Origin of the sequence: Mycobacterium sp. UNC410CL29Cvi84 (assembly GCF_000686745.1) — a bacterium.
GTDB lineage: Bacteria > Actinomycetota > Actinomycetes > Mycobacteriales > Mycobacteriaceae > Mycobacterium > Mycobacterium mucogenicum_B.
Genome location: NZ_JMLM01000015.1, coordinates 1 through 57,671 on the forward strand (window position 1 = coordinate 1; position 57,671 = coordinate 57,671).

Sequence of the window (57,671 nt, forward strand, 5' to 3'; positions counted from 1 at the left end):
GGCCGGTAGCGCGGCACCGCGTCCAGATCGGTGGCTGAGGCGACGGTGCGGACTTTGGCGCCGCGGGCCACCAAGTCCGCGAGCACCGCCGGTGGCACTACGCCGCCGCCGAGGACATAACCGACCGGGGTGCGCACCGGCGCCGGGGGCTTAGTGACACCGGCTACCGGAGCGGGACTGGGCGTCGACTCAGCCGCGGGCGTGGGCGCGGTGTCGCCGGTCGGTTCGAACACGGGAGGCGCCGGGGCTTCGGCGGGCCGCGAGTCGGCCGCCGGTGCCGGCTCAGGCGTGGGCACGGGCGCTATGGCATCCGCCGGCGCGGGCTCAGGTTCGGCTGTGAAGAAACGCTCGGGCGCAGTCTCGGGTGTGAACACCGGCTCAGGCGGGGCAGGTGCAGGCGGTACGAGCGGCGCGGCCGGGTCCCCACTGAGCAGCGGGTCCGCCATCGGCACCGGCAGCGAATCGGTCAACACGTGGATCACCACCGCGGTGGCCCGGGCATCCTGCCCGGCGGCCGGGCAGTCGGGATTGCCGCACTGGCACGCCAGCCGATCCCCGCGGGCCGCCAACACCCCGAGCGCGTCGGCGCGGCGCTGCCCGAAGGTGCGGGGATCGTTCTCGCACACCTGCCGGGCCATCTCGGTCAGCACCCGATCCAGCAGTTCGGCATCGGTGGCCAATAGTGCACCCCAGATCGACGCGACCCCGGTCTCATCGTCCGGTTTGCCGATCCCGACCCCGCGGCGGCGGGCAGCCGAGCGCACCTTGATCACCGCAGCCGGATCGAACTTCTGCACCCAGCCGTCGATCTTGCGTTCAATCTTCTTGCGCGACAACCCCACCCACTCACACAACGCCCCCGCCAACGCGGCATCAATGACAGCGAGCGTGTTGGGGTCCTCCACCAGCCGGGTGCGCCAGCAGATCGTGCCGACCGTCCCCGCCGACACCTTCCCGTCGGCGAACACCGCCGCCACCCGAGGTAGGCGGAACCGTAACGCCAGGGCCGTGGCCATCTGCCCCGACGCCTCGCGCTTCCCGATCCCCAACGCCGCACCCACCTCTGCCGTGGCGGCATCCCAGCCGTCACAGGCCCACCACTGCCGATCACCCTGATCGTCGACACGCAGCGTGACCAGGTCGGCGATTGCACCGAAGCGCAGGCTCGCGGCCCGCGCTTCCACCCGGGCACTGTGCGCGATGGCATCGACCACGGAGGCATCGTGGACCGACACACCGCCGGCCCCGACCCCCACTGGTTCGTACATATGTTCGATTATGCCAGACGGGTCCGACACGTGCCAGGTATCGCCGCCGGGTCCCGTGCACAATCGGTGCGTGACCGGCCGACCACTCAAGCCCTGGCACTTCGTCCTCGTCTTCGGCGTGGTCAGCCTGTTCGCCGACATGGTGTACGAAGGCGCCCGCAGCATCATCGGCCCCTATCTGGCGACGCTTGGCGCGTCCGCCGCTGTCGTCGGATTGGTCGCCGGCGCAGGCGAATTCATCGGATACGGACTGCGCGTCGTCGCCGGCTATGCCGTGTCGCGCACCCAGCACTACTGGACGTGGACGATCACCGGCTACGCGCTGACCGTGCTGAGCGTGCCGTTGATCGGCGTCACCGGCTCTCTCGTTCCGGCGCTGCTGTTGTACGGCACCGAGCGTCTCGGCAAGGCGGTGCGCTCTCCGGCGAAGGACACGCTGCTGTCGCATGCGTCGACGAGCACGGGTCGCGGCAGCGCGTTCGGCGTGCACCAGGCCCTCGACCAGACCGGCGCCATCGCCGGGCCGCTGCTGCTGGCGGCCGTGTTGAGCGCCCACGCCGGCGACTACCGACTGGCGTTCGGCGTGCTCATCGTCCCTGGCGTGCTGGTACTGGTCCTCCTCGGCTGGCTCCGGTTCCGGGTTCCGGACCCACGTGACTACGAGCAGGTGCATGCCGCGCCCGCGACCCCGACAGACGAACCCCGGCCCGCCGCCCCCAAGCCACGCCTGCCAGTGCAGTTCTGGCAGTACGTCGTCACCATCGGTCTGCTGTCGTGCGGCGTCGCCTCGTTCCCGTTGCTCGCGTTCCACGCCCAACGCACCGGACTGCTCACCGATGCCCAGGTGCCGGTCCTGTTCGCGATCGCGATGGCCGTCGACGGCGCGGCGGGTCTGGTGATGGGCCGCGTGTACGACAAGCGCGGACCGATCGTGCTGCTAGCGGTGCCGCTCGCCGCCGCGTGCTCGGCCATCGCGTTCACCGGGGACCGCACTCTCGTCTGGATCGGCGTCGCGGTCTGGGGCGTCGTCAACGGCGTGCTCGACTCCACGGTGAAATCGGTGGTGACCGAGCTCGTGCCGGCAAACATCAGGGCCATCGCGTTCGGCTGGCTGGCGCTGCTTCGGGGCGTCGCACTGCTGATCGCCGGCGGCCTGCTCGGTGCCGTCTACGACATCTCCCCCGGCTACACGATGGCGCTGATCGTGGTGGCGAACATCGCGGCGCTCGCCGGTTTGGTGCCGGTGTTGCGGCGGATCCAGCCCGCCGCGCGCTGAAACACCTGGGTGAGCGCCTGTTCGGCGCACGTGCCGACGGGCCTGTCAACCCCTACGCGCCCTGCCAGCGGGACGACCTGCAGAACCGGAAATGCCGATCGCTAACATGAATGCGCTGCTCAGCGCGATCGGCCAAGCGACCCGTAGGACAGATGAGTTGAATACACCAGAACTTGCCAATTGGAACACCCAGGAAGCCCTGGCGGAGGCGATGATTCCGATCGTCGGCACCTTGCACCGCACGCGCGGCGTCACCGTCCTGCTGCACAGCCGGTCGCTGGTGAACAAGTCGGTGATCAGCATCCTGCGCACCCACCGTTTCGCTCGGCAGATCGCCGGCGAAGAGCTGTCGGTGGTCGAGACCTTCCCGTTCCTGGAGGCGCTGGCGAACCTGGACCTGGGTCCGGCCAAGATCGACCTCGGCCTGCTGGTGCACGCCTACCGCGCCGACGAGCGTGGCCTCTCGGTCGCCGACTTCGTCGCCGACGCGCTGTCCGACGTCACCGGTGACAACAAGGCCGAGCCGCAAGGCCCGCGTGACGTGGTGCTCTACGGCTTCGGCCGGATCGGTCGCCTCGTGGCCCGACTGCTGGTCGAGAAGGCCGGCGGCGGCAACGGTCTGAATCTGCGCGCCGTCGTGGTCCGCAGCGGTGGCGCCGACGACCTGAAGAAGCGCGCTTCGCTGCTGCGTCGCGACTCGGTGCACGGCCACTTCAACGGCACCATCAAGGTCGACAAGGAGAACAACCTCCTCATCGCCAACGGCAACGTCGTCAAGTTCATCTACGCCAACGACCCCTCTGAGGTCGACTACACCGAGTACGGCATCAACGACGCCATCCTCATCGACAACACCGGCAAGTGGCGCGATCGCGCGGGCCTCGAGCAGCACCTGCGTCCGGGCATCTCCAAGGTTGTGCTGACCGCACCGGGCAAGGGCGATGTGCCGAACATCGTGCACGGCGTCAACCACCTCGGCCAGGACGTCAGCCAGCAGATCTTCTCGTGTGCGTCGTGCACCACCAACGCGATCGTGCCGCCGCTCAAGGCGATGGACGAGAAGTTCGGCATCATCCGGGGCCATGTCGAGACGGTGCACTCGTTCACCAACGACCAGAACCTGCTGGACAACTACCACAAGGCCGACCGTCGTGGCCGTTCCGCGCCGCTGAACCTGACCATCACCGAGACCGGTGCCGCGTCGGCCGTCGCCAAGGCCCTGCCGGAGCTCAAGGCCAAGATCACGGGAAACTCGATCCGCGTTCCCACGCCCGACGTCTCGATCGCCATCCTGAGCCTGCAGCTCAAGAAGGAGACGACGAAGGACGAGGTGCTCACGCACCTGCGCGAGACGTCGCTGTCGGGCCCGCTGAGCCGCAACCTCGACTACACCGCGGCGACCGACGCCGTTTCGAGCGACTTCATCGGTTCGCGTGCGGCGTCGATCATCGACGCGAACGCCGCCATCGTCGATGGCGACCAGGCGATCCTGTACTGCTGGTACGACAACGAGTTCGGATACTCGTGCCAGGTCGTCCGCGTCGTGCAGTTCCTGTCGGGCATCGAATACCCGACGTACCCGCGCAGCTGATCCGCCTTCCGCCGAAACGGCACTCCCGCAGGCAAGTTCACGAAACTTGCTCTGCCGGAGTGCCGTTTCGGCGTTGTGGCCTGTTCGACGGGCGCTAGGCCGGTTCCGGCGGCAGCCCGTAATGCGTCGCAATACCGGTCATTAGCAACGTGATTCGATGCTGGAAGGCCTCGTCACCGAACGGGTCGTCACCCGATTTCGCGATGGCTCGCAACGTCGGGAACTCCGACGGTGAACGCTTCGCGGTGAGCGCGAGGATCCGCGCCAGCCAGGGCTGCCCACTCTCGGAGTACAGGTATTCGCGATGGGCTTCGGTCACGCTGCCGACCGCCATGGTGCTCACCGACGCCCACACCGCAAGGGCGTCGCTCGGCGACAAGCCTTGCGCGGCAAGCGCTTCGACCGCCTCCGCGGTGTACTCCATCTCGACGTCGTGGCCGACCGCGCCACTGACGAACTTCTCCACCAACGCGGGTTCGGCGGCCAGCACCGTCCGGATGTAGGACGCGTAGTCACGGAGCCAGGTGGCCCAGTGCTCGCCGGCGTACCGCGGCGGCGGTGAGTTCGTCAGGGCACTGACGGTGGCCAAGCGCAGCAGGTCGTGCTGGTTTTTCACGTGGTGGTAGAGCCCCGGCAGGCTGATGCCGAGATGCTCGGCGACCCGGCGCATGGTGGCGTTCTCGGTGCCGATCTCCAAAACCGCTGCGGCGATGGCACTCTGGTCGATGCGCGGCGGCCTTCCCCGCCGGGGCGCTGCGTTGTTGACGCTCATCGGACTCTCCTGGCGACCACTTCCACATTCGGGGTTGACGATAACCGAGAGGACTTTTAATAATCAATATGAAAACTCACCGGTACCCACAGAAACGACACGATGAACCGAGATAACCGTCAGATCCTGCTGCGGCGCCGCCCCAACGGCCTGGTCTCCCCCGACGACACCGAGATGGTGACGGTGCCTGCACCGGTCCCCGCCGAGGGCGAAGCACTGCTGCGGACGACCTATGTCGGCGTCGACGCCGCCGCCCGCACCTGGCTGGACGGCGAACCCGGCTATCTCCCGGCGCTGGAGCTCGGTGAGGTGGTGCGCGTGGCCGGCATCGGCGAGGTCGTCGAATCGCGTTGCGACGCCTACAAAGTCGGCGATCTGGTCACCACACTGACCGGCCTGCAGGACTACGCGATCATCCGCGACGACCTGTTCAGCACGCCGGTGGTCGGCTACACCGACCCACTCGCGGTGATGTCGATCTACGGCCCCACCGGAGCGACCGCCTACTTCGGCATGACGGGTGTCGGAAAGCCACAACCCGGCGAGACGGTCGTGGTCTCGGCCGCGGCGGGTGCCACCGGATCGGTGGCCGGGCAGATCGCCAAGATCGCGGGCGCGCGCGTCGTCGGGATCGCGGGCGGTCCGGAGAAGTGCCGCGTGGTGGTCGAGGAGTTCGGCTTCGACGCCTGCGTCGACTACAAGGCCGACGACTTCCCGGCGGCGTTGAAGGCGGCATGTCCGGGCGGCATCAACGTCTACTTCGACAACGTCGGTGGCGACATCCTCAATGCCGCGCTCGGCAACCTCGCCCACCGGGCCCGCGTGGTCATGTGCGGCATCATCACCACGTACCTCAACGGCGACCACCCCGGTCCGTCCAACTATGTGAACCTGCTCTCCACGGCCTCGACGATGCAGGGCTTCATCGCGCTCGAGGAATGGGCGCGGTTCGACGAGGCATTCGCCGCGCTGAGCGGCTGGGAACAGCAGGGCCTGCTGGTGCATCGCGAAACCGTTTACGAGGGACTGGAATCCAGCATCGACGCGCTGAACGGCCTGTTCACCGGGGCGAACATCGGAAAGATGCTGGTGAAGATCAACGAACCGGCGCGGTGACGGCCCCGTGCTGACGCCCTTCGACGACTACCCGATCCACGCCTCGGCCGACCCCGTCGGCGTACCGGCCAGCGGCGACCCCAACCACTACGACCGCTACTGGTTCAACGGCCACCAGCGTGACGGCGATTTCTACTTCGGCGCGGCGATGGGGCACTACCCCGTTCGCGGCATCATCGACGCGGCCTTCAGCGTGGTGAAAGACGGTGTCGAGCATTCGATTTTCGTATCGGGCGCGATGCCCCTGGACCGGTCGGCGACCATTGGACCCTTCCGCATCGAGGTCATCGAACCGCTACGAACCATCCGCTATGTCGTCGAAGCCAACGAGCAGCACATCTCCTGCGACCTGACGTTCCGAGCCACCACCGTGGCCGTCGAGGAACCGCGTCAGCAGCGCCGCACCGCGGAAGGCATCGTGCTGACCGACCACACGAGGCTCACGCAATGGGGGTCGTGGGAGGGGACGATCACCGTCGACGGCGAAGAACTCGCGGTCAAGTCGGGCGACGTGCCGGGGACCCGGGATCGGTCCTGGGGTATCCGGCCGGTCGGCGAACAACTCGCCGTGTTGCGCCAACCCATGCCGTTCCAGGTCTTCTGGCTCTGGGCGCCACTGCATTTCGGAGACCGATTCACCCACTACGCGTTCCACGAGCACGAGGACGGGCGCCGCTGGCTGGAGACCGCCGCGATCCTGGACCCGTTGCCGGAAGGTGCGTCACCGTGCAGCCGGGTCGGGGTACGCGAGTGCTACGACATCGGCTACGAACTCGACTGGGAGCCGGGACGGCGCGAAATCCTGCGGGCCCATCTGTGGTTCACCGATCCCATCGAGGGCAAGACCCACATCGAACTGGAGAAGCTCTACACGTTCCGGATGCGTGGCATCGGATACTGGCACCCGCACTGGGGACACGGCTCGAATCACGGCCAGTACGAAATCGGCCGGGAATCAATCCGTTTGGACGATTTCGATCCGACGGACTTCACGTCGCTGCACCTGCAGAACATCGTGAAGGCGACCATGGGCGAACGCACCGGGATCGGCGTCGTCGAACAGATCGCCATCGGTCCGCACACCCCGTCAGGGCTCACCGGATTCCTGGACGGCTACCAGGGCTGACCCGTCACGGCACAGACCTCCCCCGCTTACGCGACCGTCAGTGGAGTACGGCACAGTAGACGCCAGCTATCCGAACATCCTTTGCGGTCATCTGGGGAAATGAGGGGTCGAGTTGTCTGACGCGAGTGTCGTGGCGCCGGTACTGCCGAACGGTGGCGTGTTGCCATTCCCGCCGGTTCCATCCGCCAGCATCGCCGGCCGGACGCTGCAGGAATCGACGTACCAGCCGCGCACGGTCCCCAAGCGACTGCACGACGACACCCCCAACATCGTCATCGTCCTGATCGACGACGCCGGTCCTGGGCTGCCGTCCACCCTGGGCGGTGAGGTGACCACCGCGACGCTCGACCGGGTGTGCGCGGAGGGTGTCGCGTACAACAGGTTCCACACCACCGCGATGTGTTCGCCGACGCGCGCCTCGCTGCTGACCGGTCGCAACCATCACGAGATCGGTAACGGGCAGATCGCCGAACTCGCCAACGACTGGGACGGGTATGCGGGGAAGATTCCGCGGTCCAGTGCCACGGTCGCCGAAGTCCTCAAACAATACGGTTATGCCACGTCGGCCTTCGGCAAGTGGCACAACACCCCGGCAGAGGAAACCACGGCGGCCGGCCCGTTCGAAAACTGGCCCACGGGTTTGGGTTTCGAGTACTTCTACGGCTTTCTCGCCGGTGAGGCATCTCAGTACGAGCCGAATCTGGTCCGCAACACCACGGTGGTGGCCCCGACGAAGACTCCCGAAGAGGGCTATCACCTGTCCGAAGATCTGGCGGACGACGCGATCTCGTGGCTGCGCCGGCACAAGGCCTTCAACGCCGACAAGCCGTTCTTCATGTACTGGGCGAGCGGCTGCCTGCACGGCCCGCACCACATCATGAAGGAATGGGCGGACAAATACGCCGGCAAGTTCGACGACGGTTGGGATGCCTACCGCCAGCGGGTGTTCGAGCGTGCCAAGGAAAAGGGCTGGATCCCGCAGGACTGCGAACTCACGGAACGCGATGAGACCCTGCCGGCGTGGGAGGACATTCCCGAGGACGAGAAGCCGTTCCAGCGTCGTCTGATGGAGGTCGCCGCCGGCTACGCCGAGCACGTCGACGTGCAGGTCGGCCGGATCGCCGACGAGCTCGATGCCCTCGGTTACGGCGACAACACGCTGTTCCTGTACATCTGGGGTGACAACGGCTCCTCGGGTGAAGGCCAGAACGGCACCATCTCGGAGCTGTTGGCGCAGAACGGCATTCCGACGACCGTCCGTCAGCACATCGACGCACTCGATGAGCTCGGCGGACTCGACGTCCTCGGCTCTCCCCTGGTCGACAACCAGTACCACGCAGGTTGGGCCTGGGCCGGCAGCACGCCGTACAAGGGTATGAAGCTGTTGGCGTCGCATCTGGGCGGGACGCGCAATCCGCTGGCGGTGCGCTGGCCCGCGAAGATCGCCGCCGACGCCGTGCCGCGCGACAACTTCCTGCACTGCAACGACATCGTGCCGACGATCTATGAGGTGGTCGGCATCGAACCGCCGCGCACCGTCTATGGCGAACCGCAGATGCCGCTGGCCGGCGCCAGCTTCGCCCGCACCCTGGTAGACCGGAACGCCCCGGGCGGCAAGAAGACTCAATATTTCGAGATCATGGGCAGCCGGGCGATCTATCACGACGGCTGGATCGCGTCGGCGCGTGGGCCGCGGTTGCCGTGGGTCCCGGGACAACCCCCGGGCATCGCGACGTGGACACCCGATCTCGATGTCTGGGAGCTGTACAACCTGGACGAAGACTGGTCGCAGGCCCAGGATCTCGCCGAACAGCTGCCGGACAAGCTCGCGCAGATGCGGGAGATGTTCGCCATCGAAGCGGCCCGGAACGCCGTGCTGCCGATCGGTGGCGGCCTGTGGGTTCCCGTCTACCACCCGGAATTGCGCATCGCGCCGCCGTTCCGGGAGTGGCAGTTCTCCGGCGACATGATCCGTATGCCCGAGTTCTGCGCCCCAGCACTCGGTAACAAGAACAACGTGGTGACCATCGACGCCGACGTCCCGGAGAACGCGTCCGGCGTGCTGTACGCCCTTGGCAGTGGCGCCGGCGGCCTGACCTGCTACCTCGAGAACGGGCACGTCCGCTACGAGTACAACCTGTTCATCCTGCAGCGCACCAAGATTCAGTCCGAGGCCGCGATCGCGCCCGGCCGGCACACCATCACGGTGACGACCCAGTACGCGGAACTACGTCCCGGCGGCCCGCTGGACATCACCGTCGCCGTTGACGGCTCAGAGGTGGCATCCGGCACGGTTCCGATCAGTGCGCCACTGCTGTTCACCGCGAACGACTGCCTCGATATCGGCACCTGCCTCGGGTCGCCGGTGTCGATGGATTACCGGGAACGCGCACCCTTCCCGTTCGAAGGGCACATCCACCAGGTCCACGTCGCCTACACGTAGTGCGCGGGGCGAGTTGCCGCGGCGGGCTACCGGTTGATGGAATGCACCAGGTCGATGGCGGCACCGAGTGTGGTGAACCGTTCCTCGAGCGTCTCGCCCGCCGGGTAGATCCGGACGGTGTCGACGCCGGCATCGCACCACACCTGCAGGCGATCGCGCACCATGTCCGCCGTGCCGATCAACGTGGTGGCCAAGATCATCTCGTCGGTGATCAGCGCCGCCGCGCCGTCGCGGTCGCCGGACTGCCAGCGTTCACGGACCGCCGCCGCGACCTCGCCCCAACCCTGCCGGCTGTACGCCTGGTTGTAGAAGTTTGTTGAGGCCGAGCCCATTCCACCGAGGCTGAACGCCAACTCGGACTTCCGGGCGTCGATCAGCGTCTTGAGATGGGCCGCGTCACGCGCGAACGACACCTCGGCGCCCTGGCAGATGTCGAGGTCGGCCCGCGTGCGGCCGGAGCGGGCGAGGCCGTCATCGAGATGGGCGAAGTACGCGTCGTCCGCACCTTCGGGCACAAAGCTGGTGCCGAGCCAGCCGTCGGCGACCTCGCCGGTCAGCCGCAGCATCGCGGGCGTGAGACTGCCGATGTACAGCGGGATTTCGTGCTCCGCCCGCATCGACAACCGCATCGGCTTCACATCGCCGCCCGGCAGCGGAATGTGGAATTGCTTGCCTGCGTACGAAACCCGGTCGCCCGCGATGGCCTGGCGGATGATGTCGATGGTCTCGCGCATCCGGCCCAGCGGCTTGGCGAACGGTACGCCGTGCAGTCCCTCGATGACCTGTGGTCCCGACGCGCCGAGGCCCAGCAGGAAGCGGCCGCCCGACAGATTCGACAGCGTGATCGCGGCCTGCGCGATCGCCACCGGCGTGCGGGTACCGAGCTGAATGATGCCCGAACCCAACAACATCCGTTCGGTGCATGCCGCGTAGTAACCGAGTGCCGACGGAGCGTCGGATCCCCATGCCTCGGCGACCCAACAGATATCCAGGCCCATCTTCTCGGCCTCGGAGACGAAAAGTCTTTGATGGTTCCAGTTTCCGAAGCTGGCGGCCTCGACCGTCGTCGCCGCGCGCATCAGCTCTCCGCCCGCTGCTTGATGTGTTCCAGGACCCGCTGCATGCCGGACTCGAATTCGCGGAGCCGGTTGAAGACGATCTTCTGCTCCTTGTCGGGCATCCGGGCGATCGCCAATGACAACCCCGACGGCGCGGGCCCCATCTGAGCCCATTCCACGAGCCGGGTTCCGGTGCCCTCGGGGCGCAGGCTCAGGCGCCAGGTTGCGGTCGGATTGCCGGCGTCGCCGATGGCCCAGGCCATCACCTGCTGGGGTTCGTACTCGATGATCTCGGATTCCGTCGACCAGTCCCCGAGTGCGGGATGACTGTTATGGCCGACGAAACGGGCACCGAGACAAGGTGCGTCGCAGTCCCCGAGCCACTCGACTCGCTGCAACTCGGGGCTGCACTCGGGCATCACCGTGATGTCCGACGCCAGCTCCCACACCCGGGCCACGGGTGCGTCGATCCACGTAGAAACCTCGACGGTCGGGGCGTCGGCGTACACCGCACCGGTCCACTCCATGATGTCAACTTCCCTTAGGAGTACGTGCGTCGGCGGCAAAGAGTGACCGGGCTGCCAACAACAGCTTCAGTTCGGCGTTGACATCATCGAGCGGCTGCAGGCTCGACGTGGCGCGGCACATGGTGATCGCACCTTCGATGGCCCCGAGCGACATGGTGGCCAGCCTGCGGGCGACTGCGGTGTCGAGGCCATCGGCCACCAGGCAATCGGTGACCAACTGATGCCAGGTTCGGAAAATCTGATTGGCGTGCTGGGCCAGCGCCGAGCCCGGCACAGCACTGACGGCAATGGACACCACCGGACACCCGGCAGCGAAATCGCTCTGCTGCAGCAGCTTTCGCCAGAACGCGGTGAACGCATCGACAATGGCGGCCGGCCCACCAGGCGCGGCATTGGAGATGAGCCGCGAGATGGCATCACCGCTGAGCTGCGCGGCCTCGTCGATGATCTGCGCACGCCCGGCGGGGAAATGATGGTAGATCGAGCCCCGCGGTGCGCCGCTGCGGCTCAGCACGTCGTCGAGCGTGACGCCGTCTACGCCGCGTTCACGCAACAGCTCGACGGCAGCGAGCACCATCGACTGGCGGGTGTCGGGCGGCATTGGACGACTCCTGGCGGGCGGATCAATTGAGTCGAATTATGATCGTGTTCATATTGGAGAGTCAACAGTGGACCAAATTTTGCCGAAACTCGCACGATGAGTTGCCTGACGGCCGCCCGAATATGAGCCTCTTCATAGCGACTCGTGGGAACTACGGGGACTACAGGCTGCCGTCCAGATAGGCGGCCCTGCAGGCACGGCGCGCCAGCTTGCCGCTGGTGGTCCGCGGGATACCGCCGGCGGGCAGCAGTCGGACGTCGGCGACAGTCACGCCATGACGCTCCGAAACGAGCGCATGGACCGACTCGATCGCCGGCTGAGGATCATGGCGGGCCGTGCCCGACGCACGTTCGGCAATGATCACGAGCTGGTCGCCGCCATCCCCCGGCACGCTGAAAGCCGTCACGTAGCCGCGCCGCACCAGTGGCGACGCATCGGCGGCTGTCGTCTCGATGTGCTGCGGATAGTGGTTCTGACCGCCGATCGTGATCACGTCGGCCAGACGACCCGTGACATACAATTCGCCGTCGAGGTAGAAGCCCAGATCGCCTGTCCGCAACCAGGATCCGTCGACATCGGAACCGTCGGCGTGACTGTTCAGCGGCAAGGTGCGGCGCAGCCGAGCATGGAAAACCTCTCGGGTCTCCTCGGGCAACCCCCAGTAACCACGGCCGATGTTGTTGCCCTGCAACCAGATCTCGCCGACTCGACCGTCGAGCTGTTCGGTTCCGGTGGCCGGGTCCGCCATCACCACCCAGAGACTGCTCGCCGGCTGCCCGCACGCCACCTGTGCCACCGCACCCGGTGCGTCCTCTGCCACCGGCACCGCCGCGCCGGACGCGAGCTGCTCGCGGTCGAAGTACCGCACTGTCGCCTCCGCGTCGGGCGCGATGTTGGATACGAAAAGTGTCGCCTCGGCGATGCCGTAGGACGGCTTGATCGCCGTCTTCGGGAGTCCGTACGATTCGAAGACCGAGTTGAAGCTCTTGATGGCGTCCATGCTGACCGGCTCCGAGCCCACGATCATCACCACATTCGCCAGGTCGATGTCGTCGCCCGGGCTCGGCGCACCACGATGCGCGGCCCATTCGTAGGCGAAATTCGGTGCAGCAGTGACCACTCGGCCGACCTTCGAGCCCCCGGACAACGCCTGGATCCACCGCAGCGGCCGGCGGATGAACGCGGTCGGCGACATCAACGTCGAGTGCCCGCCGTACACCGTGGGAAAGCCGATCATCGACAGCCCCATGTCGTGATACAGCGGCAGCCAGCTGACGCCGTGTGTGTTGCGATCCAGCATGTCGATGGACAGGATCATCTGAATCAGGTTGGTGCCCACCGCTTTATGGGTGATCTCTACGCCGACGGGCGGGCGGGTCGCGCCCGAGGTGTACTGCAGGTGCGAGACGTCGTCGATCTCGAGGTGGACGGGTTCGAACGAAACGCCCGCGTCGTCCGGCACCTCATCGATGGCGATGACCGTCGGAGCACCCAGGTCCGGATGCGCGGACAGGAATTCGGTGACGGCCGGCCGCGCCGCCGCAGTCGTCAGGATCGCCGCCGGTCGCGCGTCGTGGAGCGCGATGTCCAAACGCTCGGCATGCCCTGGCAATTCGGGCGCGAACAACGGCACCGCGATGCCGCCCGCCTTGATCGCCGCGAAGAACCCGGCGACATAGTCGAGGCCCTGCGGCGCCATGATGGCAACGCGGTCACCGCGCTCGATGACCGCCTGCACCCGGGCCGCGATGGCCGCCAGCCGCACCCCGAGCTCGGACCACGTCACTTCGAAAGTTCGCACATCGGCACCGGAGTAGTCCAGGTAGCGGTACGCCACCATGTCGGGCAGATGCGCGACGTTCCCGTCGATCAGGGCGATCAGCGTCGCGCCGGGTGGCAGCGTCACCGCCCCGGCGTCGTCGACGCAGTCCTCGATCTGGAAAAGGCCGCTACCCGGTGTCATGGTTCCAGCCTAAGCGCACCCTTGAAAAAGGCTGCGCCGCTACACATCTATTTGTAGCTGTTCACCGCCGGGACCACTCGTCGGCCAACAGCTCGTAGGAACGCACCCGGTCCCGGTGGTCATGGGCGATGGTGGTGATGATCAACTCGTCGGCCCCAGTGGCGTCGCGCAGCCGTTCCAACTTGTCGGCGACCTGTGCGGCGGACCCGACGAACTGGGTGTCAACCCGGTCCGCGACGAGTTCACGTTCGGCGGCCGTCCAGTTGTGCGCCCGCGCCTCGGCCGGGGTCGGAAACGGGATGGCGCCTTCGGCGGTGCGGATGCTACGCACCCACAGGCCGTATCCGGTGGCGAGTTCGCGCGCCGTGGCCTCATCGTCGGCGACGACGACGTCAGCCGACACGGCGACGTAGGGCGCGTCGAGTTCGGCCGATGGGCGGAACGCGGCCCGGTAGGCGTCGGTCGCCTCGAGTACCGACGACGGTGCGACGTGGTAGTTGCTCGCGAACCGCAGCCCTCTGGTGCCGGCTACTTCGGCGCTCTCCCCGCCGCTGCTGCCCAGGATCCAGATCTGAAGGTCGGCGCCTTCCCCGGGGACGACCCGCGCCGCCAGGCCGTCCGCGTCGCGGTAGACCCCGGCGATGAACGCCAGGATGTCGTTGATCTGGTCGGTGTAGTCCTGCGACTGCGCGCCCGGCAGCTGCAGCAGCGCCCGTTGGAGGGCGAACCGCGGAGAATTCAACAGCGGCCGCGGGTCGAACTTCGGTGGGATCAGCAGCCCGTGCGCCCCGTTGCGGGTGCTCGGGGTGCCCACCGCGGCACCCACCGGGACCTTGGGTTCCCGCGGCTTCCCGCCCGAGCGTCCCAGGCCGAGATCGAACCGGCCCGGGTGCAGGGCGTCGAGCAGACCGAACTCTTCGACCGTCGCAACCGCGGTTCGGTGACCCATCTGCACCGCGCCCGAGCCCAGGCGGATCGTGGAGGTCTCCGCGGCGGTCAGCGCGAGAAGCACAGCCGGTGAGGTGCCGGCGATACCGGGATTGAGGTGATGTTCGGCGAACCAGAAGCGCGTGTAACCCAGGGCCTCCGCGCGCTTGGCGAGGTCGATACTGTTGCGTAGCGCTTGCGGTGCAGTCGAACCCGACGAGATCGGCACCAGATCGAGCACGGTCAGTGGAGTAGCCATGAGCTACGACGCCACTTCTGCGGAGACATTCGTGCGCACTGCCGACCGCGGCAGCGGCGCCAGTCCCAGGTGGTCGCGCAACGTGGTGCCCGTGTAATCGGTGCGGTACGTCCCGCGCTCCTGGAGCAGTGGCACCACCCGGTCGACGAACGGGTCGAGCCCGCCGGGTGTGATGTGCGGGACGAGGATGAATCCGTCGCTGGCATCGGCCTGAACGAATCGGTCGATCGTCGCCGCAATGGTCTGGGGCGATCCGATGAACGACTGGCGCCCGGTGACTTCGACGATCAGCTCGCGCGTCGTGAGGTTCTGCGCCTCGGCTTTGGCCCGCCACTCGGCGGCGATCGCGAGCGGGTCCCGGAACATGCGCACACTGGCCCGCCCTCGCGCGATGGTGTTCTCCCCCACGACCGGGTCCACCGCCGGCAGCGGCCCGTCCGGGTCATGATCGGAGAGGTCGCGGTTCCAGAGCTGTTCGAGGAACTTGATCGCCGTCTGCCCGGACACCTGGGCGAGCCGGACCTCGTGTGCGAGGTCGGCCGCCTCGTCATCGGTGTCGCCGATCACGAACGTCGCGGCGGGGAGGATCAGCAACTCGTCATGGCGCCGCCCGTAGCGCGCCAACCTGCCCTTGACGTCGGTGTAGAACGCCTGCCCGGCTTCCAGCGTGCTGTGCCGCGAGAAGATGGCGTCCGCAGCGGACGCCGCGAACTCGCGACCTTCGTCCGAGTCGCCCGCCTGAAAGATCACCGGACGCCCCTGCGGGCTGCGCGGCACATTGAACCGGCCGTGGATGTCGAAGTGGCTGTCCGTGTGCTCGAACGCACCGGCATCGGGATCGGACAGGAACACGCCGCTCGTCTTGTCCGCCACGATCTCGTCGCCGTGCCACGAGTCGAACAACTCCAGCGCCGTCTGCAGGAATGTCTTGGCCCGCTCGTAGCGCTCGTCCTCCGCCAGGAACCCGCCACGGCGAAAGTTCTCGCCCGTGAACGCATCCCACGATGTGACGACGTTCCAGGCCGCGCGGCCGTCGGAGAGATGGTCCAGCGAGGCGAACTGCCGAGCCACCTCGTAGGGCTCGTTGAAGGTCGAATTGATGGTGCCGGTCAACCCGATTCGCTCGGTCACCGCGGCCAGCGCGGCCAGCACGGTGAAGGTGTCCGGACGCCCGACGACGTCGAGGTCGTAGATCTGGCCGTTCTGTTCGCGCAGGCGCAAGCCCTCGGCCAGGAACAGGAAATCGAATTTCCCGCGCTCGGCCGTGCGCGCGAAGTGCTCGAAGGAGCTGAACTCGATGTGGCTGCCGGCCGCGGGGTCACTCCACACCGTGGTGTTGTTGACGCCCGGAAAGTGCGCGGCGAGATGAATCTGCTTGACTGGCTTGCTCATTGGCTGCTCCTTGCGTAACGGTTGGCCGGATGCGACAGCCCGAGCAGGCCACGTAACGTGTCCGCTTCGTACTCGTCGCGGAAGATTCCGCGTCGCCGCAGTTCGGGCACCAGTTGCTCGGTGATCTGGAGCAGGTCGTGCGGTAGGGCCGCCGGCCGCAGCCGAAATCCCGTCAACCCGGCGCCGTGCCACTCCGTCAGCAGGTAGGCCAATTGTGCGGCGGTTCCGGCGAAAACTGCTGCATCGCTTCGGTACTCGGCACCGGCGAGATCGTCGAGCCGGCGCCTGCGGGCCTGTGCCGCCGACGCGCTGTCGTCTAGAAACACCACCACGTCGCCGAAGATGTGCAACGGCTCGGACCCGCGGCCCGCGTCGTGCTGCAGCCCACGGATTTCCTGGACGACAGCTACGGCCTGTGCGGCATCGCCAGGGGTGACGAACCCGACGTCCGCACTGCCGGCGATCAACTCGTGGGCGGCGCGGCCGTGGCCCAGCGCCGCGACGATCGGCTGCCCCTGCGGTGGGCGCGGCGTGATGGACGGACCTTTGACCGAGAACCAGCGGCCGCTGAAGTCGATGTAGTGCAGCTTGTCCCGGTCGATGAAGCGCCCGGTGGCGGCATCGCGGATCTCTGCGTCGTCCTCCCAGCTGTCCCACAACCGGCGCAGCACCTCGACGTAATCGGCGGTCTCGGCGAAGTACTCGTCGGCCCGCGACCGGGCCGCAGCCTCACGTCGCCCGAAGTGCGCAGCGACATCCGGGCGGCCGGCGATCTGGACGCGCACGCCGGCCCGGCCGGCGCTCACGTAGTCGAGCGTCGCGATGGACTTCGACACGTGGAACGGCTCGGTGTGAGTGACGACGGCCGTCGGTACCAGTCCGATCCGCCGGGTACGTGGCGCGACCCGCGCCGCGATCAGCACCGCGTCCAACCGGCCGCGGACCCGATCGACGCGATGGTCGGGCACGAAGGGATCGTCGGACTGGATCGCCAACGAATCCTCGATGGTGACGAAGTCCAACGCTCCACGTTCTGCATCGAGGACCAGGTCGGTCCAGTAGCCGGCGCCGAACAGGTCGGCGGGTCGCGCATCGGGTTCGCGCCAGGCGGCCGGGTGCCAGCCGGCGCCGTCCAGCGCCACGGCCAGATGGATTCGGCTCGACGAATCAGGCATCACGCAACCTGCCTTTCTGACGGGATACGACCACTCTGCCGAGCCGCGCGCAGATCGCGGAGATGGCGGCAGCGGTAGCGCCAGGGCGGGGAATAGTCGGCCGAGTGGTCGGCACGTCCGGTAGGCGGACGCTCGGCCGGCGCTATGGCCGAGCCATGGGCAGGCCAGCAGGATCGCCGATGGCCGCCGGCGACACCCGAGCAGCGTGCACCGGGACATCAAAACGGCTCAGTACCAACGCGTTTCACAGCCGGTGGAAGTCGACGGCGTCCGCCCGTGGCACGCCTCGCGGCGAATGAGGGGCATCCCGGACAGGTCGCCTCGGCGCGACTTTTCAGTGCGCGCTTGCCGCCTCCGCACCGCCCCACAGGCGCCGCGATGCTCCTGAAATCATCAGGATTCCAATCCCGCAGCGGGACTGGTGTCGGACCTTTGCCTAGCGGATGCCGCGGACCAGCCGGCCCGGCCGCGCGCCGGTGTCGATGCCGTGCCGGCGGGTCACGGTGCCGCTGACGATCGTCGCGTCGTAGCCACTTGCCCCCTGCACCAAGCGTTTTCCACCGGCGGGCAGGTCGTGCACCATCTTGGGTGCGTGCAGCGTCAGCGCGTCCAGATCGATGACGTTGACGTCGGCCTTCTTGCCGACGGCGATGACGCCGCGGTCGGACATCCCGTACAGCTGAGCGGTGTCATGTGACTGCTTCCGGATGACGTACTCCAGCGGCAGCTTCTCGCCGCGGTGGCGGTCCCGGACCCAGTGGGTCAGCAGGAACGTCGGGTACGACGCGTCGCAGATCATGCTGCAGTGCGCGCCGCCGTCGGACAGCCCGAGCACCCCGGCCGGGTGCGTGAGCATCTCGCGGATGGCGTCATGGTTGCCGTCCGAGTAGTTGAACATCGGGTACATCAGCATGGCGCCGGCATCGGCTTCGAGCATCAGGTCGTACATCGCGGCCAGCGGGTCCACACCGCGGCGCTCCGCGATCGCTGCCACAGTGCGCTCGACGGTCGGCTCGTAGTCCGGCGGTTCGCCGATGTGGTACAGGCGATTTGCCGCATTCTGCGCCAGCATGAACATGCCGTCGAACAACTTCGTGGGGTCGATCGGCAGGTCATCCTCCGCCAGGATGGCGGCCCGCACCGCGGGCTCGGCCAGCTTCTCGGCGAGCTCCTCGCGCGTGCATTCGGCGACCAGCCGGCGGTAGGTCGGCCGGTGGGTGAAGGCGTGGTGGCCGGGGAAGCCCAGCAGCATGCCGAACGGGCGCGCCGCCACCTGCGGGAACAGCCGGCTGCCCGCCTGGTGCGCGGCGGCCGACAGGTCGAGCTGCTCCCGCCACAGGTTGGGGTCGGCGTCGACCTGGATGAGCGCGAAGCTCAGGGCACAGTCGATCTCCTCGCCCAGGCGGCGCATCCACTCGAGTTCCTTGCGCGGCGCGATGATGTCCTCGCCCGCCGCACCCTGCGGGGCCAGCTCGAACACGGCCGCACCGCCGGCCGCGGTGGCCCGGCCCAGCGCGAACAACTCGTCCTCGGCGGCGAAGGTGCCGGGCACGGGTTCGCCGTCCATGGCGCGGTGCGCCAACGTGCGCGACGACGAAAAGCCCAGGGCGCCGGCCTCGATCGCTTCCTGCACCAGTTTCGCCATGGCCTTGATGTCGTCGGCGGTGGCGGGTTCGTTGCGGGCGCCGCGCTCCCCCATGGCGTACGCGCGGACCGCGCCGTGCGCGATCTGGGTGCCCATGTCGACGGCCAGCTCGCGCTGCCCGATGACGTCGAGGTACTCGCCGAAACTCTCCCAGCCCCACGTGATGCCCTCGGTCAGGGCCGTGCCTGGGATGTCCTCGACACCCTCCATGAGCGCGATCAGCCATTCCTCCTGACCGGGGCGCACCGGCGCGAAGCCGACGCCGCAGTTGCCCGCGACCACCGTCGTCACCCCGTGGTTGCTCGACGGCTCCAGGACGCTGTCCCAGCTCACCTGGCCGTCGTAGTGGGTATGAATGTCCACGAACCCGGGCGCGACGATCTTGCCGCCGGCATCGATCGTCTCGGCCGAATCACCGGACAGCACAGGGTCGTTCGGACCGCGGCGGTGCACCTCGACGATCTTGCCGTCCTTGATCGCGACATCGGCGGTGAACCGGTCGGCCCCGGTGCCGTCGACGACCGTGCCACCGGTGATCTTCAGATCGAACACATCTGCTCCCTCGTTGCTGCCCGCGAACATCCGTCAGCGGCAGTACTGTAACAGTGTTACACCGTGATGGGCGGCAGATCCAGAGACTGGACGCAGCCCTGGTGTGATTAGGTGGTCGGCAAGCCCGAAGGAGGTGGTCATGGCTCAGGCAACCCAGCGCGGGTCGGATGGCCCGTCGAAACCTGTTGACGCGCAACTCATTCTGGATACCGCCGCGGCACTGCTGGAACGCGACGGGGTCGAGGGCTTCTCCATGCGCAGCCTGTCCGAGCACCTCGGCGTCGCCGTCACGTCCATCTACTGGCATGTCGGAGGCCGGGACAAGCTGTTCGACCACCTGATCGACCGGCTGATCGAGGTGATGGCGAGCCTGCCCGCCACCGGCGATACGCCGGCCGATCGCATCGCGTCCCTGGCCCGCGCACAGCGCACCGCGCTCATCGAGCGCCAGCACCTGATGGCGATCGCGCACGAACGCGACCGGACGCCGTCACTGTTCCAATCGGTGCAGCAGACCCTCGCGGCCGAACTGGCCGCGCTGGGCATCACCGGCAACCGCGCGGCACTGGCCTTGCGGTCCATCGAGGTGCACGTGATTTCGTCTGCGCTGATGCAGTTTTCGGCGATCCGCAGCGGCGAGCACGAGGAAGAGGACCCGTCGCTGTGGGGTGACGACTGGCCGGATCAGCAGCTCGTCGACGCCCTGCGCTCACCCACCGACTACGACGCGGTGTTCGAGTACGGACTGGCCGCACTCCTCGCCTCTCTGGGGTGATTTGTGCACGAAAATCCGCGGTGAGCGCGGAAAATCGTGCACAAATCACTTGGTGGCGAACCGGCGGGTGCGCAGCTTGGGGATCGCCTGCTCGCTGAGGACCCGGGCGCGTTCGGCCATGGCGCCGGCGATGGCGTCGGGATGCGTGGTCAGGTAGAAGCCGCCGGCTGCCGACTGGTCGAAGATGGCCTCGGCCGCGGTGAGCGGATCCATGGCGGAGAGCTGGTGCATCGCGGCCCGCTCCGATTCAGAAGCCTCGTTGCCGCTGCCGCCGTCGACCCCACCGGCCGCCGTGAAGATGTTGGACTGCACCGGTCCGGGTAGCACCGCCTGCACGCTGACGTGGTCGTCGTGCCCGGCGAGCTCGACCTCGACGCGCAAGCACTCGGTCAGCGCCAGCACGGCGTGCTTGCTGACGATGTACGGCGTCTGCAGTTGCACCGTCGACACGCCGCCGACGGACGACATGTTCCACACCCACGCCGGTTCGCCCGACGCCAGCATGGCGGGCAGGAAGGCCCGCACACCGTGGAAGACGCCGTTGACGTTGATGTCCATGACGCGGTCCCAGTTGGCGACCGGGGTGTCCCACAGGTACCCGAACTGCTCGATGCCGGCGTTGTTCACCAGCAGGCGCACGGGCCCGATCTCGCGGTTGACCCGGTCGGCCAGGGCCTGCACGGCCTCGGCATCGCGTACGTCGCACACCGCGTCGACGGCGGTTGCGCCCGTCGCGGACAACTCGTCACGCAGGCCGGCGATCGCGGCGGCGTCGACGTCGGCCAGCACCGTCGTCATCCCGAGCTTGGCCGCATACCGGGCCAGACCGGCCCCGATCCCCGAGCCGGCACCCGTGATGACCGAAACCCCACCACCGAACAGTTCCTGTGCACCCATGGCCGAAGTAAATCGCAGGGCACGGGCCCGGACAGGGCAAACGCCCGATCAGTGGAATGCCGGTCAGACCGGCTGGACCTCGACTTCGGCGCGCGGCGCCGCGCGCAGCACACACCGCGCATAGCCGATCCAGGTCACCACGCAGGCCACGATGCCGATGGCGATCATCGGCGTGACCGCCTGACCGAGAACCACTGCGACAGAATCACTTCCGGCCAGCCGCCGGTCGACCGCGCCACCCGTCATCAACGGCAGCAGACTGACCACGAAGCACGCGATGGCCGCGGCCAGCGCGGTGCCGAACATGGCGCGTATCGCAGCGACGATCATCGTGCCGGCAGCGAGCACGATCAGCACGGCGAACGGCAGCGGCCGCAGCGCGGCGCCCAGGTTCCCGGTGATGTCCCAGATCCCCCAGCCGCTCATGGAACCGTGGCCATGGTCGTTGTGCGCGGTGTACCACGGCAACACGGCAGCGACGACGATCATCGCGAAGGCGATGACCCCGATCGCCCACCGCGTCAGTACGTTCTCGATCTCGACTCCTCATACCCCCGTGAACGTGGGCTGCATCAGCGTCAGCATGGCCATCGCCAGGCTGATGAGCAGACACAGACTCAACACGATCATCGCACCCACCAGCAGCCAGCGGCCCATCCGGCGGCGAATGCGCGTCAATTTTGCGATGCGGCGGTCCTCGACGTAGCTGATGGCGACCATGGCGAACGCGACGTCGATGTGCTCGTCGCCGACGGTGGCGGCGCCCGCCGCGATCTCCTGCAGGCGTCCGGGCTCGATCTGCACTCCCGCGACGGCGAAGCGCCGACTGAGTCGGCGCGCCTGACCCCGCGTGAGCGGGTGGTCGCACACGTGCACGTGGTGTCGTGGGGCTGCCACTTACGTCGTTCCCTCGATTCGGGCACCTCACCCGAGCCGGAAAATGCAGAAAGGCGCCCGAGAGTGAAGTTACTCCGACGGGCGCCTTCGCACACTGCGACAGTCGATTTAGAGGCCCATGTCCTTGGCGATGATCATCTTCATGACCTCACTGGTACCGCCGTAGATGCGGCCGACGCGGTTGTCGGCATACAGCCGGGCGATCGGGTACTCGTTGATGTAGCCGTAGCCGCCGTGCAATTGCAGGCAGCGGTCGATCACGCGCGCTGCCGCATCGGTGCAGAACAGCTTGGCCTTGGCGGCGTCGGCGGCGGACAGCTCGTCGAGATCGTGGGCTTCCATGGCACGGTCGACGACGGCTTCCATCGCGTCGACGTCGGCCTGGCAGGCGGCGAGCTCGAACTTGGTGTTCTGGAACGAGGCGACCGGCTTGCCGAACACGGTGCGGTCCTTGGTGTACTGCACGGCGAATCGGACGGCGGCCTTGGCCTGCGCGTATGCGCTGACGGCGATGCCGAGCCGCTCGCGCGGCAGGTTCTGGCCGAGGTAGTTGAAGCCCTGGTCGGCCTCGCCGAGGATGTCCTCGACCGGGACCTTGACGTCGGTGAAGTTGAGCTCGGCGGTGTCCGAGCAGCGCAGGCCCAGCTTGTCGAGCTTGCGGCCGACCGAGTAGCCCTCCAGCTTGGTGTCGACCACCAGCAGCGAGATGCCGAAGCGGCGGTCGTCTTCCTTGGGGGCCGATGTACGCGCGCAGACGATCACGCGGTCGGCGTGTACACCGCCGGTGATGAAGGTCTTGGAACCGTTGAGGACGTAGTGCGTGCCGTCCTCGGAAAGCTTTGCGGTGGTGCGCATTCCGGCCAGGTCGGAACCGGTGCCCGGCTCGGTCATCGCGATGGCGAACATGATCTCGCCGCTGAGCATGCCGGGGAACCAGCGCTTCTTCTGCTCTTCGTTGCCGATGTCGCGGATGTAGGGCAGACACAGGCCGACGTGCACGCTGGAGCCACCGAACGACACCGCGGCGCGGGCGAGTTCCTCGGTGAGGATCGCCTGGAACTTGTACGAGGTCAGGCCCTCGCCGCCGTACTCCTCCGGGATTTCCGCGCCGAAGATGCCGAGTTCGCCGAGCTTGTAGTAGAACTCACGCGGCACCAGGCCCTTCTCGAACCACTCGTCGTAGACCGGACTGACCTCGGCCTCGACGAAGGCCCGGATCATGGCCCGGTAATCCTCATGCTCTTCGCTGTAGACCTCGCGTTTCACAGACAACTCCTCAAAAGTGGTGAACAGTGTTAGCTTGTTGCTGTCACCATAAGCTAACAACGTTCGCTAATTCAAGGGAGAAGCAGATGGGCAGGCCCCGCGTACCGCTGCTCAACCGCGAACTCATCCGTGACACGGCATTGGAATTGATCGATCGCGACGGCCTCGCCGAAATGTCGATGCGCAAGCTGGCCGCCGAACTCGGCGTGCAGGCGTCGTCGCTGTACAAGCACTACCCCACCAAGGACGACGTGCTCGACGCCGTCGCGAGCCGGGTCGCCGGGGAGATCGACACGTCAGGGTTCGACCGCGGCGACGACTGGCAGGACGCGCTGGCGGCGTGGGCCCGCTCGCACCGCGCCGCGCTGGCGGCCCACCCGAATCTCGTGCCCTACCTGGCGACCGGGCCGGGCCGTCGCGACGTCAGTCTCCGCATCGCCGACGCCGTACACGGCGGCCTGGTCGGCGCCGGCTGGCCACCGCGCGAAGCGACTCTGATCGGCGCTGCCACCCGGTCGCTGGTGCTCGGGTCGACCGTCGGCTCCTTCTCGCGCGGGTTCACCGACGACGTGCAGGTCTACCGCGACCGCTACCCGCACATGGGCCAGGCACATCTGCTGCGCGGCAAGGCCGACCAGATCGACACGGCCGGTTTCGAGCTGGCCCTCACCGCATTCATCGACGGATTGACGCTGCGCTTCAACGCCCTGCAGTGATTTGTGCACGATTTTCCGCGGCCGGCGCGGAAAATCGTGCACAAATCACCTGTCTTGCGGCGGTTTGGGTCCCCCGCTGAAGGGGTTCAGCCTCGACACCCCGGGGATGTTGGACAGCAGCCGGAACACCTCGTTGCCGGTGTTCACCAGGGCTTCGAGTTGCGGCAGTAGGGCGTCGAGCGTGCGGAACATGGGATCTGCCATGGCCATGAACCGCTCGGTGCGGTCGATCGTCGCGTTGAGCCGCTCGGTGGCCACCGCCAGGTTCTCGATGAGATCGGGCACCTGGGCGGCGAGTTGGACGGAGGCCGGCGGGATGCGCATGGCACCGCTGGCCACCGCCTGCGTCATCTCGACGGCGGACTGGGCGGCATCAACCGCGGACTGCGCCGCGGCCTTCAGGTCGCTGGGCTTCGGAATCATTTGACCGGCCATACAGTTAACTGTGCCGCACCCGGGCCCGCCTGTCCCGTGATCGACACGGCTACACGTCGGTAACGCTGCTCACGATCACGACGGGAGTACCAGGATCTTGACGTGTTCGTCCGGATTCCGCAGGGCGGTGAACGCGTCGGCGATGCCGTCGAGCCCGGTACGTCCGGTGATCAGCGCCTCGGCGTCGATCTCGCCCGCGGCCAGCCGGGCCAGTACCTTTTCGTAGGCCTGCTCGTACGGGCCGTGCCCGAAGTTGATCGCGATCTGCCGCATCTGCGCCACGACCGGGATGATGGTCTCCTCGGCGAACGGGGATGCCACCACCTGAATCCGCGAACCCCACGGCAGCGTGTGGGTCAGGGTGTTGAGCGTGCCGACCCGGCCGCTGCACTCGTAGGCGATCAAGAGCCCACCGCCGGTCTTGCCGCTTGCCAGCAACTCGTTGTAGACCTCGATCGGGTCCTGCTCATTGGGGTCGACGACGATGTCGGCGCCCATCTTCGCGGCGAGCTCGCGCCGCTTCGGCGACGGCTCCGAGGCGATGACGAGGTGCGCGCCGGCGGCCTTCGCGGCGAGGATGGTGCCCAGGCCGATCGAGCCGCAACCGATCACCAGCGCGGTGTCCGCGGGCGCCAGCCCCGACTGCTGCATGTGCATCTCGCCGACGTGCAGTGGTTCGGCGAGGGACGCGTGCTCCAGCGAGAGGCCGTCGGGCACGTGCCGCACCCAGAACGCGTCGACGACGATGTACTCGCCGAACGCCCCGTGGTAGTCGTTCGAGTAGCCGATGATGGTCGGCATCCCGTTCTGCTCGGTGGTGATACCCAGCCCGGTGACGCGGTCGTCGACCTTGAAATCCTCGACGCCCGCGCCGGTTTCGACGACGACGCCCGCCCATTCATGCCCCAGCACCACCGGACGGGTGGCGTCGAACACCGCGAACGGAAAGGCCGCCCCGGCGGCGACGGAAACGAAGCGGCACGGGTCCTTGGACATGCTCAGGTCACTGCCACAGATGCCGCACGCGGCCACCTTGATGCGCAGCTGTCCCGGACCGGTGGCCGGGGGCTCCGGAACGTCCGTCACGGTGAACTGGCCGTCGATGAACTGTGCTGCCTTCATACGTGTGCTCCTGCGGTGTTGAGTTCGGTCGAGGGCGCCGGAGTGGCGGGGAGATCGGTCGGCCGGCCGTAGTAATCGGTGTACGCCTTGGTGATTGCGCCGACGAGGTTGCCGATCAGCACCTCGGAGTTGTCCTGCGCGAACTGCAGACTGGCCTGCCGCGCGACGTTGCGGCGACGGAAGTGCGGGATGACCTCCGAGGCGAACAGCTCGTAGCTGCGCTTGGTGTTCTCCCAGTCGGCGAGATCCACGTGCATGATCAGCAGGGTGCCGAAGCCGCCGGTCTTCTCGATCAGGCGATCGATCTGGGCGATGGCGTCCTCCGGGGTTCCGATGATCGCCTGGCCGAACTCGCCGAGCGACTCGTTGCGCCAGTAGTCGATGATGCCGGCCGGGGTCTGCGCCCAATCCGGGTTGATGTTCTGCTGTCGGTTGACGTACTCGGCGATGTGATTGATGCGACGGCTGACGGCGCGCTCGGCCTCCTCGCGCGTCTCGGCGATGAACATCGGGTTGACCAGACGCCACGTCGACCGGTCGGCGACGTAGCCGTTCTCGGCCGAAACCTGTTCGTACACATTCCAGTTGCGGTCCAGTGATTCATAGCCCGCCTGCGAGCTCGCCGCGAGCGACAACAGCGACAGGCCGTGCTTGCCGGCCAGCACCGAACCGTTGGGCGAGATGGTCGAGGCGGTGACGACCTCGATGCCGGCCGGGTTGTAGGTGGGCAGCTGGGCGCGGGCGTCGCGCAGGGTGAACCAGTCGGTCTCCATGTTGACGACCTCACCGCGCAGCAGGGCGAGCACGGCCTCCAGGGCCTCACCCTGCATGCGGCGCTGGTTGGTGGTGGTGATGCCCATCATGTGCGCGTCGAGCGGAATCTTGCCGGGGCCGGTGCCGACGATCAGGCGGCCCCGGGTCTGCAGGTCCAGCTGGGTGATGCGGTCAGCGGTGATCAGCGGATGGTGGTACGGCAGCGACATCACGCCGGTGCCGAAGCGGATGCGCTCGGTGCGCTCGGCGGCGGCGGCGATGAAAACATCGGGGGCCGGGACGATCTCGGAGCCGGTCGAATGATGCTCCCCCATCCACGCCTCTTCGAAGCCGAGGTGGTCCAGGTGCGTCATCAGGTCGATGTCGCGGCGCAACTGCAGCGCCGGGTCGGCATTGAGCGGATGGTACGGGGCGAGGAACGCCCCGAATTTCATGGACGTCGGGCTCCACTGGGCAGCGCTGCTCACGGTGGTCTCCTGATTCTCGGTGAGGGATGTCTCGGCTTGCCCGGCCGACTGTAATCCGATCACTCGATTGGATCAAGTGATCCACAAATATCGGCAGCCGAATGTGCTGTTTGAGCACGCTCATCAGCCGCGAACGCGACGAAAATGCACGCGATTTGCGGCGTGTTGCCGTACAGACACGGCCGCTCGCGGTTAGGAGTTGAGCAGGCGCTCGGTGCCGCCGACGACGAACGTCACGAGGTCTTCGTAGAACGCTTCGAGGGCCGGGGCCGACAGCTTGGCGCGGTCCCATTCGTCGGCGCGGCTCAGGCCCTGCACGAAGCCCATGATCGACACCGCCCAGCGCGCCTCGAGGCGGCTCTCGTCGGCGTTCGGGAAGGCCCGCCGCACCTGCGCCAGCAGGGCGACGCGCAGCTTGGGTTCGATGTTCTCGTCGGCCGGGCCGGCCTGGGTGATCTGGGCCATGATCTTGATCCAGCGCATGCCGCGGGTGCGCTGGCGCCGCAGCAGATCGAGATAGGGCGCGGTGACCGCCCGGACCAAGGCGTCAGGCGACGGCGCGGCCGAATCTGCCGCCAGCACATCGACATTGGCCTGGATGGCCGATCCCACCGCGGCGCCGAGGTCCAGCACCACCGCGCGCAGCAACTCGTCCTTGGAACCGAAGTGGTAGTGCACCGAGGCGGCGCCGAGGCCGGCCGCGGCGTTGACCGAGCGCACGGAGACGGCATCCACGCCCTGCTCAGCGAAGAGCTTCTCGGCCGTCTTCACCAACTTGGCGCGGGTGGCATTGCCCTGGCGGTTCTGCGATGTGCCCGACACGGTCAGAAGCATGTCACAGCGGTGCGCCGCCGCCACCGAAAGCGTTGCGTGTCTCCAGGATCAGCAACGCCACATGCAGCGAGGTCGCCGACTCGCCGTCGGCAAGATCGACGCCGAGAATCTGCTCGATGCGGCCCAGTTTCGCGTACAGCGACGGGCGACTCAGGTGCAGCCGCGACGCGAGCGCCGACTTGTTGCCGCCGAGTTCGAGGTATCCGCGCAGCACGTCGAGCAGACCGTCACCGGTCTCCATGTCGTGCAGGATCAGCGCACGCAACTCCCCTTCGGCGAACCGCTGCACCCGCGGGTCGGTCCGCAGCATCGACAGCAGCCCGCGCAGCCTGATGTCGGCGACCCGGAAGCAGACCCGCTGCGAGGCGGGCAGCGACAGCGCCGCCTCGGCGACATGGGCGGCATCGGTGATGCGGTGGATCGCGTCGATCAGCCCCGGCGCCGGCGTCCCGACGCCGAGCACCAGGCCCTGGGCGTCGACGGCACGTTGGGCGTCGCGACGCAATGCCCGACCGAGAGGTTCGAGAGCGCTGCCCGCGCGCGCGTTCAGCGACAACACCATGGCGATCTCGCCGGGCCCGCGTAGTGAGAACAATCCGGTGTGCCCCAACGCCTTCACCGACCGGGTGACGACGTCGAGCAGGCGCGCGCTGCGGCGTTGTTCGGACACCGGGTCGGCGTCGGGACCATCCGGCGCGGCCCAGCCCGCGATCCGCAGCGTCACGGGCAGGTACTGCGCCGCCGGCCGCAGGCCCAGCGCGAAGGCGCGCGCTGTCGCCTCATCTTCGAATCGGATACGTTCGCGCGCAACATCTTCCAGCAGGCCGGCCTGCGCCTGATGTTCGATGTCGGTACGGCCGCGCTCGGCCATGCGGTGCAGCACCAGCGCCTGGGACGCCCGCTCCAGCACCATCGTGAACCGGCCCGCCACGTCGTCCGACGGACTCAGCGCGATCAGGCGGCCCCACGCATCCTCGCCGCGGCCCACCTCGCTGATCACCCAGTCATCGGTCCGCACGGCCCCGGTCTCGTGCTGACGGGACCGACGTTGCCAGTCCCGCAACACATCTGGGGTCGGACGTCCGGCCGTCGCCACCGCGATCGCCTGGTGCGTGAGGTCCTCGAGCACGACGGGCGCGCCGAGCAGATTCGCCGCCGCCTCGGCGATCCCGGCGGGCGTCGCCCGGCGCATGCTCAGGTCGGTGAACACCTCGTGCGTCTGCCGCGCGAAATCGACCTCCTGGTACTGGTCGGCGACGATCACCCGGTGCACCTGTTCGGTCACCTCGACGAACTTGATCACCCGGCGCAGCGCAACCAGGGCCAGGCCCAACTCTTCGGCGATCGACCCGACATTGACCGGCAGCGGCACGGCGCCGGCGCCCAGTTCGACGATGACGCCGACGGCGTGCGCGGCAGCCACCGACCGCAGGTACTCCAGCGGCGCGGCCCGCAGCGCGGCACCCGTCGTCAGCACCAGCTCGCCACCCTGCAGGACTTCCGAGAGGTCCGGGACATCACTGACGTGGACCCAGCGGATCGGGCGGTCGAACCCGGTCGCACAGAGAATCTCGGGCTCGCCCTGCTGGATGACCGGCAGGGCGACGATCTCGGCGACGGTCGGCATTTACAAAGTGTAAATCCATAGGTCGAACTTGATACAGATTGTCGGCCGATCCTGGGGTTCCGCCGGGGCAAGCTGAGTGCACACCCGCCCCGACCAGGAAGGCCAACCTCGACGATGACCACCTCGCAGACCATCTCGCACTGGATCAACAACGACGTCTTCACCGGATCCTCGGGACAGTCGGCACCGGTCACCAACCCGGCCACCGGCCAGGTCACCGGCCAGGTCGCGCTCGCGAGCGTCGAGGACGCCCAGACCGTCATCAACGCCGCCGTCGCCGCCTTCCCGGCCTGGCGCGACACCTCGATCACCAAGCGGGTGCAGACGCTGTTCGCGTTCCGCGAGCTGCTCAACGCCCGCCGCGAAGAACTCGCCGCGATCATCACCGCCGAGCACGGCAAGGTGCTCTCCGACGCCATGGGCGAGGTCGCCCGCGGCATCGAGGTCGTCGAATTCGCCTGCGGCATCCCGCATCTGCTCAAGGGCGGCTACGCCGAGAACGCCTCCACCAGCGTTGACGTCTACAACATCCGCCAGGCCCTCGGCCCGGTCGCCATCATCGCGCCGTTCAACTTCCCGGCCATGGTGCCGATGTGGTTCTTCCCCATCGCCATCGCCGCCGGCAACACCGTCGTCGTCAAGCCGTCCGAGAAGGACCCGTCGTCCTCGCTGTGGATGGCCGAACTGTGGAAGGAAGCCGGTCTGCCCGACGGCGTCTTCAACGTCCTGCAGGGTGACAAGACCGCCGTCGACGAGCTGCTGACCAACCCCGCCATCAAGGCCGTCTCGTTCGTCGGCTCCACCCCGATCGCGCAGTACGTCTACCGGACCGCCACTGCCTCCGGCAAGCGTGTGCAGGCCCTCGGCGGCGCCAAGAACCACGCGGTGATCCTGCCCGACGCCGACCTGGATCTGGCCGCCGACAGCATGGTCAACGCCGGCTTCGGTTCGGCCGGTGAGCGCTGCATGGCCATCTCGGCCTGCGTCGCCGTCGGTCCGATCGCCGACGACCTGGTCGCCAAGATCGCCGAGCGCGCCGCCGCCATCAAGACCGGTGACGGCGCCCAGGACTCGGACATGGGCCCGCTCATCACCAAGGTGCACCGCGACAAGGTGGCCGCCTACATCGACGCCGGCGAGGCCGAGGGCGCCAAGGTCGTGCTCGACGGCCGCAATGTCACCGTCGAGGGGGCCGAAGACGGCTTCTGGCTGGGCCCGACCCTGCTCGACAACGTCACCCCCGAGATGAGCGTCTACACCGACGAGATCTTCGGCCCGGTGCTGTCGGTCGTCCGCGTCGAAACCTACGACGAGGCATTGGAACTGATCAACAACAACCCCTACGGCAACGGCACCGCGATCTTCACCAACGACGGTGGCGCGGCCCGCCGGTTCCAGAACGAGGTCGAGGTCGGCATGGTCGGCATCAACGTCCCGATCCCGGTTCCCATGGCGTTCTTCAGCTTCGGCGGCTGGAAGGCCTCGCTGTTCGGCGACACCCACGCCTACGGCCCCGAAGGCGTGCAGTTCTTCACCCGCGCCAAGGCCGTCACCCAGCGCTGGGCCGACCCCAGCCACGGTGGCATCAACCTGGGCTTCCCGGAGAACAACTGATAGCGCAACCAGAACCGGTGCGCGGGGCCCGCATCCCCGAATGGGCCCCGCGCACTACCCCTTTCGCCCACCATTTGCCACTTGAGGACCTGACATGACCCTCGCCGCAGACCACGTTCTGCCCGCCGGACACACGATCGACTCGATGCGCGCCGAAGCCGAGCGCGCCTACGCGCTGGACCGCGCCCACGTCTTCCATTCCTGGTCGGCCCAGGCCGCGCTCAACCCCATGACCATCACGGCGGCCGAGGGCAGCTACTTCTGGGACGGCGACGGCAACCGGCTGCTCGACTTCTCCTCGCAGCTCGTCAACACCAACATCGGCCACCAGCACCCGAAAGTCGTTGCGGCGATTCAGGAACAGGCCGCCAAGCTGTGCACCATCGCGCCGCAGCACGCCAACGCCGCCCGCTCCGAGGCGGCCCGGCTGATCGCCGAGCTGACCCCCGGCGACCTCAACCACATCTTCTTCACCAACGGCGGCGCCGACGCCAACGAGCACGCCGTGCGCATGGCCCGGCTGCACACCGGCAAGCACAAGGTGCTCGCCCGCTACCGCGCGTACCACGGCGGCACCGACCTGGCGATCAACCTGACCGGTGACCCCCGGCGGTTCGCCAACGACCGCGGCGCCGCGGGCGTCGTCCACTTCAACGGACCGTTCCTGTACCGTTCGGTGTTCCACGCCGAGACCGAGGACCAGGAGTCCGCCCGGGCCCTCGACGAACTGCGGCGCGTCATCGAGCTCGAGGGCGCGTCGACCATCGCGGCCATCATCCTGGAGTCCATTCCGGGCACCGCGGGCATCATGGTGCCGCCGCCGGGCTATCTGGCGGGCGTGCGCGCACTGTGCGACGAGTACGGCATCGTGATGATCGCCGACGAGGTCATGTCCGGCTTCGGCCGATCCGGAAAGTGGTTCGCCATCAACCACTTCGATGTCGTTCCGGACCTGCTGACGTTCGCCAAGGGCGTCAACTCCGGCTATGTGCCGCTGGGTGGCGTCGCAATCAGCAACGCCATCTTCCAGACCTTCGCCGAGCGCGCCTACCCCGGTGGCCTGACCTACTCCGGGCACCCTCTGGCGACAGCTGCCGCCGTCGCGACCATCAACGCGATGCGCGACGAAGGCATCGTCGAGAACGCGGCCCACCTCGGTGCCGACATCATCGGGCCGGCCCTGCGGGACATGGCGCAGCGGCACCGCAGCGTCGGTGAAGTCCGCGGCGCGGGCGTGTTCTGGGCCGTCGAACTGGTCAAGGACCGGGAAACGCGCGAACCGCTGGCGCCCTACGGTGGCAGCAGTGCCGCGATGAACACCGTCATCGCGTTCTGCAAGGACAACGGCCTCATGCCGTTCACCAACTTCAACCGTATCCATGTGGTGCCGCCGTGCAATGCCACTGACGACGAGGTCCGCGCCGGGCTGGAAATCCTGGACCGCGCCCTCGACGTGGCGGACCAGTACGCCCGGTAGAGGTACTGTCGGCCGGTGCGGATAGCGCTGTTCGCGACTTGCCTGGCCGATGCCATGTTTCCGGCTGCCGCCATCGCCACGGTGCGGCTGCTGGAACGGCTGGGTCACCGGGTGGAGTTCCCGGCCGGGCAGACCTGCTGCGGACAGATGCACGTCAACACCGGGTACCTGCGTGAAGCCGTGCCGTTGGTGCGCAACCACGTCGACGCCTTCACCGGCTTCGACGCCGTCGTGGCGCCGTCGGGATCGTGCGTCGGGTCGGTGCGTCACCAACACGCGATGGTGGCCCGGCGCGCCGGCGACACCGGGCTCGCGGCGCGCGCCGAATCGGTTGCGGCGCACACCTTCGAGCTCTCCGAGTTCCTGGTCGACGTGCTCGGCGTCGACGACGTCGGCGCCTACTACCCGCACCGCGTCACCTACCACCCGACATGCCACTCGCTGCGGATGCTGGGTGTGGGTGACAAGCCACTGCGGCTGCTGCGCAACGTCCAGGGCCTGACGCTCGTCGAACTGCCGCAGGCCGAATCCTGTTGCGGCTTCGGTGGCACCTTCGCCTTGAAGAACGCCGACGTGTCCACGGCGATGCTCGAAGACAAGATGGCGAACATCGCGACGACGGGCGCCGCGGTGTGCACGGCAGGTGACGCATCGTGCCTCATGCACATCGGGGGTGGGCTGAGCCGGATCGGCAGCGGCGTCCGTACCGTGCATCTGGCCGAAATCCTGGCGGCCACATCGTGACCGGGAATCTTCGTGGCGACCAGAGCTTTCCGGCTGCCGCGCGGACCGCGCTCAGCGACGCCCAACTACGCCGCAACATCGGCCATGCCACCGGCACCATCCGCGCCAAACGTCTTGCCGCCATTGCCGAATGCGACGACTGGGAACAGCTGCGCGCCGCCGGCAGCGCACTGAAACAGGACGTGCTGGCGCGGCTACCGGAACTGCTGGAGGAACTCGAAGCCAACGTCACAGCGCGTGGCGGCACCGTGCACTGGGCGCGCGACGGCGACGAAGCCAATCGCATTGTCGCCGAGCTGATCCGGGGCACCGGCAGCACCGAGGTCGTCAAGGTGAAGTCGATGGCCACGCAGGAAATCGGGCTCAACGAGTACCTGGAGGCCGAGGGCATCACGCCCATCGAGACCGACCTGGCCGAGCTTATCGTCCAACTCGGACACGACAAGCCGAGCCACATCCTCGTCCCGGCGATCCACCGCAACCGCACCGAGATCCGGGACATCTTCGAACGCGAAATGCCCGGCGCCGGCGAACTCACCGACGAACCCCGGGTGCTGGCGATGGCCGCCCGCGCGCATCTGCGGCGAAAGTTCCTGTCCGCCAAGGTCGCCGTCAGCGGCGCCAACTTCGGCGTGGCCGAAACCGGGACCCTGGCGGTCGTCGAATCCGAGGGCAACGGCCGCATGTGCCTGACGCTGCCCGAAACCCTGATCACCGTGATGGGCATCGAGAAGGTGATCCCGCGCTTCACCGATCTCGATGTGTTCATGCAACTGCTGCCGCGGTCGTCGACCGCCGAGCGGATGAACCCGTACACCTCGATGTGGACCGGAGTGCACCCCGGCGACGGCCCGCAGCAGTTCCATCTGGTGCTGCTCGACAACGGCCGGACGCGCGTCCTCGCCGACGAGGTGGGACGTGCTGCGCTGCACTGCATCCGATGCAGCGCCTGCCTGAACGTCTGCCCGGTCTACGAACGCACGGGCGGGCACGCCTACGGCTCGGTGTACCCGGGACCCATCGGCGCGATCCTCAGCCCCCAGCTGACCGGGACCACCGGTCACGACGACCCGAACGCGAGCCTGCCGTATGCGTCGTCGCTGTGTGGAGCCTGCTTCGAGGCCTGTCCCGTCCGCATCGACATCCCGTCGATCCTGGTGCATCTGCGGGCGGCTCAAGTCGATACAGAACGCGGCGGACTTCCCTCCGGACAGGATTTGGCGATGAAAGCCGCGGGCTGGGCCATGGGGTCCGCGTCGCGGTTCGGGCTGGCGGAGAAGGCGCTCGGCGCGGGCCGACTGCTCGCCGGCAAGGACCACCGCATCACCAACCTGCCGTGGCCGGCATCGAAATGGACTGCGAGCCGCGATGTTCCGGCACCACCGGCGGAGACGTTCCGGCAGTGGTGGGCCCGCAACCGGAGCGGCGACCAATGACCGACGCTCGGGAAGCCGTACTGGGGCGCATCCGCGCCGCGCTCGGATCGGCCCCGCCGGCCGCGGTGCGCGTGCCACGCGACTATGACCGGCAGCCCTTGACCGGCCTCGGCGATGTCGACCGATTCGCCGAGACGGTGGCCGACTACCGGGCACAGGTACACCGCGTCGCCGAGACGGAAGTGGCCACGGTGATCGCTGCCCTCGTCGGCACCGGGTCCGCGGTGATCCCCGCGGACCTGCCGCCCGACTGGGTGACGGGCATCCACACCGTCGTCGACGACCCGCCCGTCACCATCGATGTGCTGGACAGCGTCGATGCGGTGGTGACCGACTGCGCCCTCGGGATCGCATCGACCGGAACCATCGTGCTGGATGCCGGTGCGGCACAAGGCCGGCGCGCGCTGACGCTGGTGCCAGACCATCACGTCTGCGTCATCCGGGCCGACCAGATCGTCGACACCGTGCCGCAGGCGTTCGCGGCGCTCGAGCCGTCCCGCCCACTGACCTTCATCTCCGGGCCGAGCGCGACGAGCGACATCGAACTGCAGCGCGTCGAGGGCGTGCACGGTCCACGCACCCTCGACGTGGTGATCGTCGAAGCCGCCCGGTAAGAATGGATCTTCGTGACCGAGATTGCACCTTTCCAGATCGCCGTGCCCGACGCAGTGCTGGACGATCTGCGCCACCGGCTGGCCAACACCCGGTGGCCCGAAGCCGAGTGCGTCGACGACTGGAGCCAGGGCATTCCGCTCAGCTACACCCGCGCGCTGGCCGACTACTGGGCGAACGACTACGACTGGCGGGCCCGCGAGGCGGCGCTGAACCGGTTCGATCAGTACGTCACCGAAATCGACGGCCTGGACATCCATTTCATCCATCAGCGGTCACCGCACCCCGACGCACTGCCGCTGATCATCACGCACGGGTGGCCCGGGTCGATCGCCGAGTTCCAGAAGGTCATCGGCCCGCTGACCGATCCGACCGCGCACGGCGGCCGCGCGGAAGACGCGTTCCACGTGGTGTGTCCGTCACTGCCCGGTTATGGCTTCTCGGGTAAACCCGCCGCCACCGGATGGGGCATCGAGCGGACCGCACAGGCGTGGGATGACCTGATGGTGCGACTCGGCTACACCCGCTACGGCGCGCAGGGCGGCGACTGGGGTGCGGCGGTGACCACCCAGATCGGGCGAAACGTGGGTCATTGCATCGCCATTCACACGAACATGCCCATGGGCCGTCCCGCCGCCGGCACGACGGAGTTCACCGCAGAGGAACAGAACGCGCTGGCGGCGTTGAAGCACTACCAGGACGTGGACTCCGGCTATGCCAAGGAGCAGTCCACCCGTCCGCAGACGATCGGCTACGGCCTGGTCGATTCACCGGTGGCGCAACTGGCGTGGATCGTCGAGAAGTTCTGGTCGTGGACCGACCACGACGGTGACGTGGAGAGCGCGCTGAGCCGTGACGAGATGCTCGACGACGTGATGATCTACTGGGCCACCGCCACCGGAGCATCGTCGGCGCGGCTGTACTGGGAGAGCTTCCGGGTGTTCGGCGGCGGGCAGCGCAAGGTCGAGCTGCCGACCGGCGTCGCGTCGTTCCCCAAGGAGATCCTGCGGGCACCGCGCTCCTGGTGCGAGACCGGGTACAACATCACCCACTGGACGACGATGCCGCGCGGTGGTCACTTCGCGGCATTCGAGCAGCCCGAGTTGTTCGTCGACGACGTGCGTGCGTTCTTTGCGACGGTGCGCTGACTCAGGAACTCCTGAGCCGCCGGTAGCCGCCGTAGACCACCAGTGCGACAACGAAATTCACGAAGTACGCGATGTCGGCACCATGCCACGCGATGGCGACGGGCCCTTGCAGCAGCGTGGTGTTCATGAACGGGATCGCGGCGCCGTAGGCCACCAAGAACGCGACCAGGGCGGCCACGGCGTCGGCCCGCGGCGTCGTCTCCGCGGCGGGATCCACGGTCGGCCGGCCGTGGCTGCGGCGGCGCCAGTCGACGATCACGATGGCCGCGAACGCCGGAATCCAGTAGCTGATCAGAAGCAGCACATTGGTGAATCGCGTTGCGGTGTCGCCGGTGTGGAGCCAGAGGATGAGGCCGAACGCCAGCGCCGTCACCACCAATGAGGACACCGGCCGCCGCACGCGGACACCCAGCGTCTGCAGGGCGAGCGAACCGCTGTAGTCGTTCATCACACCCGAGCCGACCGACGCCAGCGCGATGATGAGCAGTGCGACGGCACCCAGTGCTCCCCCGCCCATCACCGACCGCACGCCCTCGGCGGTCTGGTCGGTGATGAGACTCCCGGCGGCGATGCCGATGGTCTCGACGAACACGTACGCGGCAGCCAGTCCGGCGAAACTGAACCCGAAAACCTTGCGCGGCGCGGAATCCGCCGGGAGGTAGCGGCTGAAGTCGGCGGCATAGCTGGCCCAGGACACGGCCAGGCTCAGGGCGATGGTGACCGCCAGCACGAAGGCTCCGGCCAGGTCGGCACCGTGCGCGGTCGCCGGTGCCACGACCTGATGTCCGGCAACGAGTTTCACCGCGAACACGACGAACGTCGCGAACAACACCACGGTGAGGACGGCCTGTAGCCGGTGGATCAGCTCGTAGCCGATGAACCCGACCGCACCCTGCACGCCCAGCACGATCAGCACCGCCGCCCAGAACGGGATACCGAGCAGCACGGCGAGCGCTTCGCCGCCGAACAGACCGACCAGTGCGTCCCACGCCACCGACGAGAGCCATTGCAGCACAGCGGGTACCGCGATCAAACCGCCGAACGCCATCCGTGCCCCGGGCAGCTGCGCGGCACCGGTGCGCGGGCCCAGCGTGGAGAGGTAGCCGACGACCAGCGACCCGAGCACCGTGCCGACGATCATCGCCAGCATCGCCAGCCAGAACCCCAGACCGAGTGCGCCGATCATCGCGCCGGTGAAGACGCACGTCATGTTGATCTGCGGCGCGAACCACACCGTGAACAGTCGGCCCGGCGTGCCGTACCGCCGATCTGCCGGAACGGGCGCGATGCCATGGGTTTCCACAGACATGTCCCCCGCGCCGCTGGGGGTACGGCCGGTGAACGGTGAGGCGGTGAGCGCAGTGGCCGGTGGCGTCATGCCCCTATTCGACCACGAGTACCGGTTCCCGTCGGTCGGTCTCGGATGCAGGTCGGGCCCCGGTGCGCGCGGCGCCGATACCGGCGAGCACGACGAGTGCGATGCCGGCGACGGCGGGCAGCCCCGGCACCTGATGCAGCACGATCAGCCCGAGCGTCATGGCGAATGCGGGTTCGAGGCTCATCAGCGTGCCGAACGCCGCCGCGGTGAGGCGCTTGAGGGCCAGCATCTCCAGCGTGAACGGGATGGCCGGCAACAGGATGGCCAGACCCAGGCCGGCCAGCAGCAGGTGCGGAGTCAGATGGCCGACGACAGACGGACCGGCCACCATGGTGACGACCAGACCGGCCACCGGCATGGACACCGCCAGACCCGTGATGCCGGAGACCTCGTCGCCGACGCGCTGCGTCAGCAGGATGTAGGCACCGAGGCAGACCGCTGAAGCCAGCGCTGCGAGCACACCCACGGGGTCGACGGCAGCCGCCCACGGTTGGGTCAGCAGAACGACGCCGGTGCCCGCCATCGCGGGGAACAGCAGCCGTCCGCGTCCGCGCCCCTTGGCCACTGCGACGGCAAGCGCGCCCAGGTATTCCAGGGCACTCGCGGTGCCGAGCGGAATGCGGGAGACCGCCACCATGAACAGCAGCGTGAAGCCGGCGGTGGCGATACCGAGCAGGACACACGACAGCAACGCCGAGCGGGTGAACGACTTCGGCCGCGGCCGGACGAACAGCAGCATCAACGTGCCGGCCCAGGCCAGGCGGAGCCAGGCCACGCCGGCCGGCCCGATGCCGTCCATGAGCTTCACCGCAAGGGCGGCACCCAGCTGCACCGACATCATGGACGCGACGGTCATGAGTGCGCCGTTTCGCGCCGCTGCGGTGGTCATGCGTTGTATTGAACGGGAACCGGAATGTTCATGTCCACGTGATAATCGTGGATATACCGTTCATAATTTATGAATGAAGCCGTTGTTGCAACGGCTGCAACAACGGCCCCTTCGTGATCCGGATCGGAACCGAACCGGTCAGAACGTCGGAACGAACGTGCCGTTCACCCAGACGCCCCAGTGGTTCCATCCGGCATCCCAGACCTGGGGATTACCCATCGACCACGCCGGTTCAGCCGGCTTCGGGGGTGCCCATGCCGGCGGTGCCGTCACGGTGGGCCCGGGAGGCGGCGTCATGCTCGCCGTGGCCATGCCTGCGCCAACACCTGCGGCACCGGCGAACAGAGCACCGGCAACAGCGGTGGTGACAGCTGTTTTCTTCATCCTCATCGCGATCCTCCAATCAGATGATTGCGGGGTGTCCCACCCCACGGATTGCTCGGACAGTTCTTGGTTACCGCATGCGTCCCGTCGCTAAACCTTCTGCAGCGCTTCACAATCGGAGCGCTACACGTCGCGCCTGATCCGATCGGGGAAACGGCTGTGGCCGAAGTCGATCTGAGCGGCGGGATTGCTGACCGCGGTGGTCAGACCGGTGCCGATGGGCCCGGCGCTGTCGTACAACGTGGTGGCACCGACCGCGATGCCGCGGTCCGCCCAGTGCGTCTCGGCCTCGACGCCGACCCAGTCGTCCTGCGGCAGCCGCGTCAACGCCACGGTCAGGTCGCCGTTGATGTAGCCGATGCCCGCGGTCCCCAGATTCGTGACCATGCTGGTGCCCTCGGCCGCCACGGCAGCCCGGACGAACGGTGTGTTGGTCTCGCCTTCGATGACGTCGAGGGGCTGGTTGACGTAACGCTTGCGACCCGCGTTCTGGTGCTCGGCGATGGTCCGCGTCCAGCCGACACCGTCACTGCTGATGTACGGCGCCAGGCCGCCATCGATCTCCGCGGGTGGCTCGAAATCGGTTGCGCCGAACCACTCCTCACCAGGGGGCGCCTCAGCGAGCCGATACTGCACCAGCGTGGCCCGGGCGACGATCACGCCGTCCTGCACCACGTCACACTCGGAATTGCGGACGCGTCGCCCGTCCCGGACCAGCTTCACCTCGGTCGTCGTCGGCACCCCGCGCGCGGCACGGAACAGGTCGACGGTGAGCCGGGCCGGCAGAAAGTCGGGCAGTCCGAACGCGGCCTCGAGCGCGTGGGCGGCCAACCCCACCACCGCCGGACCGTTGAGGTGGTCTTCGCCCCACAGACTCTGGGCGAATCGGGTCGGCTGGACCCGATCGGCGTCGATCGGGATGAAGTGGGCTGGGCGTGCGGTCATTTTCGGATCGTCGCACATTGGCTAAATATTCATAACTTCGGGCCAGATGACGCAGAATCGTGCAGATTCCCTGGACAATGGTCGGATGGACACCCGTCGGCTGCGCCTCCTGCTGGCGCTGTCGCGCCTGGGGTCGATGCGGGCCGTCGCCGAGAACCTCAATCTGACGACGTCGACGGTGTCGCAACAGATCGCGGCACTCGCCAAGGAGACCGGCACGCAACTGATCGAACCGGAGGGCCGCCGAGTCAGGCTGACACCCGCCGGGCAGCGCCTGGCCGATCATGCCGTGACCATTCTCGCCGCCGTCGACGCGGCACGCCTGGACCTCGATTCCGACGCCGAACCCGTCGGCACGCTGCGGATCGGTGGCTTCGCGACCGGCATCCGCGTCTCGCTGCTGCCGATCCTGGCGGAACTGACCCGGGAACACCCCGGAATCGACGTCGCCATCAGCGAATACGAGCCCATCGAAGCGTTCGCGCTGCTCACCGACGACGACCTGGACCTGGCCCTGACCTACGACTACAACCTGGCCCCGGCCTCCCCCAGCCCATTGCTGGAAGGCTTTGCGCTGTGGTCGATTCCGTGGGGTCTGGGCCTGCCGGCCGACGAAGCGCACGGACCCGCCGAGCTGTCCGACTACGCGGACCGGACCTGGATCGTCAACTCCCGCAACACCGCTGACGAGGACGCCGTCCGCACGCTGGGTGCGCTGAGCGGGTTCACCCCGCGCATCGCCCATCAGATCGACAGCCTGGAACTGGTCGAGGACCTCATCGTCGCCGGATACGGCGTCGGACTGCTGCCGCTGGAACGTCCGACGAGCGCAGGCATCAAGGTGGTTCCGCTGGCCGGGCCGACGGTGATCCACACCGCCTACGCCGTCACCCGCAAGGGCCGCACCAATTGGCCACCGCTGCGGGCCGTGCTCGACCGGCTGCGACCGGGCGACGGCCCGGTGCCCCTGCCGACGTGGCCGCGCCCAGAAGCCGCCGGCACCGAACGACATTGACCGAGATCTGGGAGGCTACCGGCGTGAAACTGCTCAGGGCGGCACTGGTCGCAACGCTCTTGGCCGGGCCCGCACTGCCCGCCGCGCGCGCCGAATGTACCGGCGCCTGCGACGCGCAGCAACGCGTCGCGGCGGCCGACGCCTACCTGGCGACCCGACCGGGCACCGTCGGCTACGTGCTGCGCGACCGCAAAACCGGTGCGGTATACCGCAATTCGCATGCCGGAGACATGGTCTGGACGGCCTCGACCATCAAACTCGGCATGGTGGTTGACCTGTTCGCGCGGCAGAGCGCCGGGCTCCTGCGGCTCACCGACAACGACATCGCGCTGATGGGCAAGATGCTGCACACCTCGGACAACGACGCCGCCGACACACTGTGGACACGGTACGGCGGACCCGACCACACCATCTTCAACAACGACTTCCCGCATTTCGGCATGACGCGGGTCCAACCGCAACGCGGATTCGGAGACATGTTCCCCTACTGGGGTTTTCAGAAGTCGACCACCGATGATCTGGACCAGATGGTCAACTACATGCTGACCCGGCTGCGGCCCAACGAGACCGCCTGGATCGTGAGCGCCATGCAGAACGTCGACCCGATCCAGCAGTGGGGCGTCTGGGGCGCCGGCCCGAACATGGCGCCCGGCAACAAGGACGGCTGGTCCGACGAGCAGGGCGGCTGGGTGACCAACACCGTCGGATTCGCCGGGCCCGGACAACGTTTCACCCTGGCCGTGATGAACGCGTTGAACGGCGCCGGGGGCAATGCGGACGGCCAGGCCACGACTACGCGGCTAAGCCAGATATTGCTGGCCAATCGGCAGTAAATTGACGCCATGACCTATGGCGAGAACTACCCAACGTCAGGCGCTTACGGCGCACCCACCCCGGTGCATCCCGGTGACCTGCTGCCCCGTTTCTTCGCACGGTTCATCGACGGACTGATCGTCGGAGTGCTGGCCTTCTTCGGTGCCTTCTCGATCGGCTCGATGTCCGATGTCATGGTGACCGGCCTGTTCTCCGGGCTGGGCACCTTCCTGTACTTCGTGCTGTTCGAGGTACTGGCCGGCGCAACGCCCGGCAAGATGGTGCTGGGCCTGAGCGTCCGTGGGCCCCACGGCATGGCCAAGCCCGACTTCAAGCAGTCGGCCATCCGCAACTCGTTCACGCTGCTCCCCATCATTCCGTGGATCGGCGGGCTGCTGGCGTTCATCGCGTACATCTTCATCGCCGTCACCATCAGCTCCAGCCCCTGCAAGCAGGGCCGGCACGACGAGCTTGCCGGCGGCACCCAGGTGGTCAAGAAGTAGCGGCCTAGCCGTGGACCAGTGAAAAGCCTTCCCAGGCTTGACGCTGCTCGGCGCGGGGGTCGAACTCGACACGCGTCTTGCGGTCGAAGACGAGGACGGCGCGGTCGTCGGCGTCGTACCGTGGCCAGTCCTCGCCGGGGACACCCGTGCGGGCGAATGCCCGCCACCGGTTCTGCACGTCATTGCTGATCCGCAGCGCCGACTTGCGGTCCATGGCGGCGGTCAGCAGCGAACCCAGCGGAGTGCGGTACACGTCGAAGACCGCCAGTAGTTCGGTGGCGTGCGTGGCACCGAGGCGCGTCCAATGCAGCGCCGGCGGCGCGTAGTCGTACCGGTACGCGTAGGTGGGCGCGTGGTGCATGTGCGCGCCGGCGATCTCCCACGACGCCGTGCCGAAGGCGAAGTCGCCGCCGAGCTTGATACAGGCGTCGGCCGATTGCGGGTAACCCGGATAGGCCCCGACTATCCGGGCGCGCTGCTCGGCCGGCACATGGGCCAAGATGCGTTCGATCATGGCCTCGTTGGTGGGCAGCAGCTGCATGAACTTGGTGAACAGGCGGCCCTCGTCGGCGTTGCTCCCCACGATCAGCGGAACCAGGTGGGCCCGCCCCTCGCGCATCGCGACAATCGGATCTTCGGGCAGGAACTCGGTTCCGCACGCCGGCCCGGCCGGGAAGGCGCCCGGCATGTCGGCCACCGCCCCGTGGATGACGCGGTCCAGCGCCGCCATCAGCTCAACCGGTCTCGCCGACATCAGCGCGGCGGCGCCGTCCCGCTCGCCGGCTCCCAGCTGCTCGGCGAACTGCTTCGCGAACTGGGCCGCAGCGTCGGGTGAACGCACCATGCCGCTGGCGGGACTCTCGGCAATCGCTTGGTGGAAAAGGCCTTTCGCCTGCGGCACGGCGAGCAGCGTCGCCACGGCATGGGCGCCGGCGCTCTCCCCGAAAATGGTGACGTTGTCCGGATCGCCGCCGAACACCGCGATGTTGGTCCGCACCCACTGCAGGGCCGCCACCAGGTCGCGCAGGAACAGGTTGTCGTCCAGCGGATGCTCCGCGGTGGCCAGGGTCGACACATCGAAGCAGCCGAGTGCGCCCAGCCGGTAGTTGGCCGAGACGAAGATGCAGCCGCGCCGCGCGAGTGCGGCCCCGTCGTAGATCGGGGTGGCAGAACTGCCGAGGATGTAGCCGCCGCCGTGGATGAAGAACATCACGGGCAGCGGCTCGCCGGTGGGCTGCTCGGGCGTCACCACGTTGAGGGTCAGGCAGTCCTCGCCCATCGGCTGGTACTTGCCCACACTGAGCATCGTGTATTTGCGGTCCTGCGGCGCGCAGTAGGTGAAGCCATGGCAGTACCGCACGCCGCGCCAGGGCTGCACGGGTTGCGGGGCCCGGTAGCGCCACGGGCCGACCGGCGGCCGCGCGTAGGGCACGGAACGCCAGCGGTGCACGCCGTCGCGGGTGAAGCCCTCGATGGTTCCGCTGTCGATCGTCACGCGGACGGTACGTTCGTGCATAAATGGACACTATCGAAAATCTGTAATCACCGGGGTGCCTGAGCCGCGTGTTGCACCCCTGCCGGTTACCCTGGCGGGCATGCGACTTCCGGTGGTCCTCGCGGCATGTGCCCTGGTTGCGGGTTGTGCCGCCACGTCGGACCAGCACGGACGGCCCGGCGTGGCGATCTCGGAGCCGTCACTGTCGGCCACCGCACCATCGAGTCGTCCCCCGGCTCCGACGCCGAAAGCCGCACCCACCACGCCGCCGCCGGCGGGCGCACCCGTCGCCGATGTGATCGCCTGGGTGGAGGCCGGTACCCCGGCCGACCCGGCGGGCTTCCACACCGCGAGACGTGACGGCACGCCCACAGATCTGGGTACCGACATCGCGTTCACCACGGCGTCGGGCGCCAACTGCATGACCGACAAGAGTTTCAACGGCACGCTGGCATGCCTGACGCACCTGAAGTCCCCGCCGCCGCAACCGGCCGACACCTATGGCCACTGGGTGGGCGGCTGGGTCGATTTCGAGGGGCCGACAGCGGAAGTCGGCTCGGTGCACGGAGATCCGGGACGATTCAACAAGGGCAGCGGCCCCAAGCTCAAAGACGGGCAGAGCCTGCGGTTCGGCGACTACCAGTGCCGCGCCGACGCCACCGGGCCGGTCTGCGTGAACTACGCGCGCCGCACCGCGGTCCGGTTCAGCGACGCCGGCATTCAGACCTTCGGCTGCCTGACGCCGGTGCTCCCGGCACCCGAAGGTGTCGGACTGAAGTTCGCCTGCACGACGACCTGATGGTCAATTCGCCGCGGCGGCAGTCACTTTCGGTTCGTGGACGGTCGGACCCGGGTCCGCCGCGTAGAGGGCCTCGATCTCGGCGGCGTACTTCTCGACGACGGGACGCCGCTTGAGCTTCATGGTCAACGTGATCTCGTCTCCCCCGGGCTCCCAGAACGTCGGCAACACCGAAAACCGCTTGATCTGCTCGACGCGCGACAACTCGGCATTGCCCTGGGCCACACCGGCGGCGATCTGCGCGATCAGTTCGGGGTCGGCGGCCAGCGCCTCGGGTGAGGCGTCGGCGAGTCCGCGCTGCGCGGCATAAGGGCCGGCGGACTCGGCGTCGAGCACGATGAGCGCGGTGTTGTAGGGCCGCGCGTCGCCGATGGCCATCACCACGCCGATCAGCGGGCACGCGGCCTTGATGGATTTCTCGATGTTGGCGGGCGACATGTTCTTGCCGGCCGCGTTGATGATCAGTTCCTTCTTGCGGTCGACGATGGTCAGGTAACCCTCGTCGTCGATCTGGGCGACGTCGCCGGTGTGCAACCAGCCGTCCGCGTCGAGCGCCTCGGCCGTCTTGGCCGGTTCTTTCCGGTAGCCCTTCATGACCAGCGGCGCGCGCACCAGCAGCTCGCCGTCATCGGCCAGCCGGCATTCCACGCCGGGCAGCGGCCTGCCGACGGTACCGAGTTTGGTGTCGCGCGGATGGCTCACCGTGGCAACACAACTCAGCTCCGACATGCCCCACAGCTCGGTCATCGGGAGCCCGAGTCCGACGAAGAAACCGAGGGTCTGCACCGGGATCGGCGCCGCGCCGGAAACCGCCCACCGCACCTGGTCCAGGCCCAGTCGTTCGCGCAGTTTGGACAGCACCAGGTCGTCGGCGGTGGCCCACTCGGCGGCGACCTCGTCGGGCACCGGCTGGTGCGCGAGCAGCGCCGCGGCCTTCTTGGCGCCGATCGACAGGGCCCACTGCAGCGCCGCCCGCTTCATCTCATCGGGCTCATTGGCGACCGCGAATTCGACTGCGGCCTTGAGCTTTTCCCACACGCGCGGCACCCCGCCCCACACCGTCGGCCGGACCTCGGGCAACGCCGCGGCGATCGCGCGGACGTCCGCGACACAGGTGAGCTGCGTGCCGAACACCTCCTGGAAATACAGCCCGGTCAGGCGATCGGCGATGTGGGCCGTCGGCAGGTAGGACGTGCCACGGTCGCCGAATCGGATGCCCAGCACGTCGTCCACCGCGAACGCCTCGAACAGGATGTTGGCGTGCGTCATCTCCACGCCCTTCGGCTTGCCGGTGGTACCCGAGGTGTAGATGAGCGTGACGACGTCGTCGGCGCGGACCGCGCGCCAGGTGGCCTCGAAGTCGAAGTCCGCGGGCGCGGCGGCCAGCAGCTCGTCGACGCTCAACGCACCGTCGACCGCTCCGTCGATGACGACGATGTGTTCGATCGGTGCGCCGCTGGCGCGAATGCGGTCGACGAATTGTGCCTCGCACATCACGACTTTCGTGCCGGCGTTGCCGAAGACATGCGCCAGGTCCGCCGGCGGCAACGTGTTGTACACCGAGAACGACGTGGCGCCCACGTGCTGCGCGCCGACCTCGAGCGGATAGAACTCAACCCGATTGGCCATCATCAGCGACACCGTGTCGCCGCGGGCCACCCCGAGCCCGCTGAGCCCGGCTGCAACCGCGCGCACCTGTGCGGAGTACTGCGCCCAGGTGAGCGTCGGCCCGCCACCGGCGGTGCGCAATGCGACGGCGTCCGGATCGATCGACGCCGTCAGCTGGAAGGCTTCACACAAGGTGGTCGGACGCTGCGCTGCGGACATGGGGAGCCTCCTCGTTCGGCCCCATGATCGAAGCACAGCCGGGCCCACCTCGGGATGGTTCCAGCTAACCTCCGAGACAGCCCGGACCCAGCAGCGCCTTCAAGTCACCCATCAACGCCGACGACGGTGTCACGCGCAGCGTCTGGTCCAGTTCCAGGGTGGTGATCCGGTCCCCACTGATGAGCCGCAGATGCACCTGAGAGGTGCCCGGGTGGTGGGCCAGCACCTGCTTGAGCGCGCTGACCTTCTCCGGGGTGCACTGCCGGGTCGGCAGGCTCACCGCGAGCGGACGGTCGGCCTGCGCATTCGAAAAGTCCGGCACCACAAGGTCACTGGCGAAGATCGAGACCCGCTCGTCCTCGACCCGGGCCTTGCCGCTCACCAGCACGATGGCGTCGTCCATGATGTCGGCACCGAACACGGCGTAGGTCTTCGGGAAGAAGTTCACCGTCACCGAACCGTTGAGGTCTTCCAATTGGGCTGAGGCCCAGGGCAATCCCTGCTTGTTGACCCGTCGTACCACGCCCGCCAGAATGCCGCCGATGCGGACCTGCGAGTCGTTGGCGACAGCACCCTCGAGGATGGCCGGAATCTGGGTGTCCACCTGCGCGGTGAGCAGGTGCGCGACACCGTTGAGCGGATGGCCGGATACGTACAGGCCCAGCATCTCTCGCTCCAGGGCGAGCTTGTGCTTGTCGTCCCACTCGTCGTCGGGCACCTTGATGGTGAAGGCCGCATCGCCGGCATCCCCGGCGTCACCGCCGCCGAACAGGTCGAACTGGCCCATGGCCTCGGCCTTCTTGGTGCCGAGCACCGAGTCGACCGCGTCGGCGTGCACCAGGAACAGGCCCTTGCGGGCGTGGCCCAGCGAGTCGAAAGCGCCTGCCTTGACCAGAGATTCGGTGACCCGCTTGTTGCAGGCCGTGATGTCGATCTTGCTGAGGTAGTCGGAGAAATCGGTGTATTTCCCCTTGTCGGTGCGGGCCGCGATGATGGACTGCACCACGTTGGCGCCGACGTTGCGCACACCGCCAAGCCCGTAGCGGATGTCCTTGCCGACCGACGCGAAGTTGTGCACCGACTCGTTGACGTCCGGCGGCAGCACGGTGATGCCCAGGCGGCGGCAATCCGCCAGGTATATCGCGGCCTTGTCCTTGTCGTCACCGACCGAGGTCAGCAGACCCGCCATGTACTCGGCCGGATAGTTGGCCTTGAGGTAGGCGGTCCAGAACGACACCAGGCCGTACCCGGCAGCGTGCGACTTGTTGAACGCGTAGCCGGCGAACGGCAGCACCGTGTCCCAGAGCGCGGTGATCGCCGCCTGCGAGAAGCCGTTCTGCTTCATGCCGTCGGCGAACCCGCCGTAGGCCTCGTCGAGGATTTCCTTCTTCTTCTTACCCATCGCGCGACGCAGCAGGTCTGCTTGGCCGAGCGAGTAGCCCGCCACCTTCTGCGCGATGTGCATGATCTGCTCTTGGTAGACGATCAAACCGTAAGTCTCGGAAAGGATGTCGCGCAGCGGCTCTTCGAGCTCCGGGTGGATCGGCTTGATCTCCTGCAGCCCGTTCTTACGCTTGGCGTAGTCGGTGTGCGCATCCACACCCATCGGACCCGGCCGGTACAGCGCCAGGACGGCCACGATGTCCTCGAAGCCCGTCGGCCGCATCAGTTTCAGCAGATCGCGCATCGCGGAACCGTCGAGCTGGAACACCCCGAGCGTGTCGCCGCGCGCCAGCAGCTCGTAGGTTTTCGGGTCGTCCAGGCTCAGGTGGTCGAGGTCCAGATCGATGCCGCGGTTGGCCTTGATGTTCTCCAGGGCGTCACCGATGACGGTGAGGTTGCGCAGACCCAGGAAGTCCATCTTCAGCAGACCGATGGCCTCACACGACGGGTAGTCCCAGCCGGTGATGATGGCGCCGTCCTGGGCGCGCTTCCACATCGGGATGGCATCGATGAGCGGCTCGGAGCTCATGATCACCGCACAGGCGTGCACGCCGGCGTTACGGACCAGGCCCTCCAGGCCGCGGGCAGTCTCGTAGATGGTGCGCACGTCCGGGTCGGTGTCGATCAGCGCACGGACCTCGGCGGCTTCCTTGTACCGCTCGTGGTTGGGGTCGGTGATGCCCGCCACCGAGATGTCCTTGGCCATGATCGGCGGCGGCAGCGCCTTGGTGATCCGGTCGGCGATGGCGAAGCCCGGCTGCCCGTAGTGGACGCGGGCCGAATCCTTCAGCGCCGCTTTGGTTTTGATGGTACCGAAGGTGATGACCTGGGCGACGCGGTCACTGCCCCACTTCTCGCTGGCGTAGCGCACCATCTCACCGCGGCGGCGGTCGTCGAAGTCGATATCGATATCGGGCATCGACACGCGCTCGGGGTTGAGGAAGCGCTCGAACAGCAGACCGTGCGGGATGGGGTCGATGTTGGTGATGCCCATCGCCCAGGCGACGAGCGAACCGGCCGCCGAACCTCGGCCCGGGCCCACCCAGATACCGACTTCGCGCGCGTGGCTGATGAGGTCACCGACGACGAGGAAGTACGCCGGGAAGCCCATCTGCACGATGACGCTGATCTCGTACTCGGCGCGGTCGAGGTACTCCTGCGGCGGGCCGGCCGGGAAACGCCGGTCCAGGCCACGCAGCACCTCTTTACGCAGCCACGTGGCCTGCGTCTCGCCCTCGGGCACCGGGAAGATCGGCATCCGGTCGTGGAACTTCCAGACGTCGGCGTAGGACTCGACGCGCTCGGCGATCAGCAACGTCGAATCGCAGGCACCGGGTACCTGGTGGTCCCACATGGCCCGCATGTCCGCGGCCGACTTGAGGTAGTAGCCGTCACCGTCGAACTTGAACCGCGTCGGGTCGGACAGCGTCTTGCCGGTCTGGATACACAGCAGCGCCTCGTGGTTGTGCGAGGCCTCACGGGTGACGTAGTGGCAGTCGTTGGTGGCCAGCGGAGGGATGCCGAGCTTCTTGCCGATGTCCAGCAGGCCCTCGCGGACCCGGCGCTCGATCTCGATGCCGTGGTCCATCAGCTCGAGGAAGAAGTTCTCCTTGCCGAAGATGTCCTGCCACTTGGCCGCGGCCTCGATGGCTTCCTGCTCGTGCCCGAGGCGCAGCCGCGTCTGCACCTCACCCGACGGGCAGCCGGTGGTGGCGATGATGCCCGCGGAGTGCTCGGCGATGATCTCCGCGTCCATGCGGGACCACTTGCCGAGCTGACCTTCGAACGACGCCAGCGACGACAGCTTGAACAGGTTGCGCAGACCGGTCGCGTTCTCCGCGACCATCGTCATGTGGGTGTACGAACCACTACCCGAGACGTCGTCGCTCTTCTGGCTCGGGTCACCCCAGGTGATGCGCTTGGTGTTGAAGCGCGACGCGGGCGCGATGTACGCCTCGATGCCGATGATCGGCTTGATGCCCTCTTTGGTGGCGGTGTTGTAGAACTCGCTGGCGCCGAACATGTTTCCGTGGTCGGTCATGCCGATTGCCGGCATGCCCAGCCGGATGGCTTCCTGCACCATCGGCTTGACCTTCGCAGCACCGTCCAGCATCGAGTACTCGGTGTGATTGTGGAGGTGCACGAACTGGCTCATAGGGCTGCCAGTCTAAAACGGGCCACCGACACGTCTCGGCGTGTCGGGCTCTGTGTCGTCGGCGGGACTACGACGACGCCGTGGCGGCCGCGGGCGCGGGCTCTCCGGCGGGCCCGGCTGCCGTTGCCACGGAACCCACCAGCAACCCCTTGTACAACACCTGTTGCAGTTGCTTAGTTACCGCCTCGACACGATCCCGGTCGGCCACCAGCCCGGCATAGAACCCGAGCCCCCACACCATGGTGTACAGCAGGTCGGCAACAGGGGCCACAGCCGTCCCGGCAGGCAACTCGCCGCGCGCGACGGCGTCCCGCACAGCCTGGTCCATGAATTTGCGGACGGCGGCCTTCGCGTCCCGGCGCGGCGCCGGTAGCCGGTCGGCCTCCAGATACGAACTGACCAGCAGCGCCACACTGCCCGGTTCATGGACACCGGCGTTGCGGAATTCGGTGACGAGCACCGAAATCTGTGCTGGAAGAGTGGATTCCGCGCCGGCACGGGCGATGCAGAGGTCGATCGTCGTGGCGATCTCGTTCAGCAGGCAGTGGTAGATGTCCTCGCGCGTCTGGAAGTGGTAATGCAGCGTAGGGCGGCTCAACTCGGCGATCTCGGCGATGGCCTGGATGGTGGTGGCGTGGTAGCCACGGACCGCGATCACCTCGCGTGCGGCGCCCAGGATGCGCGCCCGGGTCTGTGCCGAATCGGTGCCCGCCGGGCGACCCCGACGGCGTGTTGCCTTCACTGGGAGAACATCGAGATGCACCATGCCACGTCCTCGCACAGAAAGGGATATTTACGAATTCAGCAAACTCTAAGACATAGCTGATACGTGGTCAACCGCAACCTCGCCAACCGCCGACCGGCTTGCCCCGTGCGACCCGCCCGCGTGGTCGATTCAGTCCGGTGACCGGCACAGACGGCGTCGTGTCCGGCGGTCGAGCGGCGACACATTCCGCGGCGGCAACGAGTACCGCTATTCATTTGCCCGAAAATTTGTCGCCGACGTAGAGATTCGGCAACCGAATCGCGGCCCGGATGCGGCCCTCGCCCGGCGACACATAGTGATGATGTCCACATCGCGGCGGGCGCTGTGCGAATTGAATGCCCGGTCGCTCTCTGTATCGTATGAGTCCGTGATCGAGCTCATTAACGTCGCCAAGACTTTTGGCGGGTCCGTTCCCGCACTCCGCGACGTGAGCTTTTCCGTCCCCACGGGCTCTGTGTGTGCGTTGCTGGGACACAACGGCGCCGGCAAGACGACGACGGTCAAGATCCTGTCCACCTTGCTCAAGCCGAGCTCGGGCCAGGCCATCGTCGCCGGCTACGACGTGGCAAAGGAACCCGCGAAGGTCCGGCAGTCCATCGGCGTCACCGGACAGGACGCCGCCCTCGACCTCCGGCTGACCGGACGGGAGAACCTCGTCCTGTTCGGACGCCTGCGCGGCCTGCGGCGCGGCGAAGCCCGCAGCCGGGCCGACGAACTGATCACCCAATTCGACATGGGACACGCCGCGGACCGTCAGGTGAGCGGGTACTCCGGCGGTATGCGCCGCCGGATCGACATCGCGGTCTCGCTCGTCGTCCCGCCGAAGGTGCTGTTCCTCGATGAGCCGACCACCGGCCTCGACCCGCGCAGCCGCCGCGACGTCTGGAATCTGGTGTCCTCGATGAAGGCCCAGGGCATCACGGTCCTGCTGACGACGCAGTACCTGGAGGAAGCCGACATCCTCAGCGATTCCATCGTCATCCTCAACGGCGGGCAGATCGTCGCCCGCGGGACGGCCGACGAGCTCAAGCGCCAGACGGGCTCGAGCTACTGCGAGATGACGCCCCTCAACCCGGATGACCTGCCGCGCATCGCGACGGCCCTGGCGGACTTCGACGAGATCGAGGTCGACACCGACGCGACGACGGTGTCGGTACCGGCGCCGGGCGGCGTCGCGACCCTGACCGAGGTCTTCCGCCGGATGGACGAGATCGGCGTCGAACTCATCGACATCTCTCTGCGCCGCCCCTCACTCGACGAGGTGTTCCTCCACCTCACCACCCCGGTCAAGTCGAAGTGACGGCGTTCGGACTCCTGACGGCCCGCATCCTCCGCAAGGGCTGGCTGGACCTCGTCTTCGCCGTACTGGTGCCGGTATCCACGCTGATCGGCCTCACCTTCATGCTCGGTGACGTCATCGCCACCGGCGACATGAGCTACGTGCAGTACATCCTGCCCGCGGTCGTCGTCCAGGCGATGTTGTTCGGCGCCCTGACCACGACCGACCGGGCCGCCGGGGAGAAGGCCAGCGGACTCGGCGCCCGCATGCGCACGCTCCCCATCTCTCCCTATGCGCCGTTCCTGGCCCGCATGGCCTACTGCCTGATCCGCGGACTACTGGCATTGGTCGCCTCGGTGCTGGCCGCGTACCTGTTCGGATTCCGCCTGACGACAGGTTTCGGCTATGCGGCCGCCTTCATCGTGCTGGCGCTGACGTTGACCCTGGCCGTGTCCTTCGGCGCCGACGCCACCGGCTCCAAGGCCGGACGTGCCGAAGTGGCCAGCCAGCTGCTGCTGATCCCCCAGCTGTTCCTGGTGATGCTGTCGACCGGCCTGGCGCCCGTCGAGGCGTTTCCCACGTGGCTGCATTCTTTCGTGCGCTACCAACCGGTTTCGCTGATCACCGACGCGCTGCGCGGATTCACCAGCGGTCACATCGACACGGGCATCCTCGGCGCCAGCATCGCGTGGACCGTCGGGCTGTTGGTCGTCTTCGGCGCTGTCGCGGTTCGACTTCAGGAGCGCTCATCGTGAATCCGACCAAACAGCACCAACATTCGCGCCTCACCGAGAGCTGGATATTCGCGAGCCGGCTGTTCATCCAGTGGCGCCGGTACCCGATGGTGCCCGTGCAGGCCCTGGTGTTCCCGACCCTGCTGCTGCTCATCTACGGCATCCTGGTCGGCAAGTCGATGGTCCGCCTCACCGGCAACAGCGGACTGGATGTCCTGATCCCCGTGTGCACGCTGGCCGGTGCCATGTCGGGCGCCATCGGCGCCGGTCTGGCCGTGCCCCACGACCGCGACAGCGGTCTGCTGACGCGGCTGTGGATCATGCCGGTCCGGCGGACGTCTCCCCTGACCGGCGCGCTGCTCGCCGAGGCGCTGCGCACCTTTGCCGCATCGGCATTCGTGGTGGCGGCCGGTTACCTGATGGGCTTCCGGTTCTCGGGCAGCTGGATCGCGCTGGTGGTCTATCTGTTGATCCCCGTCGCCATCGTGGTGGTGTTCGCCACCATCGTGATCACGCTGGCCCTGCGACCCCAGGGCCGGATGATCCTCACCTGGACCAACACCGCGTGCATGGGCCTGGCGTTCGCGACGCTGATCCCGCCGGCGAAGATTCCGGCCGCGCTGCGCCCGATCGCCGACTACCAGCCGATCGCACCGGCGGCCGCCGCCATGCGGGCTCTGTCGAACGGCGGTGCGTTCTGGCAGCCCCTCGCCGTGGCGACGCTCTGGCTCGTGGTGATCGCGGCAGTCGTCGTGCCGCTGGCGGTGCGTTCGTACCGCGCGGCAGTCGAGGGCGGCAAGGTCGACGGCTGAGCCCGCCGGACTGGGCCCAGGCCTAGTCCGTGTCCCGGGACACGTCGAAATGCACCGGCATCTCGAACTCCTTGCGCTTCAGCTGCGCCGCGAAATAGCCGTACTGGAAAGCGATTCCGAGGATCGCGGTCGCCGCCAGCTCCGACACCGGGCGGCGCAGCTCGGCACGCATCGTCGTCCACGCTTCCGCGGGTGAGACACGTGCGGGCGCATGGGTGCCCTTGCTGACCGAGTCATTGCGGTGCGCCCAGCGGATGTACGCGTTGCTGTTGCCGTAGCGCTTCCACTGGCTGGCCAGATCGCGGATTGCCGTCCGCGGCTCCCACTCCATCAGCACCCGCGTGTCGGTGGCGATGGTGCCGAGCGACTGGTCCTGGATCCGCCAGCAGATATCGAGATCGCCGCCACCGCGCATCGCCCGGAACCCGTCCACCTTCTCGAATGCGATCCGGTCGATACCGAGATTGCAGGTCGGGTAGTAGTCGGGTCGTGGCGGCACCATGCCGACGACGGCCTTCATCGCGCCGCCGCCGCGGGGCAGCATGAACGGCTGCATCTTTGCCGCCATCCGGGCAGCCACCGTCGGCCCCGACAACGTGCGAACGTTGGTGCAGGACAACGCAACTCCCGGCTGTGCCTGCAGCGCTCGGTGCGCGTCGAGCAGACCGGGCAGCGGCCGGCAGCGGCCGTCGATGAAGAGCAGGATGTCGGCGTCCGACCGGCTCGCGGCGACCTGGCGCGCGTAGTACGGACCCCGGCTGTTCGTCAGCGTCACGACGCGCGCGCCCAACGAGCGCGCGACCGCCGCGGTCTCGTCGACCGATGCGTCGTCGACGACGGTGACCCGGTCACCGTCGGACAGCTGATCGAGCAACGGCCGCAACAGGCCCGGAAGGTGATCGGCCATGTCGCGGACCGGAATGATCACGTCGATCGTCTGACCCGCCATGGATCAATCTCCTCTACTAGACGTGCAGTCCGCCACGACCGAGGGAGTACACCTGCCACCCGGCCCGCGACCAGCTCTCGCGGTCGATGACGTTCCGGGTGTCCAGCAGGCGTGGCTCCTTCACCACCGAGCGGAACGCCTCCGGGTCGATGTTGGTGTACTCGTCCCACTCCGTCGCCAGCACGATGAGATCCGCGTTCCGGCAGGCCTCCTCGGCGCTGTCGAAGTAGCCGAGCGTCGGGAACCGGGCCTTGGCGTTGTCGATCGCCTTCGGATCGTGGACGCGGACGTCGGCGCCCTTCAAGTGCATCGCGGCAGCCACGTTCAGCGCCGGCGAGTCACGGACGTCGTCGCTGTTGGGCTTGAACGCGGCACCCAGGACGGCGATGCTCTGGCCGAGGAACTCCCCACCGACGACCGCACGCGCGACCGACACGGCCTTCTCCCGGCGGCGCAGGTTGATCTTGTCGACCTCGTGCAGGAACCGCAGCGCGTCCGAGGCGCCCAGCTCGCCGGCCCGGGCGCTGAACGCCCGGATGTCCTTGGGCAGGCAGCCGCCGCCGAAGCCCAGGCCCGCGTTCAGGAAGCGCTTGCCGATGCGGTCGTCGTACCCGAGCGCGCGGCTGAGCACCGTGACGTCGGCGTCGACGATCTCGCACACCTCGGCCATGGCGTTGATGAACGAAATCTTGGTCGCCAGAAAAGCATTGGCTGCGACCTTCACCAGTTCGGACGTCGGGAGGTCCGCCGTCAGATAGGGCGTGCCGCCGTCGAGCAGGGAGCCGTACACCTCTTGCAGCGTCTTCTCGGCGTACTCGGAGGTGACCCCGAACACCAGGCGGTCGGGCTGCAACGTGTCCTCGATGGCCTTGCCCTCGCGGAGGAACTCCGGATTCCACGCCACTTCGAGATCCGTCGAGGTCTTCGCCACCTCGTCGGCAAGGCGCTGGGCCGTGCCGACGGGAACGGTCGACTTACCGACGACGAGCCCCGCACAGTCGGCGTTGGCGGCCACCGCGCGGAAGGCGCTGTTGACGTACTCGATGTTCGCGGCGTCGGAGCCGGCCATCTGCGGGGTACCGACACAGACGAAGTGCACCGAGGCGCCGGACACCGCTTCCTGCACCGACTGGGTGAAACGCAGCCGGCCGGTGGCGAGCACCGTGGCGAGCAGTTCGTCGAACCCGGGCTCGTAGAACGGCGAGGTACCGGCCGACAAGGCGGCGATCTTCGACGCGTCGGTGTCGTACGCGACGACCTCGTGCCCGATATGTGCCATGCAAGCGGCGTGAACGGCACCCAGATAGCCCGTTCCAATCACGCTCAATCTCATATAGCCGAACTCCACGTCGTCGCAGTTACTTTCCGGCCACCCGAGGGGTCGCCGGTCGATCATTTCAGCGCGCTCCACGCACGGTCGGGACGCACGGACCCGGGATTATTCGAGAGCAGCAGCCGTCGCAGCTAAGTACACCACACTGTGCCGCCGGGGCTTCGGTGAGACGCCGCGAACTGAGGTCCGGCCGTCCCGACGGTGGCGCGCGCGGCTGGCGGCGTTGCGGCCGCCGCCAGGTCCTGGAATCCGAGCATGCCGCGCCACCCTTTGCTCGATCGACGCCGCCGGACGTCAATCCGGTTCCTATGACGTTGCTGTGACGGTGCCGCAAATGCGATTGTGCCGATTACAGGCTCGAAATGCACACCATTTCGCGGCACGTGATTGCCGGTCGGCGGCGTCCACGACAATTGACCATGCGAACCGTTATTTGCCAGAGATATGCGAGGCAACGCAATTGTTGTCGACGTCAGAATTGCGGCCCAAAACCCCCTCCGACCACGCAATCTCTTGAAGTCCGGCCGGAGTTGGGACGGCCGTTTGCATTGGTAAACAAACGAAATTCCCGGGCGTCCCGGTAATTCCCACATATATGGCAGATTTGCGGCGGGTAACTGTAGAGTCCGCTGCATGGCGCGTTCGCTCACCCGGCCTGCACAGCCAACTCTTGATGCCCCTGCCGCCAAGGAAACAAACCCGATTCGGGTCGCGGTATGGCCACACTGGTTGGACAACCCCTATTTGCCCAACATGATCGATGGGTTACGCGCGGAAGGCCTGGAAGTTTCCGCGCCACATATTCTGAGTATCGAATCCGCGCGACTGCACAGTGGCGATTGGCTGCACCTGCATTGGTCCACCGAAGCGCACACCAGCCACGTGCGGTGGATATACGAAGCGCGGGCCGCGGCATTCAACCGGCAATTGCAAATACTGAAACGGCGCGGCGTGCGCATCGCCTGGACGGCGCACAACCTCGTGCCACACGATGATCCGCACCCCGACCTGGGCCGCAGCATCCGCAAGGACCTGCTCGCGCTCGTCGACCACGTGTTCATCCACTTCCCCAGCGCCCAGGAGACGCTCGCGCGGGAATTCGGCTACACGGGACCGTGCACCGTGGTTCGGCACCCGCACTACATCGACTCACATCCGGCACCGCCGTCACAGCTGGAGGCGCGCGCCAAACTCGGCCTGCCCGCCGACGGCTTCGTCGCACTGTCCTTCGGATTGCTGCGCCCCTACAAGGGCATCAGCGACATCATCCACGCCTTCCAGAAGGTCGCCAGAGACCAGGACCGGCTGATCCTGGCCGGCAATCCACAGGGTGACGTCTCGGCGGATCTCGCCCTCGCGCGGGAAGACCCGCGAATCCTCGTGTGCGCCAAACGCATTCCGAAGTCAGAGGTTCCGCTGTACTTCGCCGCGGCCGACGGCGCCGTCATCGCCCACCGCGGCTTCTTCACCTCGGGCAGCGCGCTGCTGGCACTGAGCATGGGCTGCCCCGTGATCGGCCCCGAGGTCAACCACCTCGTCGACCTGGCCGGTGGGCAACGCCTGTACCCGATCGAGCTCGGAGTCGACGGACTGGCCGCGGGCCTCGCCGAGGCACGCGAG

Annotated in this window: 50 protein-coding genes (1 of these 50 running past the window's edge); 21 read left to right on the forward strand and 29 right to left on the reverse strand. The window is 67.5% G+C overall.

From position 1 onward, the window contains the following. On the reverse strand, positions 1–1,268 hold a 1,268-nt coding region (locus BR47_RS31025; RefSeq protein ID WP_081831355.1), incomplete at its 3' end, for a DUF222 domain-containing protein. A gap of 70 nt (positions 1,269–1,338) precedes the next feature. Here BR47_RS31025 and BR47_RS31030 point away from each other — a divergent pair. Both BR47_RS31030 and BR47_RS0120740 read left to right on the forward strand, forming a co-directional pair. After that, on the forward strand, positions 1,339–2,544 hold the full coding sequence (locus BR47_RS31030) for an MFS transporter (protein WP_036427628.1): 1,206 nt from the start codon (positions 1,339–1,341) through the stop codon (positions 2,542–2,544). A 157-nt stretch (positions 2,545–2,701) separates the two neighbouring features. Continuing rightward, entirely contained in the window at positions 2,702–4,135 is a 1,434-nt protein-coding gene (locus BR47_RS0120740) for a glyceraldehyde-3-phosphate dehydrogenase (RefSeq protein WP_029104996.1), read from the forward strand. A 94-nt stretch (positions 4,136–4,229) separates the two neighbouring features. Here BR47_RS0120740 and BR47_RS0120745 read toward each other — a convergent pair whose 3' ends face one another. Further along, a complete protein-coding gene (locus BR47_RS0120745) occupies positions 4,230–4,907 on the reverse strand; it encodes a TetR/AcrR family transcriptional regulator C-terminal domain-containing protein (protein WP_020100471.1) in 678 nt (225 codons plus the stop codon). A gap of 102 nt (positions 4,908–5,009) precedes the next feature. On the opposite strand from BR47_RS0120745, the gene BR47_RS0120750 reads away from it, so the two are divergent. The 3 genes from BR47_RS0120750 to BR47_RS0120760 all read left to right on the forward strand — a co-directional run bounded on the left by BR47_RS0120750 (position 5,010) and on the right by BR47_RS0120760 (position 9,592). Further along, positions 5,010–6,023: an NADP-dependent oxidoreductase gene (locus BR47_RS0120750; protein WP_029120661.1), complete on the forward strand. Its 1,014-nt coding sequence runs from the start codon at positions 5,010–5,012 to the stop codon at positions 6,021–6,023. Between the two features lie 7 nt (positions 6,024–6,030). Further along, complete coding sequence (locus BR47_RS0120755) at positions 6,031–7,149, forward strand: Rv3169 family protein (protein ID WP_029120662.1); 1,119 nt, start codon at positions 6,031–6,033, stop codon at positions 7,147–7,149. 112 nt (positions 7,150–7,261) lie between these two features. Next, the gene (locus BR47_RS0120760; RefSeq protein WP_036427629.1) at positions 7,262–9,592 is read left to right on the forward strand and encodes an arylsulfatase; all 2,331 of its coding nucleotides are present in this window, start codon (positions 7,262–7,264) and stop codon (positions 9,590–9,592) included. 26 nt (positions 9,593–9,618) lie between these two features. Here BR47_RS0120760 and BR47_RS0120765 read toward each other — a convergent pair whose 3' ends face one another. The 8 genes from BR47_RS0120765 to BR47_RS0120800 all read right to left on the reverse strand — a co-directional run bounded on the left by BR47_RS0120765 (position 9,619) and on the right by BR47_RS0120800 (position 19,691). After that, positions 9,619–10,671, reverse strand: coding sequence for an LLM class flavin-dependent oxidoreductase (locus BR47_RS0120765; RefSeq protein ID WP_029120664.1), 1,053 nt, complete (start codon positions 10,669–10,671; stop codon positions 9,619–9,621). Then, a complete protein-coding gene (locus BR47_RS0120770) occupies positions 10,671–11,177 on the reverse strand; it encodes an SRPBCC family protein (protein WP_020100476.1) in 507 nt (168 codons plus the stop codon). Before BR47_RS0120770 ends, BR47_RS0120765 begins: the two co-directional genes overlap by 1 nt. A gap of 4 nt (positions 11,178–11,181) precedes the next feature. Beyond that, on the reverse strand, positions 11,182–11,778 hold the full coding sequence (locus BR47_RS0120775; RefSeq protein WP_029120665.1) for a TetR/AcrR family transcriptional regulator: 597 nt from the start codon (positions 11,776–11,778) through the stop codon (positions 11,182–11,184). A 160-nt stretch (positions 11,779–11,938) separates the two neighbouring features. Continuing rightward, the gene (locus BR47_RS0120780; protein WP_029120666.1) at positions 11,939–13,741 is read right to left on the reverse strand and encodes a fatty acyl-AMP ligase; all 1,803 of its coding nucleotides are present in this window, start codon (positions 13,739–13,741) and stop codon (positions 11,939–11,941) included. Positions 13,742–13,802: 61 nt separating this feature from the next. Further along, complete coding sequence (locus BR47_RS0120785) at positions 13,803–14,927, reverse strand: LLM class flavin-dependent oxidoreductase (RefSeq protein WP_029120667.1); 1,125 nt, start codon at positions 14,925–14,927, stop codon at positions 13,803–13,805. Positions 14,928–14,930: 3 nt separating this feature from the next. Further along, complete coding sequence (locus BR47_RS0120790) at positions 14,931–16,319, reverse strand: NtaA/DmoA family FMN-dependent monooxygenase (protein ID WP_029120668.1); 1,389 nt, start codon at positions 16,317–16,319, stop codon at positions 14,931–14,933. After that, positions 16,316–17,494 (reverse strand): LLM class flavin-dependent oxidoreductase, encoded by a 1,179-nt coding sequence (locus BR47_RS0120795; RefSeq protein ID WP_029120669.1) that lies wholly within the window; start codon positions 17,492–17,494, stop codon positions 16,316–16,318. The genes BR47_RS0120790 and BR47_RS0120795 overlap by 4 nt, the downstream gene beginning before the upstream one ends. 436 nt (positions 17,495–17,930) lie before the next feature. Then, complete coding sequence (locus tag BR47_RS0120800) at positions 17,931–19,691, reverse strand: N-acyl-D-amino-acid deacylase family protein (RefSeq protein ID WP_029120670.1); 1,761 nt, start codon at positions 19,689–19,691, stop codon at positions 17,931–17,933. A 139-nt stretch (positions 19,692–19,830) separates the two neighbouring features. Between BR47_RS0120800 and BR47_RS0120805 the strand changes: the two genes are divergently transcribed. Next, the gene (locus tag BR47_RS0120805; RefSeq protein ID WP_051634928.1) at positions 19,831–20,466 is read left to right on the forward strand and encodes a TetR/AcrR family transcriptional regulator; all 636 of its coding nucleotides are present in this window, start codon (positions 19,831–19,833) and stop codon (positions 20,464–20,466) included. A 45-nt stretch (positions 20,467–20,511) separates the two neighbouring features. On the opposite strand, the gene BR47_RS0120810 is transcribed toward BR47_RS0120805, so the two are convergent. From BR47_RS0120810 to BR47_RS0120825, 4 genes are all read right to left on the reverse strand, one after another. Next, positions 20,512–21,363 (reverse strand): SDR family NAD(P)-dependent oxidoreductase, encoded by an 852-nt coding sequence (locus BR47_RS0120810; RefSeq protein WP_029120672.1) that lies wholly within the window; start codon positions 21,361–21,363, stop codon positions 20,512–20,514. A gap of 63 nt (positions 21,364–21,426) precedes the next feature. Beyond that, positions 21,427–21,852, reverse strand: a complete 426-nt coding sequence (locus BR47_RS0120815) for a hypothetical protein (RefSeq protein ID WP_020100485.1) — start codon at positions 21,850–21,852, stop codon at positions 21,427–21,429. A gap of 57 nt (positions 21,853–21,909) precedes the next feature. Beyond that, positions 21,910–22,260 carry a hypothetical protein gene (locus BR47_RS31035; protein ID WP_036420323.1) on the reverse strand — a complete coding sequence of 117 codons (351 nt, stop codon included), beginning with the start codon at positions 22,258–22,260 and terminating at the stop codon, positions 21,910–21,912. A gap of 108 nt (positions 22,261–22,368) precedes the next feature. Beyond that, positions 22,369–23,526 (reverse strand): acyl-CoA dehydrogenase family protein, encoded by a 1,158-nt coding sequence (locus BR47_RS0120825; RefSeq protein WP_020100487.1) that lies wholly within the window; start codon positions 23,524–23,526, stop codon positions 22,369–22,371. Between the two features lie 86 nt (positions 23,527–23,612). On the opposite strand from BR47_RS0120825, the gene BR47_RS0120830 reads away from it, so the two are divergent. After that, positions 23,613–24,242 (forward strand): TetR/AcrR family transcriptional regulator, encoded by a 630-nt coding sequence (locus tag BR47_RS0120830; RefSeq protein ID WP_020100488.1) that lies wholly within the window; start codon positions 23,613–23,615, stop codon positions 24,240–24,242. A 45-nt stretch (positions 24,243–24,287) separates the two neighbouring features. Here BR47_RS0120830 and BR47_RS0120835 read toward each other — a convergent pair whose 3' ends face one another. The 5 genes from BR47_RS0120835 to BR47_RS0120855 form a co-directional block, all read right to left on the reverse strand. Beyond that, positions 24,288–24,677: a hypothetical protein gene (locus BR47_RS0120835; protein WP_020100489.1), complete on the reverse strand. Its 390-nt coding sequence runs from the start codon at positions 24,675–24,677 to the stop codon at positions 24,288–24,290. A 75-nt stretch (positions 24,678–24,752) separates the two neighbouring features. Then, positions 24,753–25,799 carry an alcohol dehydrogenase catalytic domain-containing protein gene (locus BR47_RS0120840; RefSeq protein WP_029120673.1) on the reverse strand — a complete coding sequence of 349 codons (1,047 nt, stop codon included), beginning with the start codon at positions 25,797–25,799 and terminating at the stop codon, positions 24,753–24,755. Next, a complete protein-coding gene (locus BR47_RS0120845; RefSeq protein WP_036427638.1) occupies positions 25,796–27,040 on the reverse strand; it encodes an LLM class flavin-dependent oxidoreductase in 1,245 nt (414 codons plus the stop codon). Before BR47_RS0120845 ends, BR47_RS0120840 begins: the two co-directional genes overlap by 4 nt. Before the next feature lie 192 nt (positions 27,041–27,232). Continuing rightward, complete coding sequence (locus BR47_RS0120850; RefSeq protein ID WP_029105000.1) at positions 27,233–27,862, reverse strand: TetR/AcrR family transcriptional regulator; 630 nt, start codon at positions 27,860–27,862, stop codon at positions 27,233–27,235. Positions 27,863–27,875: 13 nt separating this feature from the next. Further along, positions 27,876–29,501 (reverse strand): PucR family transcriptional regulator, encoded by a 1,626-nt coding sequence (locus BR47_RS0120855; RefSeq protein ID WP_029120675.1) that lies wholly within the window; start codon positions 29,499–29,501, stop codon positions 27,876–27,878. 114 nt (positions 29,502–29,615) lie between these two features. Here BR47_RS0120855 and BR47_RS0120860 point away from each other — a divergent pair, with 114 nt between their 5' ends. From BR47_RS0120860 to BR47_RS0120885, 6 genes are all read left to right on the forward strand, one after another. Further along, entirely contained in the window at positions 29,616–31,115 is a 1,500-nt protein-coding gene (locus BR47_RS0120860; protein WP_029120676.1) for a CoA-acylating methylmalonate-semialdehyde dehydrogenase, read from the forward strand. A gap of 94 nt (positions 31,116–31,209) precedes the next feature. After that, positions 31,210–32,592: an aspartate aminotransferase family protein gene (locus BR47_RS0120865; RefSeq protein WP_029120677.1), complete on the forward strand. Its 1,383-nt coding sequence runs from the start codon at positions 31,210–31,212 to the stop codon at positions 32,590–32,592. A 15-nt stretch (positions 32,593–32,607) separates the two neighbouring features. Further along, on the forward strand, positions 32,608–33,336 hold the full coding sequence (locus BR47_RS0120870; protein WP_029120678.1) for a (Fe-S)-binding protein: 729 nt from the start codon (positions 32,608–32,610) through the stop codon (positions 33,334–33,336). Continuing rightward, positions 33,333–34,772, forward strand: coding sequence for a LutB/LldF family L-lactate oxidation iron-sulfur protein (locus tag BR47_RS0120875; RefSeq protein WP_051634919.1), 1,440 nt, complete (start codon positions 33,333–33,335; stop codon positions 34,770–34,772). The genes BR47_RS0120870 and BR47_RS0120875 overlap by 4 nt, the downstream gene beginning before the upstream one ends. Then, on the forward strand, positions 34,769–35,386 hold the full coding sequence (locus BR47_RS0120880) for a LutC/YkgG family protein (RefSeq protein ID WP_029120680.1): 618 nt from the start codon (positions 34,769–34,771) through the stop codon (positions 35,384–35,386). Before BR47_RS0120875 ends, BR47_RS0120880 begins: the two co-directional genes overlap by 4 nt. 21 nt (positions 35,387–35,407) lie before the next feature. Continuing rightward, positions 35,408–36,532 (forward strand): epoxide hydrolase family protein, encoded by a 1,125-nt coding sequence (locus BR47_RS0120885; RefSeq protein WP_029120681.1) that lies wholly within the window; start codon positions 35,408–35,410, stop codon positions 36,530–36,532. 1 nt (position 36,533) lies between these two features. Here BR47_RS0120885 and BR47_RS0120890 read toward each other — a convergent pair whose 3' ends face one another. The 4 genes from BR47_RS0120890 to BR47_RS0120905 all read right to left on the reverse strand — a co-directional run bounded on the left by BR47_RS0120890 (position 36,534) and on the right by BR47_RS0120905 (position 40,128). Next, entirely contained in the window at positions 36,534–37,910 is a 1,377-nt protein-coding gene (locus tag BR47_RS0120890; protein ID WP_029120682.1) for a purine-cytosine permease family protein, read from the reverse strand. A gap of 4 nt (positions 37,911–37,914) precedes the next feature. Next, a complete protein-coding gene (locus BR47_RS0120895) occupies positions 37,915–38,799 on the reverse strand; it encodes an EamA family transporter (protein WP_029120683.1) in 885 nt (294 codons plus the stop codon). A gap of 138 nt (positions 38,800–38,937) precedes the next feature. Next, positions 38,938–39,183: a hypothetical protein gene (locus tag BR47_RS0120900; RefSeq protein WP_353582953.1), complete on the reverse strand. Its 246-nt coding sequence runs from the start codon at positions 39,181–39,183 to the stop codon at positions 38,938–38,940. 123 nt (positions 39,184–39,306) lie between these two features. Next, positions 39,307–40,128 (reverse strand): acyl-CoA thioesterase domain-containing protein, encoded by an 822-nt coding sequence (locus BR47_RS0120905; RefSeq protein WP_029120685.1) that lies wholly within the window; start codon positions 40,126–40,128, stop codon positions 39,307–39,309. Between the two features lie 85 nt (positions 40,129–40,213). Between BR47_RS0120905 and BR47_RS0120910 the strand changes: the two genes are divergently transcribed. The 3 genes from BR47_RS0120910 to BR47_RS0120920 are packed head-to-tail and all read left to right on the forward strand — an operon-like array spanning position 40,214 to position 42,459. Further along, complete coding sequence (locus tag BR47_RS0120910) at positions 40,214–41,143, forward strand: LysR family transcriptional regulator (protein WP_029120686.1); 930 nt, start codon at positions 40,214–40,216, stop codon at positions 41,141–41,143. Between the two features lie 23 nt (positions 41,144–41,166). Beyond that, positions 41,167–41,976 carry a serine hydrolase gene (locus tag BR47_RS0120915; RefSeq protein ID WP_029120687.1) on the forward strand — a complete coding sequence of 270 codons (810 nt, stop codon included), beginning with the start codon at positions 41,167–41,169 and terminating at the stop codon, positions 41,974–41,976. 9 nt (positions 41,977–41,985) lie between these two features. Next, positions 41,986–42,459 carry an RDD family protein gene (locus tag BR47_RS0120920; protein ID WP_029120688.1) on the forward strand — a complete coding sequence of 158 codons (474 nt, stop codon included), beginning with the start codon at positions 41,986–41,988 and terminating at the stop codon, positions 42,457–42,459. Between the two features lie 4 nt (positions 42,460–42,463). Here BR47_RS0120920 and BR47_RS0120925 read toward each other — a convergent pair whose 3' ends face one another. Next, a complete protein-coding gene (locus BR47_RS0120925; RefSeq protein ID WP_029120689.1) occupies positions 42,464–43,975 on the reverse strand; it encodes a carboxylesterase/lipase family protein in 1,512 nt (503 codons plus the stop codon). A 79-nt stretch (positions 43,976–44,054) separates the two neighbouring features. On the opposite strand from BR47_RS0120925, the gene BR47_RS0120930 reads away from it, so the two are divergent. Then, the gene (locus BR47_RS0120930) at positions 44,055–44,753 is read left to right on the forward strand and encodes a hypothetical protein (RefSeq protein WP_029120690.1); all 699 of its coding nucleotides are present in this window, start codon (positions 44,055–44,057) and stop codon (positions 44,751–44,753) included. 3 nt (positions 44,754–44,756) lie between these two features. Here the strand turns inward: BR47_RS0120930 and fadD11 are convergent, their stop codons facing one another. The 3 genes from fadD11 to BR47_RS31040 form a co-directional block, all read right to left on the reverse strand. Next, the gene (fadD11, locus tag BR47_RS0120935) at positions 44,757–46,580 is read right to left on the reverse strand and encodes a fatty acid--CoA ligase FadD11 (protein WP_029120691.1); all 1,824 of its coding nucleotides are present in this window, start codon (positions 46,578–46,580) and stop codon (positions 44,757–44,759) included. A gap of 64 nt (positions 46,581–46,644) precedes the next feature. Beyond that, positions 46,645–50,178 carry a DNA polymerase III subunit alpha gene (gene dnaE / locus BR47_RS0120940; RefSeq protein ID WP_029120692.1) on the reverse strand — a complete coding sequence of 1,178 codons (3,534 nt, stop codon included), beginning with the start codon at positions 50,176–50,178 and terminating at the stop codon, positions 46,645–46,647. Between the two features lie 67 nt (positions 50,179–50,245). Next, the gene (locus BR47_RS31040) at positions 50,246–50,920 is read right to left on the reverse strand and encodes a TetR/AcrR family transcriptional regulator (protein ID WP_177127397.1); all 675 of its coding nucleotides are present in this window, start codon (positions 50,918–50,920) and stop codon (positions 50,246–50,248) included. A 391-nt stretch (positions 50,921–51,311) separates the two neighbouring features. Here BR47_RS31040 and BR47_RS0120950 point away from each other — a divergent pair, with 391 nt between their 5' ends. From BR47_RS0120950 to BR47_RS0120960, 3 genes are read left to right on the forward strand one after another with little or no spacing between them, the layout of a single operon-like run. Beyond that, positions 51,312–52,244: a daunorubicin resistance protein DrrA family ABC transporter ATP-binding protein gene (locus BR47_RS0120950; RefSeq protein WP_029120693.1), complete on the forward strand. Its 933-nt coding sequence runs from the start codon at positions 51,312–51,314 to the stop codon at positions 52,242–52,244. Continuing rightward, complete coding sequence (locus BR47_RS0120955; RefSeq protein ID WP_029105006.1) at positions 52,241–52,978, forward strand: ABC transporter permease; 738 nt, start codon at positions 52,241–52,243, stop codon at positions 52,976–52,978. The genes BR47_RS0120950 and BR47_RS0120955 overlap by 4 nt, the downstream gene beginning before the upstream one ends. Then, on the forward strand, positions 52,975–53,769 hold the full coding sequence (locus tag BR47_RS0120960) for an ABC transporter permease (RefSeq protein ID WP_029105007.1): 795 nt from the start codon (positions 52,975–52,977) through the stop codon (positions 53,767–53,769). The genes BR47_RS0120955 and BR47_RS0120960 overlap by 4 nt, the downstream gene beginning before the upstream one ends. 22 nt (positions 53,770–53,791) lie before the next feature. On the opposite strand, the gene BR47_RS0120965 is transcribed toward BR47_RS0120960, so the two are convergent. Further along, positions 53,792–54,718, reverse strand: a complete 927-nt coding sequence (locus BR47_RS0120965) for a glycosyltransferase family 2 protein (RefSeq protein WP_029105008.1) — start codon at positions 54,716–54,718, stop codon at positions 53,792–53,794. Positions 54,719–54,734: 16 nt separating this feature from the next. Next, on the reverse strand, positions 54,735–56,051 hold the full coding sequence (locus BR47_RS0120970) for a UDP-glucose dehydrogenase family protein (protein WP_029105009.1): 1,317 nt from the start codon (positions 56,049–56,051) through the stop codon (positions 54,735–54,737). Positions 56,052–56,933: 882 nt separating this feature from the next. On the opposite strand from BR47_RS0120970, the gene BR47_RS0120975 reads away from it, so the two are divergent. Further along, positions 56,934–57,671, forward strand: partial view of a glycosyltransferase gene (locus BR47_RS0120975; protein ID WP_165605960.1) — the 5' portion only. The gene runs 117 nt beyond the window's last position; 738 of the gene's 855 nt are visible here — the first part of the coding sequence; the start codon lies at positions 56,934–56,936; the stop codon falls past the right edge of the window.

Excerpts from the sequence above, each read along its gene's own strand:
- BR47_RS0120745 (WP_020100471.1), bottom strand. The coding sequence starts at position 4,907 with ATGAGCGTCAACAACGCAGCGCCCCGGCGGGGAAGGCCGCCGCGCATC.
- BR47_RS0120750 (WP_029120661.1), top strand. The coding sequence starts at position 5,010 with ATGAACCGAGATAACCGTCAGATCCTGCTGCGGCGCCGCCCCAACGGC.
- BR47_RS0120765 (WP_029120664.1), bottom strand. The coding sequence starts at position 10,671 with ATGCGCGCGGCGACGACGGTCGAGGCCGCCAGCTTCGGAAACTGGAAC.
- BR47_RS0120770 (WP_020100476.1), bottom strand. The coding sequence starts at position 11,177 with ATGGAGTGGACCGGTGCGGTGTACGCCGACGCCCCGACCGTCGAGGTT.
- BR47_RS0120775 (WP_029120665.1), bottom strand. The coding sequence starts at position 11,778 with ATGCCGCCCGACACCCGCCAGTCGATGGTGCTCGCTGCCGTCGAGCTG.
- BR47_RS0120780 (WP_029120666.1), bottom strand. The coding sequence starts at position 13,741 with ATGACACCGGGTAGCGGCCTTTTCCAGATCGAGGACTGCGTCGACGAC.
- BR47_RS0120785 (WP_029120667.1), bottom strand. The coding sequence starts at position 14,927 with ATGGCTACTCCACTGACCGTGCTCGATCTGGTGCCGATCTCGTCGGGT.
- BR47_RS0120790 (WP_029120668.1), bottom strand. The coding sequence starts at position 16,319 with ATGAGCAAGCCAGTCAAGCAGATTCATCTCGCCGCGCACTTTCCGGGC.
- BR47_RS0120795 (WP_029120669.1), bottom strand. The coding sequence starts at position 17,494 with ATGCCTGATTCGTCGAGCCGAATCCATCTGGCCGTGGCGCTGGACGGC.
- BR47_RS0120805 (WP_051634928.1), top strand. The coding sequence starts at position 19,831 with ATGGCTCAGGCAACCCAGCGCGGGTCGGATGGCCCGTCGAAACCTGTT.
- BR47_RS0120810 (WP_029120672.1), bottom strand. The coding sequence starts at position 21,363 with ATGGGTGCACAGGAACTGTTCGGTGGTGGGGTTTCGGTCATCACGGGT.
- BR47_RS0120815 (WP_020100485.1), bottom strand. The coding sequence starts at position 21,852 with ATGATCGTCGTCGCTGCCGTGTTGCCGTGGTACACCGCGCACAACGAC.
- BR47_RS0120830 (WP_020100488.1), top strand. The coding sequence starts at position 23,613 with ATGGGCAGGCCCCGCGTACCGCTGCTCAACCGCGAACTCATCCGTGAC.
- BR47_RS0120835 (WP_020100489.1), bottom strand. The coding sequence starts at position 24,677 with ATGGCCGGTCAAATGATTCCGAAGCCCAGCGACCTGAAGGCCGCGGCG.
- BR47_RS0120840 (WP_029120673.1), bottom strand. The coding sequence starts at position 25,799 with ATGAAGGCAGCACAGTTCATCGACGGCCAGTTCACCGTGACGGACGTT.
- BR47_RS0120855 (WP_029120675.1), bottom strand. The coding sequence starts at position 29,501 with ATGCCGACCGTCGCCGAGATCGTCGCCCTGCCGGTCATCCAGCAGGGC.
- BR47_RS0120860 (WP_029120676.1), top strand. The coding sequence starts at position 29,616 with ATGACCACCTCGCAGACCATCTCGCACTGGATCAACAACGACGTCTTC.
- BR47_RS0120865 (WP_029120677.1), top strand. The coding sequence starts at position 31,210 with ATGACCCTCGCCGCAGACCACGTTCTGCCCGCCGGACACACGATCGAC.
- BR47_RS0120880 (WP_029120680.1), top strand. The coding sequence starts at position 34,769 with ATGACCGACGCTCGGGAAGCCGTACTGGGGCGCATCCGCGCCGCGCTC.
- BR47_RS0120890 (WP_029120682.1), bottom strand. The coding sequence starts at position 37,910 with ATGACGCCACCGGCCACTGCGCTCACCGCCTCACCGTTCACCGGCCGT.
- BR47_RS0120895 (WP_029120683.1), bottom strand. The coding sequence starts at position 38,799 with ATGACCACCGCAGCGGCGCGAAACGGCGCACTCATGACCGTCGCGTCC.
- BR47_RS0120900 (WP_353582953.1), bottom strand. The coding sequence starts at position 39,183 with ATGAAGAAAACAGCTGTCACCACCGCTGTTGCCGGTGCTCTGTTCGCC.
- BR47_RS0120905 (WP_029120685.1), bottom strand. The coding sequence starts at position 40,128 with ATGACCGCACGCCCAGCCCACTTCATCCCGATCGACGCCGATCGGGTC.
- BR47_RS0120910 (WP_029120686.1), top strand. The coding sequence starts at position 40,214 with ATGGACACCCGTCGGCTGCGCCTCCTGCTGGCGCTGTCGCGCCTGGGG.
- BR47_RS0120920 (WP_029120688.1), top strand. The coding sequence starts at position 41,986 with ATGACCTATGGCGAGAACTACCCAACGTCAGGCGCTTACGGCGCACCC.
- BR47_RS0120925 (WP_029120689.1), bottom strand. The coding sequence starts at position 43,975 with ATGCACGAACGTACCGTCCGCGTGACGATCGACAGCGGAACCATCGAG.
- BR47_RS0120930 (WP_029120690.1), top strand. The coding sequence starts at position 44,055 with ATGCGACTTCCGGTGGTCCTCGCGGCATGTGCCCTGGTTGCGGGTTGT.
- fadD11 (WP_029120691.1), bottom strand. The coding sequence starts at position 46,580 with ATGTCCGCAGCGCAGCGTCCGACCACCTTGTGTGAAGCCTTCCAGCTG.
- dnaE (WP_029120692.1), bottom strand. The coding sequence starts at position 50,178 with ATGAGCCAGTTCGTGCACCTCCACAATCACACCGAGTACTCGATGCTG.
- BR47_RS0120965 (WP_029105008.1), bottom strand. The coding sequence starts at position 54,718 with ATGGCGGGTCAGACGATCGACGTGATCATTCCGGTCCGCGACATGGCC.
- BR47_RS0120970 (WP_029105009.1), bottom strand. The coding sequence starts at position 56,051 with ATGAGATTGAGCGTGATTGGAACGGGCTATCTGGGTGCCGTTCACGCC.